The sequence below is a fragment of the Sphingomicrobium clamense genome (assembly GCF_019264355.1).
Lineage (GTDB): Bacteria > Pseudomonadota > Alphaproteobacteria > Sphingomonadales > Sphingomonadaceae > Sphingomicrobium > Sphingomicrobium clamense.
In genome coordinates, this window is record NZ_JAHVAH010000001.1 from 1,383,474 (window position 1) to 1,440,043 (window position 56,570).

The 56,570-nt window shown below is 63.3% G+C and carries 52 protein-coding genes and 2 tRNA genes (2 of these 54 cut by a window edge); 22 read left to right on the forward strand and 32 right to left on the reverse strand.

The genetic code is table 11. The features are described from left to right. Positions 1–138, forward strand: the 3' end of a protein-coding gene (locus tag KTQ36_RS07145; protein WP_218633008.1) for an EAL domain-containing protein. 630 nt of this gene lie to the left of the window's left edge; only the last 138 of its 768 coding nucleotides appear in the window; the start codon falls outside the window, past its left edge; its stop codon occupies positions 136–138. Here the strand turns inward: KTQ36_RS07145 and mfd are convergent. Together mfd and KTQ36_RS07155 are read right to left on the reverse strand one after the other, a co-directional pair. Continuing rightward, a complete protein-coding gene (gene mfd / locus KTQ36_RS07150; RefSeq protein ID WP_218633009.1) occupies positions 135–3,614 on the reverse strand; it encodes a transcription-repair coupling factor in 3,480 nt (1,159 codons plus the stop codon). The genes KTQ36_RS07145 and mfd overlap by 4 nt on opposite strands. Beyond that, entirely contained in the window at positions 3,611–3,871 is a 261-nt protein-coding gene (locus KTQ36_RS07155) for an FAD assembly factor SdhE (protein ID WP_218633010.1), read from the reverse strand. The genes mfd and KTQ36_RS07155 overlap by 4 nt, the downstream gene beginning before the upstream one ends. Before the next feature lie 105 nt (positions 3,872–3,976). Between KTQ36_RS07155 and recG the strand changes: the two genes are divergently transcribed. Then, positions 3,977–6,031 (forward strand): ATP-dependent DNA helicase RecG, encoded by a 2,055-nt coding sequence (gene recG / locus KTQ36_RS07160; RefSeq protein WP_218633011.1) that lies wholly within the window; start codon positions 3,977–3,979, stop codon positions 6,029–6,031. 99 nt (positions 6,032–6,130) lie between these two features. Here recG and KTQ36_RS07165 read toward each other — a convergent pair whose 3' ends face one another. Beyond that, positions 6,131–6,451 (reverse strand): hypothetical protein, encoded by a 321-nt coding sequence (locus KTQ36_RS07165; protein ID WP_218633012.1) that lies wholly within the window; start codon positions 6,449–6,451, stop codon positions 6,131–6,133. Positions 6,452–6,528: 77 nt separating this feature from the next. Then, positions 6,529–7,749: a tyrosine--tRNA ligase gene (gene tyrS, locus KTQ36_RS07170; RefSeq protein WP_218633013.1), complete on the reverse strand. Its 1,221-nt coding sequence runs from the start codon at positions 7,747–7,749 to the stop codon at positions 6,529–6,531. Between the two features lie 93 nt (positions 7,750–7,842). Here tyrS and KTQ36_RS07175 point away from each other — a divergent pair, with 93 nt between their 5' ends. Beyond that, on the forward strand, positions 7,843–8,382 hold the full coding sequence (locus tag KTQ36_RS07175; protein WP_218633014.1) for a DOMON-like domain-containing protein: 540 nt from the start codon (positions 7,843–7,845) through the stop codon (positions 8,380–8,382). Beyond that, positions 8,379–9,581 carry an exo-beta-N-acetylmuramidase NamZ family protein gene (locus KTQ36_RS07180; protein ID WP_218633015.1) on the forward strand — a complete coding sequence of 401 codons (1,203 nt, stop codon included), beginning with the start codon at positions 8,379–8,381 and terminating at the stop codon, positions 9,579–9,581. Before KTQ36_RS07175 ends, KTQ36_RS07180 begins: the two co-directional genes overlap by 4 nt. Here the strand turns inward: KTQ36_RS07180 and KTQ36_RS07185 are convergent. Further along, complete coding sequence (locus tag KTQ36_RS07185) at positions 9,578–10,759, reverse strand: vWA domain-containing protein (RefSeq protein WP_218633016.1); 1,182 nt, start codon at positions 10,757–10,759, stop codon at positions 9,578–9,580. The two genes, KTQ36_RS07180 and KTQ36_RS07185, sit on opposite strands and share 4 nt — an antisense overlap. Before the next feature lie 116 nt (positions 10,760–10,875). On the opposite strand from KTQ36_RS07185, the gene KTQ36_RS07190 reads away from it, so the two are divergent. Next, a complete protein-coding gene (locus KTQ36_RS07190) occupies positions 10,876–12,270 on the forward strand; it encodes a methyl-accepting chemotaxis protein (protein WP_218633017.1) in 1,395 nt (464 codons plus the stop codon). A gap of 70 nt (positions 12,271–12,340) precedes the next feature. Here KTQ36_RS07190 and KTQ36_RS07195 read toward each other — a convergent pair whose 3' ends face one another. Together KTQ36_RS07195 and KTQ36_RS07200 are read right to left on the reverse strand one after the other, a co-directional pair. Then, on the reverse strand, positions 12,341–13,093 hold the full coding sequence (locus tag KTQ36_RS07195; protein ID WP_218633018.1) for an ABC transporter permease: 753 nt from the start codon (positions 13,091–13,093) through the stop codon (positions 12,341–12,343). After that, positions 13,071–13,946 carry an ABC transporter ATP-binding protein gene (locus tag KTQ36_RS07200; RefSeq protein WP_218633019.1) on the reverse strand — a complete coding sequence of 292 codons (876 nt, stop codon included), beginning with the start codon at positions 13,944–13,946 and terminating at the stop codon, positions 13,071–13,073. Before KTQ36_RS07200 ends, KTQ36_RS07195 begins: the two co-directional genes overlap by 23 nt. An 86-nt stretch (positions 13,947–14,032) precedes the next feature. Here KTQ36_RS07200 and KTQ36_RS07205 point away from each other — a divergent pair, with 86 nt between their 5' ends. Continuing rightward, complete coding sequence (locus tag KTQ36_RS07205; protein ID WP_218633020.1) at positions 14,033–14,464, forward strand: hypothetical protein; 432 nt, start codon at positions 14,033–14,035, stop codon at positions 14,462–14,464. After that, positions 14,464–14,685, forward strand: a complete 222-nt coding sequence (locus KTQ36_RS07210) for a helix-turn-helix domain-containing protein (RefSeq protein WP_218633021.1) — start codon at positions 14,464–14,466, stop codon at positions 14,683–14,685. Before KTQ36_RS07205 ends, KTQ36_RS07210 begins: the two co-directional genes overlap by 1 nt. Here KTQ36_RS07210 and KTQ36_RS07215 read toward each other — a convergent pair. The 6 genes from KTQ36_RS07215 to KTQ36_RS07240 all read right to left on the reverse strand — a co-directional run bounded on the left by KTQ36_RS07215 (position 14,682) and on the right by KTQ36_RS07240 (position 21,426). Then, complete coding sequence (locus KTQ36_RS07215) at positions 14,682–15,527, reverse strand: AAA family ATPase (protein WP_218633022.1); 846 nt, start codon at positions 15,525–15,527, stop codon at positions 14,682–14,684. The genes KTQ36_RS07210 and KTQ36_RS07215 overlap by 4 nt on opposite strands. 38 nt (positions 15,528–15,565) lie before the next feature. Then, positions 15,566–16,246 (reverse strand): DUF6975 family protein, encoded by a 681-nt coding sequence (locus KTQ36_RS07220; protein ID WP_218633023.1) that lies wholly within the window; start codon positions 16,244–16,246, stop codon positions 15,566–15,568. Positions 16,247–16,480: 234 nt separating this feature from the next. Beyond that, positions 16,481–16,765 (reverse strand): PspC domain-containing protein, encoded by a 285-nt coding sequence (locus KTQ36_RS07225; protein ID WP_218633024.1) that lies wholly within the window; start codon positions 16,763–16,765, stop codon positions 16,481–16,483. A gap of 305 nt (positions 16,766–17,070) precedes the next feature. Further along, positions 17,071–19,086: an RNA polymerase sigma factor RpoD gene (gene rpoD, locus KTQ36_RS07230; RefSeq protein WP_218633025.1), complete on the reverse strand. Its 2,016-nt coding sequence runs from the start codon at positions 19,084–19,086 to the stop codon at positions 17,071–17,073. A gap of 12 nt (positions 19,087–19,098) precedes the next feature. Beyond that, a complete protein-coding gene (gene dnaG, locus KTQ36_RS07235; RefSeq protein ID WP_218633026.1) occupies positions 19,099–20,916 on the reverse strand; it encodes a DNA primase in 1,818 nt (605 codons plus the stop codon). 51 nt (positions 20,917–20,967) lie between these two features. Next, positions 20,968–21,426, reverse strand: a complete 459-nt coding sequence (locus tag KTQ36_RS07240) for a GatB/YqeY domain-containing protein (RefSeq protein WP_218633027.1) — start codon at positions 21,424–21,426, stop codon at positions 20,968–20,970. A 138-nt stretch (positions 21,427–21,564) separates the two neighbouring features. Between KTQ36_RS07240 and carA the strand changes: the two genes are divergently transcribed. The 4 genes from carA (at position 21,565) to KTQ36_RS07260 (ending at position 27,266) form a co-directional block, all read left to right on the forward strand. Beyond that, positions 21,565–22,731 (forward strand): glutamine-hydrolyzing carbamoyl-phosphate synthase small subunit, encoded by a 1,167-nt coding sequence (gene carA / locus KTQ36_RS07245; protein WP_218633028.1) that lies wholly within the window; start codon positions 21,565–21,567, stop codon positions 22,729–22,731. 1 nt (position 22,732) lies between these two features. Beyond that, on the forward strand, positions 22,733–26,089 hold the full coding sequence (gene carB / locus KTQ36_RS07250) for a carbamoyl-phosphate synthase large subunit (RefSeq protein WP_218633029.1): 3,357 nt from the start codon (positions 22,733–22,735) through the stop codon (positions 26,087–26,089). Positions 26,090–26,166: 77 nt separating this feature from the next. Next, complete coding sequence (greA, locus tag KTQ36_RS07255; protein WP_218633030.1) at positions 26,167–26,643, forward strand: transcription elongation factor GreA; 477 nt, start codon at positions 26,167–26,169, stop codon at positions 26,641–26,643. A 2-nt stretch (positions 26,644–26,645) separates the two neighbouring features. Continuing rightward, on the forward strand, positions 26,646–27,266 hold the full coding sequence (locus KTQ36_RS07260) for a rhomboid family intramembrane serine protease (protein ID WP_218633031.1): 621 nt from the start codon (positions 26,646–26,648) through the stop codon (positions 27,264–27,266). A gap of 59 nt (positions 27,267–27,325) precedes the next feature. Here the strand turns inward: KTQ36_RS07260 and KTQ36_RS07265 are convergent, their stop codons facing one another. The 5 genes from KTQ36_RS07265 to KTQ36_RS07285 are packed head-to-tail and all read right to left on the reverse strand — an operon-like array spanning position 27,326 to position 29,381. Continuing rightward, positions 27,326–27,553, reverse strand: coding sequence for a DUF4170 domain-containing protein (locus tag KTQ36_RS07265; RefSeq protein WP_218633032.1), 228 nt, complete (start codon positions 27,551–27,553; stop codon positions 27,326–27,328). A gap of 39 nt (positions 27,554–27,592) precedes the next feature. After that, on the reverse strand, positions 27,593–28,060 hold the full coding sequence (locus KTQ36_RS07270) for a DUF883 family protein (RefSeq protein ID WP_218633033.1): 468 nt from the start codon (positions 28,058–28,060) through the stop codon (positions 27,593–27,595). Next, a complete protein-coding gene (locus KTQ36_RS07275; protein ID WP_218633034.1) occupies positions 28,057–28,512 on the reverse strand; it encodes a hypothetical protein in 456 nt (151 codons plus the stop codon). The genes KTQ36_RS07270 and KTQ36_RS07275 overlap by 4 nt, the downstream gene beginning before the upstream one ends. After that, on the reverse strand, positions 28,509–28,880 hold the full coding sequence (locus KTQ36_RS07280; RefSeq protein WP_218633035.1) for a phage holin family protein: 372 nt from the start codon (positions 28,878–28,880) through the stop codon (positions 28,509–28,511). The genes KTQ36_RS07275 and KTQ36_RS07280 overlap by 4 nt, the downstream gene beginning before the upstream one ends. A 9-nt stretch (positions 28,881–28,889) precedes the next feature. Continuing rightward, positions 28,890–29,381, reverse strand: a complete 492-nt coding sequence (locus tag KTQ36_RS07285) for a hypothetical protein (protein ID WP_218633036.1) — start codon at positions 29,379–29,381, stop codon at positions 28,890–28,892. A gap of 144 nt (positions 29,382–29,525) precedes the next feature. On the opposite strand from KTQ36_RS07285, the gene eno reads away from it, so the two are divergent. From eno to KTQ36_RS07315, 6 genes are all read left to right on the forward strand, one after another. Continuing rightward, the gene (gene eno, locus KTQ36_RS07290; protein WP_218633037.1) at positions 29,526–30,809 is read left to right on the forward strand and encodes a phosphopyruvate hydratase; all 1,284 of its coding nucleotides are present in this window, start codon (positions 29,526–29,528) and stop codon (positions 30,807–30,809) included. Between the two features lie 75 nt (positions 30,810–30,884). Further along, entirely contained in the window at positions 30,885–31,169 is a 285-nt protein-coding gene (locus tag KTQ36_RS07295; RefSeq protein WP_255554422.1) for an FtsB family cell division protein, read from the forward strand. 170 nt (positions 31,170–31,339) lie between these two features. After that, positions 31,340–32,350, forward strand: a complete 1,011-nt coding sequence (gene pdhA, locus KTQ36_RS07300) for a pyruvate dehydrogenase (acetyl-transferring) E1 component subunit alpha (RefSeq protein WP_218633867.1) — start codon at positions 31,340–31,342, stop codon at positions 32,348–32,350. Further along, a complete protein-coding gene (locus KTQ36_RS07305) occupies positions 32,350–33,738 on the forward strand; it encodes a pyruvate dehydrogenase complex E1 component subunit beta (protein WP_218633039.1) in 1,389 nt (462 codons plus the stop codon). Before pdhA ends, KTQ36_RS07305 begins: the two co-directional genes overlap by 1 nt. 25 nt (positions 33,739–33,763) lie before the next feature. Then, positions 33,764–34,378: a squalene/phytoene synthase family protein gene (locus KTQ36_RS07310; protein ID WP_255554787.1), complete on the forward strand. Its 615-nt coding sequence runs from the start codon at positions 33,764–33,766 to the stop codon at positions 34,376–34,378. A 45-nt stretch (positions 34,379–34,423) separates the two neighbouring features. After that, a complete protein-coding gene (locus KTQ36_RS07315; protein ID WP_218633040.1) occupies positions 34,424–34,882 on the forward strand; it encodes an EF-hand domain-containing protein in 459 nt (152 codons plus the stop codon). Here the strand turns inward: KTQ36_RS07315 and trmFO are convergent. The 4 genes from trmFO to KTQ36_RS07335 form a co-directional block, all read right to left on the reverse strand. Beyond that, the gene (gene trmFO, locus KTQ36_RS07320) at positions 34,879–36,228 is read right to left on the reverse strand and encodes a methylenetetrahydrofolate--tRNA-(uracil(54)-C(5))-methyltransferase (FADH(2)-oxidizing) TrmFO (protein ID WP_218633041.1); all 1,350 of its coding nucleotides are present in this window, start codon (positions 36,226–36,228) and stop codon (positions 34,879–34,881) included. The genes KTQ36_RS07315 and trmFO overlap by 4 nt on opposite strands. 83 nt (positions 36,229–36,311) lie before the next feature. Continuing rightward, positions 36,312–36,785 carry a host attachment family protein gene (locus tag KTQ36_RS07325; protein WP_218633042.1) on the reverse strand — a complete coding sequence of 158 codons (474 nt, stop codon included), beginning with the start codon at positions 36,783–36,785 and terminating at the stop codon, positions 36,312–36,314. A gap of 62 nt (positions 36,786–36,847) precedes the next feature. Next, positions 36,848–39,637 carry a DNA gyrase subunit A gene (gyrA, locus tag KTQ36_RS07330; RefSeq protein ID WP_218633043.1) on the reverse strand — a complete coding sequence of 930 codons (2,790 nt, stop codon included), beginning with the start codon at positions 39,635–39,637 and terminating at the stop codon, positions 36,848–36,850. A gap of 144 nt (positions 39,638–39,781) precedes the next feature. After that, positions 39,782–40,546, reverse strand: a complete 765-nt coding sequence (locus KTQ36_RS07335) for a YaaA family protein (protein ID WP_218633044.1) — start codon at positions 40,544–40,546, stop codon at positions 39,782–39,784. A 171-nt stretch (positions 40,547–40,717) separates the two neighbouring features. Between KTQ36_RS07335 and KTQ36_RS07340 the strand changes: the two genes are divergently transcribed. The 3 genes from KTQ36_RS07340 (at position 40,718) to KTQ36_RS07350 (ending at position 43,829) form a co-directional block, all read left to right on the forward strand. Beyond that, on the forward strand, positions 40,718–41,944 hold the full coding sequence (locus tag KTQ36_RS07340; protein ID WP_218633045.1) for a tetratricopeptide repeat protein: 1,227 nt from the start codon (positions 40,718–40,720) through the stop codon (positions 41,942–41,944). 190 nt (positions 41,945–42,134) lie between these two features. Then, complete coding sequence (locus KTQ36_RS07345) at positions 42,135–43,709, forward strand: sensor histidine kinase (protein ID WP_218633046.1); 1,575 nt, start codon at positions 42,135–42,137, stop codon at positions 43,707–43,709. 43 nt (positions 43,710–43,752) lie between these two features. After that, a tRNA-Ile gene (locus KTQ36_RS07350) sits at positions 43,753–43,829 on the forward strand. Positions 43,830–43,834: 5 nt separating this feature from the next. On the opposite strand, the gene KTQ36_RS07355 is transcribed toward KTQ36_RS07350, so the two are convergent. From KTQ36_RS07355 to KTQ36_RS07375, 5 genes are all read right to left on the reverse strand, one after another. After that, complete coding sequence (locus tag KTQ36_RS07355) at positions 43,835–44,533, reverse strand: sulfotransferase family 2 domain-containing protein (protein ID WP_218633047.1); 699 nt, start codon at positions 44,531–44,533, stop codon at positions 43,835–43,837. A gap of 43 nt (positions 44,534–44,576) precedes the next feature. Beyond that, positions 44,577–44,653 (reverse strand) — tRNA-Pro (locus KTQ36_RS07360). Positions 44,654–44,693: 40 nt separating this feature from the next. Further along, a complete protein-coding gene (locus KTQ36_RS07365) occupies positions 44,694–46,061 on the reverse strand; it encodes a M28 family peptidase (protein ID WP_218633048.1) in 1,368 nt (455 codons plus the stop codon). A 55-nt stretch (positions 46,062–46,116) separates the two neighbouring features. Next, positions 46,117–47,190 carry a PA0069 family radical SAM protein gene (locus KTQ36_RS07370; protein ID WP_218633049.1) on the reverse strand — a complete coding sequence of 358 codons (1,074 nt, stop codon included), beginning with the start codon at positions 47,188–47,190 and terminating at the stop codon, positions 46,117–46,119. Positions 47,191–47,565: 375 nt separating this feature from the next. Next, entirely contained in the window at positions 47,566–48,816 is a 1,251-nt protein-coding gene (locus KTQ36_RS07375) for a DUF819 family protein (RefSeq protein ID WP_345777682.1), read from the reverse strand. Positions 48,817–48,881: 65 nt separating this feature from the next. On the opposite strand from KTQ36_RS07375, the gene mazG reads away from it, so the two are divergent. Then, positions 48,882–49,625 (forward strand): nucleoside triphosphate pyrophosphohydrolase, encoded by a 744-nt coding sequence (gene mazG / locus KTQ36_RS07380; protein WP_218633050.1) that lies wholly within the window; start codon positions 48,882–48,884, stop codon positions 49,623–49,625. On the opposite strand, the gene hflX is transcribed toward mazG, so the two are convergent. The 5 genes from hflX to dusB form a co-directional block, all read right to left on the reverse strand. Further along, positions 49,613–50,905 carry a GTPase HflX gene (gene hflX / locus KTQ36_RS07385; RefSeq protein ID WP_218633870.1) on the reverse strand — a complete coding sequence of 431 codons (1,293 nt, stop codon included), beginning with the start codon at positions 50,903–50,905 and terminating at the stop codon, positions 49,613–49,615. The genes mazG and hflX overlap by 13 nt on opposite strands. Next, positions 50,902–51,333, reverse strand: a complete 432-nt coding sequence (hfq, locus tag KTQ36_RS07390; RefSeq protein ID WP_255554424.1) for an RNA chaperone Hfq — start codon at positions 51,331–51,333, stop codon at positions 50,902–50,904. Before hfq ends, hflX begins: the two co-directional genes overlap by 4 nt. 15 nt (positions 51,334–51,348) lie before the next feature. Next, entirely contained in the window at positions 51,349–52,728 is a 1,380-nt protein-coding gene (gene ntrX, locus KTQ36_RS07395) for a nitrogen assimilation response regulator NtrX (protein ID WP_218633052.1), read from the reverse strand. Beyond that, entirely contained in the window at positions 52,728–54,989 is a 2,262-nt protein-coding gene (locus tag KTQ36_RS07400; protein WP_218633053.1) for a sensor histidine kinase NtrY-like, read from the reverse strand. Before KTQ36_RS07400 ends, ntrX begins: the two co-directional genes overlap by 1 nt. Before the next feature lie 61 nt (positions 54,990–55,050). Next, positions 55,051–56,049, reverse strand: a complete 999-nt coding sequence (gene dusB / locus KTQ36_RS07405) for a tRNA dihydrouridine synthase DusB (RefSeq protein WP_218633054.1) — start codon at positions 56,047–56,049, stop codon at positions 55,051–55,053. 52 nt (positions 56,050–56,101) lie between these two features. On the opposite strand from dusB, the gene KTQ36_RS07410 reads away from it, so the two are divergent. Next, positions 56,102–56,570, forward strand: partial view of a bifunctional 2-C-methyl-D-erythritol 4-phosphate cytidylyltransferase/2-C-methyl-D-erythritol 2,4-cyclodiphosphate synthase gene (locus KTQ36_RS07410; RefSeq protein WP_255554425.1) — the start only. 671 nt of this gene lie beyond the right edge of the window; the window shows 469 of its 1,140 coding nt (coding positions 1–469); it begins with the start codon at positions 56,102–56,104; the stop codon falls past the right edge of the window.

The window sequence follows — 56,570 nt, forward strand, 5'->3', positions numbered from 1 at the left end:
GGCGTGGAATGCTCGGCCCAGCTGGCATTGCTCGCCGACTGGGGCTGCGATCTCTACCAAGGATTCCTCGGCTCCGAGCCGCTCAGCGAGGAAGAATTGCACCGCTTCGTGCGCACCGCCAACCTCGCGGTCGCTTAGGCGGCTTCCATTTCCTTCAACGCTTTAGCGGCGGTTCTTGCGAGCCCGCGCGACAATTGGAGCGCGCCTTCGAGCCGGTCATGCTCGGTCCGCCAGTTGCGACTGACCACCAGTTTCTCGTCCGGCCGCAGCTTGGCGCTGCCCTTCAGCCGCTCGATATAGCCGAACAAGGCCGGGATCGACGGGAAGCCCCCCTCGGCAAAGGTGACGACCGCGCCCTTCGACCCGACGTCCAGCTTGGCGATCCGCGCCTTGCGGCAATTGATCTTGGTCTCGACGATGGTGAGCAAATTCTGCACCTCGTGCGGCAGCTTGCCGAAGCGATCGATCAGTTCGGCCGCGAATTCGTCGATCTCGGCGCGGGTCGAGAGGTCGGCCAGGCGGCGATAGAGCCCCATGCGTAGGTCGAGGTCGGCAACATAGTCGTCGGGGATCAGCACCGGCGCATCGACATTAATCTGCGGATTGACGTGACCCTGCCGCTCTTCGTCATCGCCGCCCGCCTTGAGGTTGGCGATCGCCTCCTCGAGCATCGACTGGTAGAGTTCGAACCCGACTTCCTTGATATGCCCCGACTGCTCGTCACCGAGCAGGTTGCCGGCCCCACGCAGGTCGAGATCGTGGCTCGCCAGCTGGAAGCCGGCGCCGAGATTGTCGAGGCTGGCGAGGATCTGAAGCCGCTTCGTCGCGCTTTCGCTGACAAGCCGCACCTCGGGCGTGGTCAGATAGGCGTAGGCGCGCGTCTTGGAACGACCCACGCGCCCGCGAAGCTGGTAGAGCTGGGCAAGGCCGAAGCGATCGGCGCGATGCACGACCAGCGTGTTGGCCGTGGGAACATCGAGCCCGCTCTCCACGATCGTCGTCGACAAGAGCACGTCATACTTGCGGTCGTAAAAAGCGCTCATCCGCTCCTCAACCTCGCTCGGCGGCATCTGCCCGTGCGCGACGACATATTTCACCTCGGGCACTTCCTCGCGCAGGAATTGCTCGATGTCGGGCAGATCGGCGATGCGCGGGACGACGTAGAAGCTCTGCCCGCCGCGATAATGTTCGCGCAGCAGCGCCTCGCGCACGACCACCGGGTCGAACGGCGTCACGTAGGTACGCACTGCGAGCCGGTCGATCGGCGGGGTCTGGATGACCGACAGCTCGCGCAGCCCGCTCATCGCCATCTGCAGCGTGCGCGGGATCGGCGTCGCGGTGAGCGTCAAGACGTGGACGTTGGTCTTGAGCGCTTTCAGCCGCTCCTTGTGGGTCACCCCGAAATGCTGCTCCTCGTCGACAATGACGAGCCCGAGCCGTTTGAATTTGACCGTTTTTCCGAGCAGAGCGTGCGTGCCGATGACGATATCGACTTGGCCGTCCTCGAGGCCCTCCCTGGTCTTCTTCGCTTCCGCTGCCGGAACGAGCCGCGACAGGCGCCCGACCTTGATCGGAAAGCCCTGAAGCCGCTCGGTGAAGTTCTGGTAATGCTGGCGCGCGAGGAGGGTGGTAGGCGCCACCAGCGCAACCTGCATTCCGTCCATCGCCGCCACGAAGGCGGCGCGCAATGCGACTTCGGTCTTGCCGAAGCCGACATCGCCGCACACGAGCCGATCCATCGGCTTGCCCGACCCCAGATCCTCGAGCACCTCGGCGATCGCCTTTTCCTGGTCGTCCGTCTCTTCGTAGGGGAAGCGGTCGACGAATTGCGGAAAGGCGCTGTCGGGCACGGCGGGCTCTGCCTTGCGCGTGGCGCGCTTGGCGGCGACGGCGATGAGCTTGCCAGCAATCTCGCGGATCCGCTCCTTCATCTTCGCCTTGCGCCGCTGCCACGCTTCGCCGCCCAACTTGTCGAGCGCAACCGCCTCATCCCCGCCGCCATAGTGGGTTAGCACGTCGATATTCTCGACCGGCACGTAAAGCTTGTCGTCACCCTTGTAGGAAATCGCGACGCAGTCGTGCGGCGCGTTGGCGACATCGATGGTCAGCAAACCGTCGTAGCGTCCGATGCCATGCTCTTCGTGCACCACGAGGTCACCCGGCGTCATCGCCGACAATTCGGCGAGGAAGGCGTCCGCGCTCTTCTTGCGCTTCGAACGGCGAACCAGGCGGTCGCCGAGCATGTCCTGTTCCGACAGCACCGCGACATCGGGCGCGGTAAAGCCATGATCGAGCGGCAGGACTAGCAGCGCCGGTCCCTTGGCACCCAGCGCTTCCTGCCAGGTCTCCGCCTCGACAAGCGCCTTCACGCCATGATCGGCGAGCAACCCCTTCAGTCGCTCGCGCGCCCCGAGCGAATAGCTCGCCAGCACGATCTTGCGGTCGAGGTTGCCCAGATGCTCCGCCACCGCTTCGTAGACATTGGTGCCCTGCGCTCGCTCCGGCGCAAAATCCCGCGGTCCCGCGACTTCGAAATCGACCACCGTATCGCTATCAGGCGCGGGGAATGGGGACGCCAGGTGGACCGGTCGGCTCTCGAGCCGCTCCTGCCACTCCTTCTCACGCAGATAGAGCCGATCGGGGGGCAGGGGGCGATAGCTGCCCGCGTCCGCAGCTTCGACCCGCTTGCGGTTGGCGTAATAGTCCTCGATTGCCTCCTGCCGCGCCTCCATCGCCGCGTCGGCATTGGCGTCGCGCACGATGACGTCAGCCTCGCCCAGATGGTCGAATAGCTCGGCCATCTTTTCCTCGAACAGCGGGAGCCAGTGCTCCATGCCTGCCATCCGCCGCCCTTCGCTCACCGCCTGGTAGAGCGGGTCGGTGGTCGCCGTCGCGCCGTACAGGTCGCGATAGCCAACGCGGAAGCGCTTGATCGTGTCCTCTTCGAGCAACGTCTCGGACGCCGGCATCAACGTGAAGGCACTGGTCCGCCCGGTCGAGCGCTGGTCGGTCGGATCGAAGGCGCGCATCGTCTCGATCTCGTCGCCGAAGAAATCGAGCCGCACCCCGTGCGACAGGCCCGCGGGGAAGAGGTCGACGATCGCACCGCGCACCGCATATTCCCCCGCATCGTGCACGGCATCGACGCGCTGGTAGCCATTGGCGTCAAGCAGGCGGATGAGATCGTCGCGATCGATCTCGACACCCTCGGCGAGGCGCTTGGTCAGCCCGCTGACCCGTTCGGGCGTCAGCATCTTCTGTCCCGCTGCGTTGACGGTGGTCAGCAGCACCTGCGGCTTCTCGACCTTCTCCTGCAGTCGCGCCAACGTGCCGAGCCGCTCCGCCATCACGCGCAGCGCAGGGCTCGACCGGTCGTAGGGAAGGCAGTCCCAAGCAGGCAGTTGCAACACTTCCACCTCGGACCCGAACACCGGGATCGTCTCCGCCAGCGCGCGCATGGCCGTTTCGTCGGCCGCAATGATCACCGCACGGCCATTCTTCCGCGCAGCCGCCCGTGCGATGTCGCTCGCCAGCCACGGGAGATAACCGGACGGCACCCGCGCCAGGGTCAGGGCCTTGTCGGCCTTCAAGAGGGTCTGAAGCGTGTCGGTCATTCGGGGTGCGCGATATAATCCAGCTTCTGCATCGCCTCCATCATCGGCCCCTGATAGCGCTCGGGCACGTCCTGCGTGCCGATCGCCCAGGCCATGATGTCGACGTCGGTTTCGGTCAGCAGCGCCGCGAACAGCGCCAGCTCATGTTCGTTCCAGCCCGCATTGTGGCGATCGAAAAACCCGCCGATCAGCAGGTCGGCTTCCTTCGTCCCGCGATGCCATGCGCGAAATTTCAGCGCGCGGCGCAATTCGTCCATCGATCTCTTCCCATGCGTCATTGGCCCCGAGCGTATTTCCGCCCGTGGCTACCGTCTGTTGCGGGGGCTGTAGGCGAATGAAACGCGCTAGGCTAGGGAGGGTTCATGCGGCCCGAGATTCTTCAGCCACTTTTTGCGGAAAGCTCGTCGCTCAAGGGGGTCGGCGACAAGCTCGCCAAGGGCCTGGCGCGGCTCAAGATCGAGCGTGTGCTCGACTTCCTCTTCCACCTGCCGACCGGCATGATCGAACGCGTCCGTGCCCCGCAAGCAAGCCACGCGCTGGTCGGCAAGATCGTGATTCTCGAGCTCGTGCCCTACCAGGTGCGCGAAGGCAGGGGCCGCGCCCCGACCCGCATCCTCGCCGCCGACGATGACGGCAATACGGTGACGCTGACCTTCTTCAACAATCCCGGCTGGGCGAAGAAGCAGTTGCCGCTCGACGAGCGCCGCATCGCTTCGGGCAAGCTCGACGCGTTCGGGCAGGAATTGCAGATCGTCCATCCCGACGTCGTGTCGTTCGAGGAAGCGGGCAAGCTCCCGCTGCGCGAGCCGGTCTATCCGCTCACCGAAGGGATGAGCAACAAGCGGCTGCGCGAATTCATCGGCGAGGCGCTGGAACGCGCGCCCGAGCTTCCCGAATGGATCGAGAATTCGCTCAAAGGCCGTCACGGGTGGAAAGACTGGCGCGGCGCGCTGGCCGAAATTCATTCAGACCCGACCGCAGACAAGGCGCGTAACCGTCTGGCTTATGACGAGATTTTTGCCAACCAGCTGGCGTTGCTCCTGATTCGGCAGTCAAGCCGGCGCCGGCGCACGCGTCCGCTCGCCGGCGACGGATCGGTGACGGGCAAGCTCAAGCTGCCCTACCGCCTGACGGGCGCGCAGGAGCGGGTGATCGGCGAAATCCTCGGCGATATGGCGCAGGATCGCCCCATGCTCCGCCTGCTCCAGGGCGATGTCGGCGCGGGCAAGACGCTGGTCGGCCTCCACGCCATGCTCGCCGCGGTCGAGAGCAAGGCGCAGGCGGCAATGCTCGCCCCGACCGAAATCCTCGCGCGCCAGCATTATGAAACGCTGCGCCAATGGTGCGCGCCGATCGGGGTCGAGGTCGCCATCCTCACCGGCCGCGACAAGGGCAGGGCAAGGGAAGCGGTATTGATGGGGCTCGCCGATGGCAGCATCGACATCCTCGTCGGCACCCACGCCATCTTCCAGCAGGGGGTGGCTTACAAGGATCTCGGCCTCGTCATCGTCGACGAACAGCATCGTTTCGGCGTCTCGCAGCGGCTGCTGCTGACCGAGAAGGGCAAGAGCCCGCCGCATCTCCTCGCGATGACCGCCACGCCGATCCCGCGCACCCTAACGCTCACCCAATATGGCGAGATGGAGGTCAGCCAGATCGACGAGCTTCCGCCGGGGCGCCAACCGATCGAGACGCTGGTGGTCTCCGAAGGCAAGATCGCCGACGTGGTCGAGGGACTGGGGCGGCATATCGAGGGCGGCGGACAGGCCTATTGGGTGTGTCCGCTGGTCGAGGAAAGCGAGGCCTCCGACGCAGCGGCAGCAGAGGAACGCGCGCGCGTCCTGCGGGAAAGATTTGGCGGAAGAGTGGGGCTGGTGCACGGCCGCATGAAGGGACCGGAGAAGGATGACGTCATGACGTCATTCGCGTCCGGAGAGCTTTCCGTGCTGGTCGCGACAACCGTGATCGAGGTCGGGGTCGATGTCCCCAAAGCGACGCTGATGATCATCGAAGGTGCCGAACGGTTCGGCCTTGCCCAGCTCCACCAGCTGCGCGGGCGCGTCGGGCGCGGGGAGGGCAAGAGCCGCTGTCTCCTGTTGCGTGGCCCCGAACTCAGCGAAACCGCCCGCGCGCGCCTGGCGCTGATGCGCGAGACCAATGACGGCTTCCGCATCGCCGAAGAAGACCTCAAGCTACGCGGTCCCGGCGAAATCCTCGGCACCCGCCAATCCGGCGAAGCCGCCTTCCGCATTGCGACTGCCAAGGACGTCGTGGCACTAGCTCCGGCGGCCCAAAGCGATGCGCAGCTTCTGCTCGACCGCGACGGCGGATTGGAGGGCGAACGCGGCCAAGCGGCGCGCACTTGCCTCTACCTCTTTGAACGGGACGCTGCAGTAGGGCTGCTTAAAGGGGGCTGAGCCATTCGCGATGCCTAGTCAGGGACGGGTCTAGTCCTTGCGATCATAATGAACGAAGATCTGCTCGACCCTCGTGGTCGTGTATCTTGTATCAAGCTCTTAAGTGACCAGCGCGACCCCTTCCGCTTCGTTTGCGCAAGAAGGCGAAACACCGTGATAATCAATAGCGTTGGCCGCATGCTGGACTAGCGGCTCCCTCACAGATTCTGGCACTTCTACGCCGTCGATTACCAGTTCTTCCAATTGGATTCTCCAGTACGTGCCATCCTGAACTTTACTTACAAGCACATACGAAGTGCGGTTCGGTTGGCAATGCCATGTGACCTGAAACTCGTACGCTGGCGGCATTGGCGGAGGAGGGATGAGCATTTCGATCGCGCCGAACTGGAAACCAAGAAACACACTAAACGCGCTGAACATACGGATTTCCTAATATCGACATAAACTGAAGGAATAGTTTGTCGAATTTTCGTGGAAATACAAGCTGACGGAACTCGCTAAGGAAGTAACAGCCCGTGCTTCTTCTTGCCCAAACTCAGCTTCGCAGGTGCCCCCGCCACCGCGATCAGCAGCTGCGGGTCGCTCACAGGCTTGTCGTCGAGCTTCACCGCGCCCTCCTTGATCTTGCGCTTGGCTTCGCCGTTGGAGGCGCAGAATCCGAGACCGGTGAGCGCGTCAAGGACCGAGATCGAGCCGTTCGAGGCGATGCTGGGGAGGTTGTCATCGCTCCGACCTTCCTCGAAAGTCTTGCGCGCGGTTTCTTCGGCGGCCTTCGCGGCGTCTTCGCCGTGCAGCATCGCGGTCGTGGCATTGGCCAGCGCGATTTTCGCTTGGTTGATCTCGGCGCCTTCGAGTTTCGAAAGCTTTTCAATCTCTTCGAGGTCGATGTCGGTAAAGAGTTTCAAGAACTTCACCACGTCCGCATCGGCCGTGTTACGCCAGAATTGCCAGTAATCGTAGGGGCTCAGCTGGTCTTCATTGAGCCACACCGCGCCCGCGGCGGTCTTGCCCATTTTCTTGCCGTCCGCAGTGGTGATCAGCGGCGTCGTCACCCCGAACAACTCCTCGCCCGCGCCCATGCGGCGGGTGAGTTCGATGCCGTTGACGATATTGCCCCACTGGTCCGACCCGCCCAGCTGCAGGCGGCACCCGTGGCGCCCGTGCAACTCGCGGAAGTCGTAGGCCTGGAGGATCATGTAGTTGAATTCGAGGAAGGTCAGCGGCTGCTCGCGATCGAGCCGCAGCTTGACGCTGTCGAAGGTCAGCATGCGGTTGACCGTGAAATGCGGCCCAACCTCGCGCAGCAGGTCGAGATAGCCGAGGCTCGACAGCCAGTCGTCATTGTCGACCATGATCGCGGCGTTCGGCCCGTCGAAATCGAGAAAGCGCTCGAACACCTTGCGGATCGAGGCGATATTGGCCTGGATATCTTCGTGGGTGAGCAGCTGGCGGCTCTCGTCCTTGCCCGACGGATCGCCCACCTTGGTCGTCCCGCCACCCATCAGCACGATCGGCCTGTGCCCCGCCTGCTGGAGACGGCGCAGCAGCATGATCTGCACCAGCGATCCCACGTGCAGGCTCGGCGCGGTCGCGTCGAAGCCGACATAGCCGGTAATCGTGTCCTTCGCGGCGAGGGCGTCGAGCCCTTCCGCATCGGTCATCTGGTGGATGTAATCGCGCTCGGAAAGGATGGTGAGCAGGCTGCTGTCGTAGGTCATGGCATGGCTCTAGCAGCGCACCCGTGCGCCTTCCACGGCAAAATGGGGCGCAGATGCTGGAAAATCCGCGCAATTCGTGGCAGCAATGCGCGCATGAAGCCAGTCGAACTCTATATCCACCCGAGCGAGACCAAGGGTGCGGTCAAGAAGGTCAACGCGAAGATCGAGCGCACGTCGCCCGACCATATCCGCCTGACCTACACCATCCTCGATAGCGACGAGGATCTTGCCATTCCCGAAGGCGATGGCATCCGGCGCGACGGATTGTGGCTCCAGACCTGCCTCGAATTCTTCCTCGGTCGCGCGAGCGAGGACAGCTATCGCGAGTTCAACTTCTCGCCCGGCGGCGACTGGGCAGCCTACAGCTTCGACCGCGCGCGGCAGGGCAAGCGCCAGCTGCTGATGCCCGAGGATCCCAAGGTCGCCTGGCGCCGCGACAAGAAGCGGTGGGTGCTCGAGGCCGACCTCATGATCAACGACCTGCCCGAAAATGGCGCGTGCAATCTCACCGCCGTGATCGGAGAGAAGGACGGGACCAAGACCCATTGGGCCGCGCTCCATGCGCCCGATGCGCCCGACTTTCACGATCCCCTTTGCTTCTCTGTGCCCTTTCCGTCATTGGCCAAGGCATGAAATTCGGCATCGACCGGCTGCTCGCCGACCCAGAACTTCGCAAACCCCTTGCTGGCAAGCGCGTCGCCCTGTGCGCGCATCCCGCTTCGGTAGACCGCCACCTCAATCACAGCCTCGATGCGTTGTCCGCGCTCGATGACGTCAAGCTGACCGCCGCCTTCGGCCCGCAGCATGGGATGAAGGGCGACAAGCAGTACAACATGATCGAGAGCGAGGATTATATCGATCCCGTTCACAACATCCCGGTCTTCTCGCTCTACGGCGAAGTCCGCCGCCCGACCGATGCGATGATGGAGCCGTGGGACGCCGTGCTGCTCGACCTGCAGGACGTCGGCTGCCGCATCTACACCTTCCTTACCACGCTGCTCTATCTGCTCGAGGCGGCGGCCACGCATGGCAAGTCAGTCTGGGTGCTCGACCGCCCTAATCCCGCCGGGCGTCCGGTCGAGGGCTCCAAGCTGCAGCCGGGCTATGAAAGCTTTGTCGGCGCCGGGCCGATCCCGATGCGCCACGGCATGACGCTGGGCGAGATGGGCCACTGGTTCGTCGACCATTACAAGCTCGACGTCGATTATCGCGTGATCGAGATGGAGGGCTACGAACCCGACGGCGCAGGCTTCGGCTGGCCGCCCGAGCGGGTCTGGGTCAATCCGTCGCCCAACGCGCCGAGCGTCAACATGGCGCGTGCGTATGCCGGCACGGTGATGCTCGAAGGCACGCATTTGAGCGAGGGCAGGGGTACCACCCGTCCGCTCGAAATCTTCGGCGCACCCGACATCAACGCCCGCGCGGTCATCGATCGCATGCACGCCATCGCCCCGCACTGGCTGGGCGGCTGTACCTTGCGCGAAATCTGGTTCGAGCCGACTTTCTACAAACATGAAGGCGCGCTGTGCCACGGCGTCCACATCCACGGCGAAGGCCCCGACTACGACCATGACGCCTTCCAGCCCTGGCGCGTCCAGGCGCTCGCCTTCAAGGCGATCCGCGATCTCTTCCCCGAATACGACCTCTGGCGCGGCCTCGACTACAAGTACGAATATACCGAAGGCCGCCTCGCGATCGACATGATCAACGGCGGCCCCTTCCTGCGCGAATGGGTCGACGACGAGGGCAGCGAACCCGCCGATCTCGACGCCCACGCCGGCCCCGACGAGGCCGCGTGGTGCGAGGAGCGAAAGCCCTTCCTGCTTTACTAGGCTTTCTTCGACAGTACCCGCATCGCCTCATCCAGCCCATCGAGCGTCAGCGGGTACATGCGGTCGTTCATCAGCTCCTTGAGGATGCGCGTCGAATAGCTGTGGCCCCAATACTGTTCTGGCACCGGGTTGAGCCACGCCGCGCTCTTGTAGGCGTCGGTGATGCGCTGGATCCAGGTCGCGCCCGCTTCCTCGTTATAATGTTCGATAGCCCCGCCCGGATGAGTGATCTCGTAGGGGCTCATCGAGGCATCGCCGACGATGATTACCTTATGGTCGGGCCCGAACTTGTGAAGGATATCCCACGTCGGGATCTGTCCGTCCCAGCGCCGGCGGTTCTCCTTCCACACACCCTCGTAGATGCAATTGTGAAAGTAATAATGCTCCAGATGCTTGAACTCGCCCCGCGCGGCCGAGAACAGCTCCTCGACCTTCTTCACATGGCTGTCCATCGACCCGCCAATGTCGAGGAAGAGCAGCAGCTTCACTGCATTGTGCCGCTCGGGGCGCATCCTGACGTCGAGCCAGCCCTGGCGCGCCGTCCCGTCGATCGTGCCGTCGAGGTCCAGCTCTTCCGCCGCGCCCTCGCGCGCGAACCGCCGTAGCCGCTTGAGCGCCACCTTAATGTTACGCGTGCCCAGTTCCTTGTCGCCGTCGAGATCGCGGAACAGTCGCTTCTCCCAGATCTTGATCGCGCGCTGATGCTTGCCCGCCCCGCCGATCCGCACGCCCTCGGGATTGTAACCGCCATGGCCGAAGGGGGAGGTGCCGCCGGTCCCGATCCACTTGTTGCCGCCCTGATGCCGCCTTTGCTGTTCCTCGAGCCGCTTCTTGAGCGTCTCCATGATCTCGTCCCAGTCGCCCAGCGATTTGATCTCTTCCATCTCTTCGGGCGTGAAGTAGCGTTCGGCCACCTGGCGCAGCCAGTCCTCGGGCAGGTCAACGTTGAGCTCCTCGCCCTCGTCCCGCTCGAGCCCCTTGAAGACTTCGCTAAATACCCGGTCGAACCGGTCGAGATGCGCCTCGTCATGCACGAAGGTCGCGCGCGCTAGATAATAGAATTGCGTCGGATCGGCCGCGATGACCTCGCGGTCGAGCGCTTCCAATAGCGTCAGATGCTCCTTGAGACTGGCGGGGAGGCCCGCAGCGCGCAGCGCGTCGACGAATGAAATGAACATGGGCGCAGCCTTATCCGCCCAGGCGCGCACATTCAAACGCCATGGTTAACGGTTCGCTAGGGATTTTCGGGTTAGGGACGTCACCACAACGGATGTTTTTGCGGGGGACAGACCCGATGGCCACGGTCGGAATTGAAGAAGTCACGGAAAATGCGATCCGCAAGGTCGCACGCGATTGCGGTTCGCTGTCGATGGAATGCAGCGATGTCGCGGGCTACGTCGAATCGGTCGCCGACCGCATGTCGAGCAACATGGAAAAGCTCGATGCGCTCGAGGAAGTCACCGAACGACTGCTGACCGACCAGGGACGCGTCTCGGATTCGACCGACGAAGCGCGGCTGCTGTCCGAACAGGCCCGTACCAAGCTCGAACAGGGCCGTCAGGCGATCGACGAAACCATCGCCGGCTTTAAGGGACTGACCGAACTCGTCGTCCAGCTGGGTGAGCGCATGGCCGGCTTCGCGACCGCGATGAACCAGGTGCAGAATGTCAGCTCGACGATCGAGGGCATTGCGCGCAAGACCAACATGCTCGCGCTCAACGCCACGATCGAGGCCGCGCGCGCCGGTGAAGCCGGCCGCAGCTTCGCGGTCGTCGCTGCAGAAGTGAAGAAGCTGGCCCACGACACGCGTAGCGCCACCAGCCAGATTGCCGAGACGATCGGCGAACTGACCCGCGAAGCCACCGCGGTGACCGAGGAAATCCAGAGCGGTGTCGACCAGAGCCGCAGCGCCCAGCAGGGCTTTGGCGTCATCGGCGACACGGTCAGCGAAGTGACCGAGCTTGTCACCATGGTTGACCGCCAGACCGACGGCATCGCCCAGTCGACCGGCCTGATCCAGACGAGCGTCGACCAGGTCAAGGCCGGGCTCAACGCCTTCAGCGCCGATGCGCGCGACGGCGTGACCAAGCTGGCCAAGTCACACAAGCGTCTCGGCCATCTCGAAATGCTGTCCAACACCATGCTCAACACGCTCGCCAATTCGGGCGCGGAGATCGACGACACGCCGATGATCGTGAAGGCGCAGCAATATACGCGCGAGATCGTCGAGCGGATCGAGAATGCCATCGATGCGGGCGAGATCACGATGGAGCAGGTGTTCGACCGCAACTATCGCGAACGCGCGGGCTCCAACCCGAAACAATATGACACCGATTTCTGCGACACGGCGGACCGCCATATCCAGCCCCTCCTCGACGAGATCCTGCGCACCGACAACAAGATCCTCGGCACCACGATCGGCGATCCCAACGGCCACCTGCCGACGCACAGCTCGGACCGGTCGCAGCCGCAGGGCGACGATCCGGTCTGGAACGACGCCAACTGCCGCAACCGCCGCATGCTGATCGACGATCAGACGCGCTTTGCCCATGGCAGCGATATGCCGACCATGATGACCTATCTGATGGTTCGCGGGGACGAGCGGTTCGCGGTCAAGAACATCTATATCCCGGTCGTCATCAAGGGCGAACGCTGGGGCAATTTCGAACTCGCCTACCGCGACGATTGATCGACGCGATCAACGTACGCAGAGGCGCAGAGCTAGGGGCGCGGTGCAAATTGGGGTGCACCGCGCCTCTTTACCATTCGCGTCGCTGCATGATGAGTTGGAGGAAGAGGGCCGCGACGATGCCGCCGCCCAGGCCGAGGCCAAGCGCCCAGTCCGCGCGCCATGCCTCGGTCGCCAGCTGGTTGAGCGGCATGATCCACGGCAGCAGGATGCTGTTGTCCGACGCATAGGCGCCGAGCGCGAACAGAATACCGCCAAACCCGATCACCAGTGGTGGGACGAACGAGCGAAAATAGAGCGCCAGCGCATATTGGATCACCAGCATTAGCTGCGAGGCGGCAAAGACGCGGAGCAGCATGTCGGCGATCATGGCCTGGTCGATCCGCCCTTCGATCTGCCCCGGCATGACGTGCGCGAAGAAGAGGTCGAGGCCGACGAGCCCTAGCCACAGTACGAGGTGCCAGAGCGCCAGCACGATGGCGGCCGCGGCCAGCTTGACGAGGAAGATGCGCCGCCGCGAACCCGGTAGTGCCAGGAGCGGGTCCCAGGCGCGCGGCTGATGCTCGAGCTGCGCGAGCACCACGGTCAGCGCGAGAACACCAAGCGGCATCAGCACCTGCGCCCACATCGCGACGGTGCCGGCACCGAGCCGCATGGCGGTGGTGCCTTCGAGCATGCCGATCAGGAAACCGAGAAGGAGCACGAGGCCCGGCACGGCGATGCTGAGCGTCATGACCAACGAGCCCTTCAGCTTGACGAGCTCGCTCCTGACGAGACCCGTCATCGACACGGCAATGGGATCAGGCAGCGCTGACGCGGTCATGATAAAACTCCTCGAGATCGAATGTGCGGGGGATGAGCGCGTCGACGTCAATGCTCGCCTCGACCAGCAGCCGGTTGAGCTTCGCGATCGACCAGTCGCCAGGCAGGGTCACGTCGCCCGTCGGAGACAATGACAGTCCTGCGCTGCGAACTGTGTCGGGGAGGGCGGGGGAGCGACTGGCGACCCTGACCACCGGGTCGCCGCTACGAAGCGCCTCGAGCGGCCCCTGATGCACCAGCTTTCCGTTGGCGAGCAGCCCGATATGCGTCGCGACCTTTTCGACTTCACCGAGCAGGTGCGAGCAGATGATCATCGTGCGCCCCTCGGCCAGCTCGACCAACAGGCTGCGCATGGAGCGAATGCCTTCCGGATCGAGCCCGTTAAGCGGCTCGTCCAGGATGACGAGCGCGGGATCGCCGATCAGCGCGCGGGCAATACCGAGGCGCTGGCGCATGCCGGTCGAGAAGCTGCCGACTTTCTGGCTTGCCTTGCCCGAAAGGCCGACCCGATCGAGCAGGCCAGGGGCGTCGACCGCGATCCCCAGCGCGCCGCTCATCACCCGCAAATTGTCCGCGGCGGAAAGATGGTCGTAGAACGCGCCGCCGGGGCTATCCGCCATCGCTCCGATTAGCGGACGGCGACGATGGTCGAGCGGCTGCCCGAACAGATGGATCGACCCCGATGTCGGCCGACGAAGACCCAGGATCGTGCGGATGGTGGTCGATTTTCCCGCGCCGTTCGAACCGAGAAAGCCATAGATTGCGCCCTCCGGAACGCGCAGGTCGATGGCGTCTACCGCCACATGGCGCTTGAACCGCTTCGTCAGTCCATGGCTCTCGATCGCCCATGACATCTTGACCGTCCTCCTTTGCAACTTTAATCAAAACTTAAATGAATAATGTTCATATTTAAGTAAAGGTTAAATCTCGGGAGCGGATCATGGAGCAGCGCGCATTGTGGATGGCGAGGGCGGCCGGGGCGGTATTCCTGCTCCTATTCCTGCTGACGATCCTGCAGGCCCTGGCGGCAATCCGGATGGCGGAAGGCTGGATCTGGGCCGTCGTCCTTCCGATGCCCTTCTATCTCTATGCGATGTTCGCCACCTGGCGCGCGCTTACACTGGTTGCTCGAGGAGCGAAGCTTGCGCCCCAGTTGTCGAGACTGATGCGCCGATCCGGGATCGCCTTGTTCATTGGTGGCTTGGTCGAAGTCTTCGGGACCAATGTCGTGCTCGTCGGAAGCGGAGCCGCGGCGCAGCCGATCAACATCACCGCGATCGTCATCGGAGTGATCGGCGTGGGGCTATTCGGGCTGGCGGGCCTGATCGACGAAGGCCGCGCGGCGCGCGCCGAGCTGGACGAGTTCGTCTGATGCCGATCGCCATCACGCTGGACGCGATGCTCAAGGCGCGCGGCATGACCGGCAAGGAACTGGCCGAACGTGTCGGCATTTCCGAAACGCAGATGAGCTTGTTCCGCTCGGGCAAGGTCAAGGGCATCCGCTTCTCGACTCTCGACCGCATGTGCGAGGAATTGCAGTGCAAGCCGGGCGACCTGCTCGACCATGTCCGCCGGATCGAAGGCGGCTATTAGCTGCCCTGACGGCGGCTCATGAAGGCGAGCTTTTCGAACAGCATCACGTCCTGCTCGTTCTTGAGCAGCGCGCCGTGGAGCGGCGGGATCGCCTTGCGCGGATCGGCATCGGCCAGCACGTCGAGCGGCATGTCCTCGTGCAGGATCAGCTTGAGCCAATCGATCAGTTCGCTGGTCGACGGCTTCTTCTTGATCCCGGGCGTCTCGCGCACCTGGTAGAAGATATCCATCGCCTTCCGGACCAGCATTTTCTGGATGCCGGGAAAGTGGACGTCGATGATCGCTTCCATCGTCTCGCGGTCGGGGAATGCGATGTAATGGAAGAAGCAGCGGCGCAGGAAGGCGTCGGGCAGGTCCTTCTCGTTGTTCGAGGTGATGACCACCACCGGCCGCTCGACCGCTTTGACCGTCTCGCCGGTCTCGTAGACATGGAATTCCATGCGATCGAGTTCCTGCAGCAGGTCGTTCGGAAACTCGATATCCGCCTTGTCGATCTCGTCGATCAACAGCACCGGCAGCTTGGGGCTGGTGAACGCCTCCCACAGCTTGCCCTTGCGAATATAGTTCGAAATGTCGTGCACGCGCTCTTCGCCCAGCTGCCCGTCACGAAGCCGTGCCACCGCATCATATTCGTAAAGTCCCTGGACGGCGCGCGTGGTCGACTTGACATGCCATTCGATGAGCGGCGCATCGATCGCCGCGGCGATTTCGTGGGCCAGCACGGTCTTGCCGGTCCCGGGCTCGCCCTTGACGAGCAGCGGGCGGCGAAGCGCGACGGCGGCATTGACCGCGACCTTGAGGTCGTCGGTGGCGACGTAGGAGGAAGTACCTTCGAATTTCATGACAGCCGACCTAGGGGGCCGCCATCATGCGCGCAAGGTCAGATGATGCCGTCGGCCTTGTCGCGCGCGTCGGCACGGGCTTCGAGCAGGTCGAACAGTCCGCGATGCTGGAGCAGCAGCTGGTCGGTGCCGAAGCTCAGCGCACGCTCGGCCGGCACCGTCGCGATGCCTTCGCGGATCGCGGCAGTCGATTCCGCATCGCCCGGCATGGTCGGGGCAGGCGCGTCATGCCCGAAGCGTACGGCTGCGGCATCGAGCACCGCACGGATCAGCGGCCAGTCGGCGACCAGCGCGGTCGCGGCACCCAGCGAGCAGCCATCGCGCTCGCTACAAGCGAGCGTTTCGATCGCACGGCGCTGGGCAATCATGGCGGATTCGGTTTGCGCAGCGCCCGGCGTGGAGGGCATCGGCCCGACCTGGCTGGTGAGCTGCACGAGATACATGCGTTCGCGATCGAACGCCTCGGCCGCCTGCATCATCCAGTCGCGCACCGGACCGGCCGGCGTCGTCGAGAGAGCCATGTCGAGCATGCCCGGATGACGACCGTAAAGCTGGCAGAGCAGGTGGACCGCATCGGCAAGGTCGCGCGCGGCCTGCGGGCCCGCATGGGTACGGAGCTTGGCGACGTGGCTATGCCCGGCGAGGCCGTCAGCAGCCACCCGTGCCAATTGCGCTTCGGCAATGCCTACCGGCTTACCCTGCATCGCGCCTTGTCCCATCGCCCACGTCTCCTTGTCAGCGTTGCATCATTCTCTTGGTGGGTAGCCAAAGTCTCTAACCGACGCGCGTAAAGACAGGGTTACTTTGACCTTCACCTTTTGGTCAGCGAAGTTAATTTCTGGCTCGAAACGGGACAATTCGGGCCCTTCGTCGGCCATCGAGGCAAAAAAGTAGCCCGCGCCGGGGGTAGGGGCGCGGGCTGTCTTTTGTTCGTAGCGATGAAGCGCAAGGCGTCAGGCGGCGCGGGGCAGATCCTCGCCATCCTCGTTCGCCTGCTCGGGCAGCGCCGGGACGGCGGCCTTCGCGGCCGGCGTCGGGAACAGCATGCGCGAGATCATCACGAACAGGCCGAGCCCGAAATAAAGCGCGATCATCTGAACGGGGAACCAGAAGAGCGGGAGGATGAACCCGACGCGCAGCCACTGCGCGTTGAACCCGAAGTCTTCGCCCAAGGCTTCGCAGACCCCGAAAATGGTGTCGTTGCGCATCATAATGTTGGGCGTCTTCTCGGTCGTCATCTTGTCCATCCTACATGGGCGTTGGCGGCATTGCCTTGCCGTTGCCCTTCTACAGCAAGCGCTATGCCAAACCCGGTTTTGCCCTGATTTGTCGGGAAAAACGCGTATTACTTTGAAACTGAACGCACTGTTAGCACGGCAGTTCCTGCCAGATTGTGGCAAATTCCCCCGCTCGTCGAACGGCTGCCGCCACCCGTCGAAGCCGGTGCCTCAGTGCCGGTTTTGGAAGAAGGTGCCGCGCGGGCGCCAAAAGGTTCAATCGCCAATCGGCGGGCGACGAACCTGTGGTGCGACGGCCTAACCCCTTACTGGTCGAGGAAGCTCCGCATCTTCCGGCTGCGGCTCGGATGCTTGAGCTTGCGCAGCGCCTTCGCCTCGATCTGACGAATACGTTCGCGGGTCACGCTGAACTGCTGGCCCACTTCCTCGAGCGTGTGATCGGTGTTCATGCCGATCCCGAAGCGCATGCGCAGCACGCGTTCTTCACGCGGGGTCAGCGAGGCGAGCACGCGAGTGACCGTTTCCTTGAGGTTGGACTGGATCGCGGCATCGACCGGGATGACCGCATTCTTGTCCTCGATGAAATCGCCCAGGTGCGAATCTTCCTCGTCGCCGATCGGCGTCTCGAGGCTGATCGGCTCCTTGGCGATCTTCATCACCTTGCGCACCTTTTCGAGCGGCATCGACAGACGCTCGGCCAGCTCTTCCGGAGTCGGCTCGCGGCCGGTCTCGTGGAGGAACTGGCGGGAGGTACGCACCAGCTTGTTGATCGTCTCGATCATGTGAACCGGAATACGGATCGTGCGCGCCTGGTCGGCGATCGAGCGGGTGATCGCCTGACGGATCCACCACGTCGCATAGGTCGAGAATTTGTACCCGCGGCGATATTCGAACTTATCGACCGCTTTCATCAGGCCGATATTGCCTTCCTGGATCAGGTCCAGGAACTGCAGGCCGCGATTGGTGTATTTCTTGGCGATCGAGATGACGAGGCGCAGGTTCGCTTCGACCATTTCCTTCTTGGCGATGCGCGCTTCGCGTTCGCCCTTCTGGACCTGGTTGACGATGCGACGGAACTCGGGGAGCGCCATGCCGGTCGCCTGCGCGATTTCGGCAATCTCGCCGCGAATGCGCTCGACGCTGTCGGCCTCGCTCGTCGCGAACGCCTTCCACTTCTTGTCCATCTTCGCGACGCGGTCGAGCCAGCCATCGTCCAGCTCGTTACCCATATATTCGTCGAGAAAGCTCTTGCGCGGCACGCGGTGACGCTCGGCCAGGCGCAGCATCTGCCCGCCCAGCGCGGTCAGGCGCCGGTTGTAGCTGTAGAGCTGGTCGACGAGATATTCGATCTTGGCGGCATGGAACTGCACGCTTTCGACCAGCGCCGTCAGTTCGCCCGACAGGTTCTGATAGCGCGTTTCCTTGGCCTTGGGGAAATCCTCGCCCGCCTCGAGCGCGGCAAGGCGCTCGTTCTGAAGCTTCGAGAATTTCTTGTAGAGCGCGGTGATCTCGGCGAACTTTTCGAGCGCGACGGGCTTGAGCGCCTCTTCCATCTGCGCGAGGCTGAGGGTGTTGTCGTCCTCTTCCTCTTCGCGCTTGCGACGTTCGCGTGTGGCCGCGTCGATGCCGCCTTCTTCCTCGTCGCCCTCTTCTTCCTCGGGCTCGTCCTCGTCTTCCTTGATCGTCGGGCCGGCGGTCTCTTCGGAGATTTCGTCTTCGTCGTCCTCGCCGTCCTCGGACTTGTCGAGCTGCTCCTGGGTCGGACCCTTGGAGATCATCGCTTCGAGATCGAGGATCTCGCGCAGCTGCATCGTCTCTTCGTTGAGCGCGTTGGACCAGTCGATGATGGCGTTGAAGGTGATCGGGCTGTCGCACAGGCCCCAGATCATGAAGTCGCGGCCCGCCTCGATGCGCTTGGCGATGGCGATTTCGCCTTCACGGCTGAGCAGTTCGACCGCGCCCATTTCGCGCAGGTACATGCGCACCGGATCGTCGGTGCGGTCCGCGCGCTCCTTGGTGTTGGTCGTCGCCTTGGCGGTCGTCGGCTTCTTCTCGCCTGCGACCGGCTCGGGGGCGCCGTCATCCTCGTCGTCCTCGTCGGCTTCGACGATCGACACGCCCATTTCCGAAATCGCGGACATGATGTCCTCGATCTGGTCGGGGCTCATCTGGTCGCTGGGCAGCGCCTCGTTGACCTCGTCATAGGTGAGGATGCCGCGCTTCTTGCCGCGCGCGATCAGCTTCTTGATCTTGGAATTGTTGAGGTCGATCAGCGGTGCGTCGCCGTCATCGGCCTTCGAATTGTCTTTTTTCTTCGCCATATAAAGTGCCGCTTAGTCGCCGATTGCCAGCGATGCCAGCCTTTCGTTCATTTCGGCCTTGCGGGCGTGCAGCCGCTGCTGCTCCGCGAAGGCGTTTTCGTCCCCGTGACCCAGAGCCTGGGTCGCTTCCTCCAATGCTTGATCGATCTCCGCGGTTGCGGCGATCGCCTCGAGCGCAAGCTTCAGGTCCCGGGCGGCCACCTCTGGCTGTTCGTCGGGACGCGTGAAACTGAAACCCATGACGACCCGCGGCGGTGCGCCGAGGCCGTCGCCCGCCAATATGGTGGCGATTCGCGAACGATCAAGCGTCTCTCCCGATAGCGCCGCATCGACCAGATGGTTTCGCAATCGCGCCTGGTCTGGATCGGCGATCGGGAGGGCCGCGAGCACCTCGACATCCTCGGCGATCGCCTGCGGAAACAGCGCATAGCCGTGGAGCATCGCCGCCACCGTCGGTCCGCCAATCCCGACCCGCGCAATTTCGCGCGCGTCCGATCCGACCGGGGGCGGGGGAGGCGTCCAGCGTCCGCCTTTCTGTTTCCACTGCGCGCGCGGCTGATATTGGCGCTCACCGCGCCCGACCAACTTGTCGAACCGCGCGAGCCACTCCTCGCGATAGAGTTGCGAAAGGCTCGGGTCCTGGATCGACTTGGCGTGCGACCACAGCCGCATCTTGAGCGCCGCACGCTGTTCGGGCGTGACCAGTTCGGTCGCATCACGCTCCTCGCGCCACAGTCGCTCGACCAGCGGCTCGGCGTCCTCGAGGATCTTTTCGAATGCGCCGGCGCCGCCCTGCTTGACGACATCGTCCGGATCCTGCCCGTCGGGCAGCGTCACGAAAGACAGGCTGCGTTCGGGTCCGAGCAGCGGGAGCGCCCGCTCGGCCGCGCGCCGCGCCGCTTTCTGTCCCGCCGCATCGCCGTCGAAACAGAGGATGGGCGAGGGGCTCATTCGCCACAGCAAATGGAGCTGCCCCTCGGTCAGCGCGGTGCCGTTGGGCGCAACCACTTCGGCGATCCCCGCCTGGTCGAGCGCGATGACGTCCATATAGCCCTCGACCACGATCACCCGGTCCGCTTTGCGCGCCGCCGCGAGCGCAAGATCGAGATTGTAGAGCGAGTTGCCCTTGTCGAAGAGCGGGGTGTCCGGGCTGTTGAGATATTTGGGTTCGCCGTCGCCGATGATCCGCCCGCCGAACGCAATCGTCCGCCCTCGCGCATCGCGGATCGGGATCATCATCCGCCCGCGGAACCGGTCGTAGGGATCCTTGCCCTCGACATCGATCAACATGCCCGCCTCGACCAGCATCTTCTCGTCGAACTGGCCAAGCGCGCGCTTCAGCTTGCCGCGACTGTCGGGCGCGAACCCCAGCCCGAACTTCTGCACCGTCGCGTCGCTCAGCCGGCGTTTGCCGATATACGCCCGCGCCCCGCTGCCATCGATCCCGTTCAGCTGCTCGCGAAACCAATCTGCGCTCGCTTCGGTCACGTCGATCAGCCCGGCACGCTTTTGCGCCCGTTCCTGCGCCCGCGGATCGGGGGCAGGGACTTCCATCCCGACCTTGCCCGCCAATTCCTTGACCGCGTCCATGAACCCGAGGCCGCGATAATCGGTCAGGAACGAGATCGCATCGCCATGCTTCGAGCAGCCGAAGCAGTGATAGAAGCCCTTCTCGTCATTGACGTAGAAGCTCGGCGTCTTCTCGTGATGAAATGGGCAGCAGGCCTTATACTCCTTGCCCGCCTTGATCAGCTTCACGTCCTGCCCGACCACGCTCGACACCCGCGTGCGCGCGCGCAGTTCGTCAAGGAAGGATGGCGGAAGGCTCACGCGCCGACTGCACTCCGAATCGAATCGATAATCAAGGGGCGAGCGGCGGCTTTAGCCACCCATCAGCAATTTCTTCGCCGCCGCGCTCGCCTTGGCAGGCTCGATCGCCGCGCCATGCTTGGCGCGCACCTGGCCCATCACCGCACCCATGTCCTTCATCGAGCTCGCGCCCGTGTCGGCGATGATCGCCATGACCGCCGCCTCGATATCCTCGTCGCTCATCTGCGCGGGGAGGAACTCCTCGATCACCGCGATCTCGGCTTCCTCGGCGGCAGCGCGATCGTCCGCGCCGCCCTTGCGAAACATCTCGGCGCTTTCGCGGCGCTGCTTGACCATCTTCTGGAGCACCGCGGTCACGTGCGCGTCGTCGTCGGCAATCTCGCCGCCGGTGCGCGCTTCGATATCCTTGTTCTTCACTTCCGACTGGATCAGGCGGATCGTCGCGACCTTGTCCTTCTCGCCCGCCTTCATGTTGGCGATCATGGCAGCCTTCAAATCGTCGCGAATCATCCCGCGTGTCCCTCTGTCTGTCGGAAAGGACCTCTTTAGCCGGAAATATCTGGAAACACAGCGTTGACGTTGCATGGCGCGCCGCGTAGCTGCTGTGGCTTAGCGACATCGTCGAGACTTTAGCCGAGGAGTGCCTTGATGGCCGACCCGAACACCACCCGTGCGCGCCCTGCCGGTGCGACGGGAGTCATCGTTTTCGCCGACGGCAGGACGATCTGGGGACAAGGCTTCGGCGCAGAAGGCAGCGCCGTCGGCGAGCTCTGCTTCAACACCGCCATGACCGGCTACCAGGAGGTGATGACCGATCCCTCCTACGCCAAACAGGTCATCGCCTTCACCTTCCCGCACATCGGCAATGTCGGCGCCAATGCCGAAGATGTCGAGGCGAGCAGCGCCCACGCATTGGGCTGCATCGTGCGCGAACCCGTCACGCGCCCCAGCAACTTCCGCTCCGAAGACGACTTCACCCAGTGGATGGCGGACGCAGGCCGCATCGGTATCGCCGGCGTCGACACGCGCGCGCTGACCCGGCTGGTGCGCGAGGAAGGCCCGCCCACCATCGCCATCGCCCACAGCGAAAGCGGCGAGTTCGACCTCGACGCGCTCCGCCAACAAGCGGCCGACTGGCCCGGCCTCGAAGGCATGGACCTCGCCAAGGACGTCTCGCACGACCAGCTCTTCCAATGGTCCGACGGCGGCTGGGAACTGGGCGAGGGCTACAAGCTCAACCACGCGGACGAGAACGCACCCCACGTCGTCGCCATCGACTATGGCGCCAAGCGCAACATCTTCCGCAACCTTGTCGAGGCCGGCGCGCGTGTCACCGTGGTCCCCGCCACCGCCAGCTTCGACGATATCATGAAGCACGACCCCGACGGCTTTTTCCTGTCCAACGGCCCGGGCGATCCCGCCGCGACCGGCGAGTATGCCATCCCCGTCATCCAGCAACTGCTCGAGACGAAGAAGCCGCTGTTCGGCATCTGCCTTGGCCACCAGCTGCTCGCCCTCGCGGTAGGCGGCGAGACCGAAAAGATGTTCCAGGGCCACCGCGGCGCCAACCACCCGGTCAAGCAGTGCGACAGCGGCGTGGTGGAGATCACCAGCATGAACCACGGTTTTGCGGTGAAGCGCACGGGCCTTCCGAACCACGTGAAGGAAACCCATGTCTCGCTGTTCGACGACAGCAATTGCGGCATCGAACTCACCGACCGCCCGGCGTTCAGTGTCCAGTATCACCCCGAGGCGAGCCCCGGTCCGATGGACAGTTTCTACCTCTTTGAGAAATTTGTTGGGATGATGAAGTAAGATGCCCGCACGCACCGACATCAAATCCATCCTCGTCATCGGCGCGGGGCCCATCGTTATCGGGCAGGCAGCGGAGTTCGATTATTCGGGCAGCCAAGCGATCAAGGCGCTCAAGGAAGAGGGCTATCGCGTCATCGTCGTCAACTCCAACCCGGCGACCATCATGACCGACCCGGGCATGGCGGACGCGACCTATATCGAGCCGATTACCGCCCGCGTGGTCGAGAAGATCATCGAGAAGGAACAGCCCGACGCGATCCTGCCGACCATGGGCGGGCAGACCGGGCTCAATTGCGCGCTGACCCTCAACAAACTCGGCATCCTAGATAAGCACAACGTCAAGCTGATCGGCGCCACTGCCGAGGCGATCGACAAGGCCGAGGACCGCGAGAAATTCAGGAAGGCGATGGACCGCATCGGCCTCGACAGCGCGCGCAGCGGCATCGCCCATACTTACGAACAGGCGCTCGAAGTCCTCGAAACCACCGGCCTCCCGTCGATCATCCGCCCCAGCTTCACGCTCGGCGGCACGGGCGGCGGCGTCGCCTATAACAAGGAAGAGTTCGAGCAGATCGTGAAAGGCGGGCTCGACGCATCGCCCACCAACGAGGTGCTGATCGAGGAATCGCTCCTCGGCTGGAAGGAATATGAGATGGAAGTCGTGCGCGACCGCGCCGACAACGCCATCATCATCTGCTCGATCGAGAATGTCGATCCGATGGGCGTCCATACCGGCGACAGCATCACCGTCGCCCCCGCGCTGACCCTGACCGACAAGGAATATCAGCGCATGCGGACCGCGAGCATCGCGGTGCTGCGCGAAATCGGCGTCGAAACCGGCGGCTCCAACGTCCAGTTCGCGATCAACCCGCGCGATGGCCGCATGATCGTGATCGAGATGAACCCGCGTGTTTCGCGCTCCTCCGCACTGGCCTCGAAAGCGACCGGCTTTCCCATCGCCAAGGTCGCTGCCAAGCTTGCCATCGGCTACACGCTCGACGAGCTGAAGAACGACATCACCGGCGGCGCGACGCCCGCCTCGTTCGAACCCACCATCGACTATGTTGTCACCAAGATCCCCCGGTTTGCGTTCGAGAAGTTCGCGGGCTCCAAGCCCTTGCTTTCGACCGCGATGAAGTCGGTGGGCGAGGTCATGGCCATCGGCCGCAACTTTGCCGAAAGCTTCCAGAAGGCGCTGCGCGGCACCGAAACCGGCCTCATCGGCCTCGACCGTGTCGAGGAACTGGTCGACGCGTCAGAGAGCGAGATCGAAAACGCGCTCGGCCGTGCCAACCCGTTCCGCATCCTCGCCGCCGCCGAAGCCATGCGTCAGGGTTTTTCGGTCGACAAGGTACACCGCATCTCGGGCTTCGACCCCTGGTTCCTCGAACGGATCGGCGAGATCATCGCCGCCGAGGATGACGTGCGCGAAAACGGCCTGCCGCGCGATGCCGCTGCCATGCGCCGCCTTAAGTCGCTCGGCTTTTCCGACGCGCGCCTCGCCCAGCTGTCCGAACGCTCGGCCCATTTCGAGCTGACCAGCAAGGCGCAAGGCTCGGGCGTCGTCCACGACGCCATGAAGGCCATGACCGGCGGCGTGACCGAGGAAGAAGTGCGCAAGCTGCGCCACAAGCTCGGCGTCCGCCCCGTCTTCAAACGCATCGACAGTTGCGCCGCCGAATTCGACGCCGTCACGCCCTATCTCTATTCGACCTACGAAGCCCCGCTCTTCGGCGAGCCCGAGGACGAGGCCGGCGTTTCGGACCGCGAAAAGGTCATGATCCTCGGCGGCGGGCCCAACCGCATCGGCCAGGGCATCGAGTTCGACTATTGCTGCGTCCACGCCGCCTTCGCGCTGGGGCGCGAGCGCGAAGGGGACGAGGGCGAACATCGCGGCGAAGGCCTCGAAGTCGTCATGGTCAACTGCAACCCCGAAACCGTCTCGACCGACCCCGACACGTCCGACCGCCTCTATTTCGAGCCGCTGACCGGCGAAGACGTGCTCGAAATCGTCGAGACCGAGCGCCAGAAAGGCACGCTCAAGGGCGTGATCGTGCAGCTGGGCGGGCAGACTCCGCTCAAGCTCGCTGCCGATCTCGAAGGGGCAGGGGTCCCGATCCTCGGCACCACGCCCGACAGCATCGACCTCGCCGAAGACCGCGAGCGCTTCGCCGCCCTGGTCAACAAGCTCGGCCTGACCCAGCCCGAAAACGGCATCGCGCGCAGCCGCGAGGAAGCACTCAACGTCGCCGAGACTATCGGCTACCCCGTTCTCCTGCGCCCCAGCTACGTGCTCGGCGGCCGCGCGATGGAGGTGGTCGACGGCCCCGAACAGTTGAACCACTATATTGACACTGCCGTCCAGGTGTCTGGAAACTCGCCGGTTCTTATCGACCGCTATCTGCGCGATGCGATCGAGGTCGATGTCGATGCCATCTGCGACCAGGACAAGGTCGCGGTGACCGGAATCCTCCAGCATATCGAGGAAGCCGGCGTTCATTCGGGCGACAGCGCCTGTTCGATCCCGCCTTATTCGCTCCCGCCCAAGGTCATTGCCGAGATCGAGGACGCGACCGAAAAGCTCGCGCTCGCGCTCAAGGTGCGCGGGCTGATGAACGTGCAATATGCGGTCAAGGACAACCAGCTTTACCTGATCGAGGTGAACCCGCGCGCCAGCCGCACCGTCCCCTTCGTCGCCAAGGCCATCGGTCGCCCGATCGCCAAGATCGCGGCCAAGGTCATGGCCGGCGCCTCGCTCGGCGATTTCGAGCCCATCGACCGCGACATTCCCTATTATGCCGTGAAGGAAGCCGTCTTCCCCTTCGCGCGCTTCCCGGGCACCGATCCGGTCTTGGGACCGGAAATGAAGTCCACCGGCGAAGTCATGGGAATTGCATCGAATTTCGACGCGGCCTTCGCCAAGTCGCAGCTTGGGGAGGGGACCCGCCTGCCGACCTCGGGCTGCGTCTTCATCTCGGTCAAGGAAGCCGACAAGGCCGCCATTGTCGAACCCGCGCGCATGCTCGACCTCCATGGCTTCGACATCATCGCCACCGACGGCACCGCCAGCCATCTCGAAGAACATGGCGTGCGCGTCACGCGCGTCAACAAGGTGGCGCAGGGCCGGCCGCACATCGTTGACAAGCTCAAGGACGGTGCAGTCGACCTCGTCCTCAACACGACCGAGGGCTGGCAATCGCTCAAAGACAGCCAGGAAATTCGCGAGGCGGCGCTCAAGAACCATGTGCCCTACTTCACGACCGTGAGCGCCAGCACCATCGTCGCGCGCATTATCGGCAAGGCCGATCCGGAGACTCTTGAAGTTCGTTCGCTTCAGTCCTATTATTCCGGCAGCTAAACTTTTCCATGAAATCCGCTTGCTTAGCGCCACCGACCGGGTGGCGGCGGAGCGGTTTTGACGAAGGATATTATATCATGGCGAGCGAAAAAGTCCCGATGCTGGCCGAGGGCCACCGGAAGCTCTCCGAACAGCTCAAGCAGCTCAAGACCGTCGAGCGCCCTGCGGTGATCGACGCGATCGAGGAAGCGCGTGCGCATGGCGATCTCTCCGAGAATGCCGAATATCATGCGGCCAAGGAACGCCAGGGCCAGATCGAGGCCACCATCTCGCATTACGAGGACCAGCTCGCGCGTGCGATGGTGATCGATCCGACGACCCTGTCGGGCGACAAGGTCGTGTTCGGTGCGACCGTCCATCTCGTCGACGAGAATGACAAGAAGGTGAAATACCAGCTTGTCGGTGAAGGCGAGGCGGACGCTGCCTCGGGCCGCATCAACTTCAATTCGCCCCTCGCGCGCGCCCTCATCGGCCGCAGCGTCGGCGAAGAGGTCGAGGTGACCACGCCGCGCGGCGACACCTATTACGAGATCTCGAAAGTCGAGTTCATCTAGCCATGAGCTGGCGCGACCTGCGCGGATCGGCGAGCCTGTGGCTGGCCGCCGTGTCGGTCGCGGTCATGCTGCTGGTGACGGTCGTCCCCGACCTTCATGACCGCTGGGCGATTGCCGGCGGCTTCATCCCGCTGCGTCTCGACATCGCGGTCGAGGCGCCGGTTGCCATGCTGCCCGCCGTCGTTACCCCGCTGACCGCCAGCTTCCTTCATGTCGACTGGGGCCATCTTCTCTTCAACATGATCCTGCTGCTATTCTGCGGCCGCTTCGTCGAGGCCGCGATCGGCAGGGCAGGGCTCGTGCTCCTCTACATGATCGGCGCCTTCGCCTCCGCGCTCGCCCAATATGCCTTCGATCCCATCTTGATCGTCCCTATGATCGGGGCATCCGGCGCTATATCCGCCATCTTCGGCAGCTTCGCCCTAATCTACGGCAAACCCAAACCCTTTACAGGAAACCGACGCTATGACCGCGCCATCCACGCCGCGTCGCTCCTGATCGTCTGGGTCCTCATCCAATGGATGGTCGGCACGCTGAGCCAAGGCACCGTCGCCGCTGCCGCGCATGTCGGCGGGTTCCTTGCCGGCCTCGTCGCCTTCCCGCTGCTCCGCCCCCGCGCATAGAAAAAGGGCCGCCCCGCGCGATGCGGTGACGGCCCTCACTCATCGAAGGATGACGACTGCTATTCTGCCGGCTCGACCTCTTCGGGTTCGAGCAGGCGGTGCAGGTGCACCACGACATATTTCATCTCGGCATCGTCGACCGTTCGCTGGGCCGCGCCGCGCCAGGCGTCTTCCGCCGACGCGTAGCTGTCGTAGATGCCCACGAGGTCGATCGAATCGAGGTCGGTAAATTCGACGCCACGCGGATCCTTGACCCGCCCGCCGAATACGAGGTGTAGCTTGCTCATGCGCGGCCCTCTAACGACAAAAGTCGATTTTGCGAAGCCCTACTTGCGTTTTGCGGCCTCGGTCGCGGCATCCGCCGACTGGCGGGCTGCCGACCCCAGACCCTTCACGACATCGCGCAGCACGTCTTCGCCCCTTTCAGGTGTCAGGCCGCGTTCCTTGAGCGTCGCCGACCCGGCTTCCTTGGCCGCGTCATAGGCGCTGTGGGCGCGCGAATTGATGTCGGTGCCGACCTTGGCCAGCGCGCGCTTCTCGCGTTCCGAGCGCGGGATCAGCGCACCGACGATTAGCCCGAGCGCAGCGCCGAGGCCGAGCGCGATCAGCGGGCTTTCCTCGATGCCTTCGCCTGTCTTGCGAGCGCCGCTGCGCACGCCCGTGCGCGCGCTGTCATAGGCATGCACCGCCTTGGTGCGGGCCGTATCATAGGCGTCGGCTACATTGTCCTTTGCAGTCTCGTAGGCCTTTTCTACGCTGGCCTTGGCCTGTTCGGTCTTGTCCTTGACACTCATTTCACATCCTCCGTCTTCGAATTCTTGTTCGCCGACTTGCGCGAGCGTTTGCTTGCGGCGCCGGCTTTTCGTTGTTTCGCCTGCTTCGCGACCGCGACGGGCGTTTCCGGGCTATTCTCGGGGTCGCTCGCTTTCGGCGTTTCAGCGTCGCTGTCTACGATCTTCGACTTGACGCCGCGCAGGGCATCGCCGAGCGGGCCGCGGGCGAGGAATAGGCCGATGGCAGCGCCGATGCCGCCGACCAGCCACGGGTTCTTCTTCGCCGCCACGACCGCCTCATGCGCGGTGTCGGTCACCTTCGCCTTGGTCGCATCCCAGGCCTGGGCCGCGATCAGGTCGGGGGCCAGGCGACGCTTGGCCTGCCCGATCCCATATTCGACCGAGCGCATCAGCTTGGCGCGCTGAATTTCGACCCGGTTCTGGGCGTCGAGCACTTTGGGGTCGACGGTCATCTCAGCTTCTCCATTCGCGCAATGGCGCTGGAAGCGCACAGATAGGCAATACCCGCAGCGATCGCGGCTGCGACCAGTCCACCGGCTAGCGGCCCGATCAGGGTCGCGAGCGCCGCGCTGACTGCGATTACCGCGACGATCAATGCCGCAATGGCGAAGCCAGCAGCGACGACGAGCAGCACGGCAGGCTTCTTGTATTGCACGGCCTCGCTCAGTGCCTTGGCTTTGATCAGTTCAAATTCGGCTTCGGCCAGGTCGCGCCCGTCACCGACGATCCGGCCAAGTATTTCGGCGATTTCGACGTCAGGATCGAAACTCTGCGGATCGTCTTTGGTGAGGGCGTTGCCGTCGTCTTGCGGTTCGAGCATTCGTGCGCCTTAGTCGCGGCGTTCGGCGTCGAGACCCGACTGGATCAGACGCGCGAGCGCGAAGCCGACAATGGCCGCACCCGCGAGTGCAATGCCGGGCGAACGGCGCACGAAGTCGCGCGTGTCGTCGATCAGTTCGTCCGGATCCTTAGCGGCAAGGCTCTGTGCCGTATCGCTGAGATAGGACGAAGCCTGACGGGCATAGTCGCCATATTCGGGGCCGATGCGCTCATCGATGCCGTCGGCGGTGTCACCGACCAATTTCGAAACGTTGGCGATCGCTTCGCTCGACCGTTCGAGACCCTGGCCGACGATGCCACGCGCCTTGCCAGCAGCTTCGCGAGCGACGGTGTCGCCGCCCTCCTTGATCTTGGCCACGGCCTTTTCGCGCGTCGTCGGTTCGGCGACGATGATTTCCTCTTCGGTCGTCACGACCGTCGTCGAGGCGCCGGAAATGACTTTGTCGGTGCCCTCGGGCAAATCGGTTTTATTGGTAGGCATAATACGCTCTTCCTCCTTTGCGTGACCAACCGATCAAACGGGCGCTCGTTCCGGCACTGACACGGAAAGTTGCACCGTTCGTCTCTTGGCCTATAGGGGCATCGCAAAAGTCCGTTTCAACCCCGTCCCGAAAAAGGATCCTCCATGACTGCCATCGTCGACATCCACGCCCGCATGATTCTCGACAGCCGCGGTAATCCCACGGTCGAGTGTGACGTCACGCTGGAGGACGGATCGATGGGCCGAGCCGCCGTGCCCTCGGGCGCCTCGACCGGCGCGCACGAAGCGGTCGAATTGCGCGACGGCAACAAGGCGCGCTGGACTGGCAAGGGCGTCGACAAGGCCGTCGCCTCGGTGCGCGGTCCGATCGCCGAGACGCTGCTGGGCATGGACGCGGAGGACCAGTCGGAAATCGACGCGCTGATGCTCGACCTCGACGGGACCGAGAATAAGGGCAAGCTGGGCGCCAACGCGATCCTTGGCGTCAGCCTGGCCGTAGCCAAGGCAGCAGCGGAGGCAAGAGGCCTCCCGCTCTATCGCTATGTCGGCGGCGTCGGCGCGACTATCTTGCCGGTGCCGATGATGAACATCCTCAACGGCGGCGCACACGCCGACAATCCGATCGATTTCCAGGAATTCATGGTGATGCCGGTGGGCGCGGAGGATTTTTCCGAGGCCCTGCGCTGCGGCACCGAAATCTTCCATGCGCTTAAAGGCGAACTGGCCGAGCGCGGCCTGTCGACCGCCGTCGGTGACGAGGGCGGCTTCGCGCCCAATATCGCCTCGGCCCGTGAGGCGCTCGACCTGATCGGCGAAGCGATCGACGTCGCCGGCTACAATCTTGGCGAGGACGTGCTCATCGCGCTCGATTGCGCCTCGACCGAATTTTACAAGGACGGCAAATACGAGCTGGCCGGCGAAGGACGCAGCCTGACGTCGGAGGAAATGGTCGACGAACTCGCCAAGCTTTGCGCCCACTATCCGATCGTATCGATCGAGGACGGCATGGCCGAGGACGACTGGGACGGCTGGAAGTTGCTCACCAGCAAGATCGGCGACAAGGTCCAGCTGGTCGGTGACGATCTGTTCGTGACCAACCCGACCCGCCTCGAGCGCGGGATCAAGGAAGCCGCCGCCAACTCGATCCTCATCAAGGTCAACCAGATCGGCACGCTGACCGAGACCATCGAAGCGGTTCGCATGGCGCAGAGCCACGGCTTCACGACCGTGATGAGCCACCGCTCGGGCGAAACCGAAGACTCGACCATCGCCGATCTCGCGGTCGCGCTTGGTTGCGGACAGATCAAGACCGGCAGCCTCGCGCGCTCCGACCGCACCGCCAAATATAACCAGCTGCTGCGCATCGAAGAAGAGCTTGGCGACAACGAAGAATATCCGGGCCGCGGCGCCTTTCGCGTGAAGCTCTGACCATGAATTCGCTTGCATGGGACAAGCCTTTGTGATTCTATGGCTTTCATGGCGAAGGGGGCTAAAAGCATTTCATTGATCAAGCGGGCGATCGTCCCGGCGTTGACGCTCGTCATCGTCGGCAACTTCGCCGGCTACGCGATTGCGGGTGACAATGGCTTGCTCGCCTGGGGCGGATATGCGCGCCAGCTCGAGGAGCGCCAGGCCGAACTGGCCGAGCTTGAAGCCGAACGGGACCGCCTGCGACAGCGTAGCGAAGCCCTCAGTCCCGAAGCCGCCGACCCCGATCTTGCCGACGAATTGGTCCGCCGCGACCTCGGCCTGATCCGCGACGACGAAGTCATCCTGCCGCTCGAATAGGGCAGGGCGTCCGCCCCACCGGAGAAAACCCTACGGATTGCGTTTTTCCTTGGCGTGCCTATACGCACAGCCAATTCCTCAACACGCGAAAGAGGCCAACCTTGGCGAAGAAGCCCGCTGCGAAAAAGAAAACCCCCGCCAAGTCGACCAAGTCGACCGGCAAGCCGACGATGCTCGGCAACAAGGAGCGTCCGGCACAGCCCACCCGCTACAAGGCGAGCAAGGAGGAACTGCTCGACTATTATAAGCAGATGCTGCTTATCCGTCGCTTTGAGGAGCGCGCGGGCCAGCTTTACGGGCTCGGTCTGATCGGCGGCTTCTGCCACCTCTATATCGGCCAGGAAGCGGTCGCGGTCGGGCTCCAGTCGGCGATGGAAGTCGGCAAGGATAGCGTCATCACCGGCTATCGCGATCACGGCCACATGCTCGCCTACGGCATCGACCCCAAGGTCATCATGGCCGAACTGACCGGCCGCGAGGCGGGCATCTCGAAGGGCAAAGGCGGCTCGATGCACATGTTCAGTGTCGAGCATGGCTTTTACGGCGGCCACGGCATCGTCGGCGCGCAGGTCGCGCTCGGTACCGGGCTCGCTTTCAAACACCAGTACAGCGAAGATGGCGGGGTGTGCCTCAGCTATTTCGGGGACGGCGCGGCCAACCAGGGCCAGGTCTACGAGAGCTTCAACATGGCGGAGCTGTGGAACCTGCCGGTCATCTACGCGATCGAGAACAATCATTATGCGATGGGCACGAGCGTCGAGCGCTCGGCCTCCGAACCCGACTTCTACAAGCGCGGCGAGAGCTTCCAGATCCCGGGGATCCAGGTCGACGGTATGGACGTACTCGAAGTACGCGGCGCGGCCGAGGTCGCGCTCGACTGGGTGCGCAGCGGCAAGGGGCCGATCATACTCGAACTCAAGACCTATCGCTATCGCGGCCATTCCATGTCCGATCCGGCCAAGTATCGCACGCGCGAAGAGGTCGACAGCTATCGCAAGCAGCAGGACCCGATCGACCGCGCCAATGCCGAGCTGCAGGAAATGGGCGTGAGTGAAGAAGAGCTCAAGGAAATCGACAAGGAAATCAAGGCGATCATGGTCGAAGCTGCCAAGTTTGCGGAAGACAATCCGGAGCCCGAACCGTCCGAACTCTACACTGACGTGCTGGTGGAGAGCTACTGATGGCGATGGATTTGAAGATGCCCGCGCTCTCGCCGACCATGGAAGAGGGCACGCTCGCCAAGTGGCTCGTCAAGGAAGGCGACGCAATTTCAGCTGGCGACATTCTCGCCGAAATCGAGACCGACAAGGCGACGATGGAGTTCGAGGCCGTCGACGAGGGCGTACTGCTCAAGATTCTTGTCGAGGAAGGCACCGACAATGTCGCGGTCGGAAGCGCCATCGCCGTGATGGGCGAAGAAGGTGAGAGCGTGGAAGACGTGGCCGCCGACGAGCCCGCCGAAATCGACGACGTGCCGGGCGAGGGCAAGGATGTCGGCCGTGACGAGAGCGAAGCCGCGATCACCCAGATCGACGCGCCCGCCGACAAGACCCGTCATGCCGATCCCGACTTGCCCGAAGGCACGGAGATGAAGTCGCAGACGGTTCGCGAAGCGCTGCGCGACGCGATGGCCGAGGAAATGCGTTCCGACGAGCGCGTCTTCGTCATGGGCGAGGAAGTCGCCCAGTATCAGGGCGCCTATAAAGTTACGCAGGGCTTGCTCGACGAATTTGGCGCAAAGCGCGTGGTCGATACGCCGATCACCGAATATGGCTTTGCCGGGCTTGGCTCGGGCGCGGCGATGGGGGGCCTGCGTCCTATCATCGAGTTCATGACCTTTAACTTCGCGATGCAGGCGATCGACCACATCATCAACTCGGCCGCGAAGACCAATTACATGTCGGGTGGCCAGATGCGCTGCCCGATCGTGTTCCGCGGCCCCAACGGCGCGGCCTCCCGCGTCGCGGCGCAGCACAGCCAGAATTTCGGGCCCTGGTATGCCAGCGTTCCGGGCCTTGTCGTGATCTCGCCCTATGATGCCGCCGATGCCAAGGGACTGCTCAAGGCCGCAATCCGTTCGGAAGACCCGGTCGTGTTCCTCGAAAACGAGCTGCTCTATGGCCGGAGCTTCGACGTCCCCGATCTCGACGATTACGTCCTGCCGATCGGCAAGGCGCGGGTCATGCGCAAGGGTAGCGATGTCACCATCGTCAGCTATTCGATCGGTGTCGGGGTTGCATTGAAGGCAGCCGAGACGCTGGCGGGCGAGGGGATCGACGCCGAGGTCATCGACCTGCGTACGCTACGCCCGCTCGACACGGCGACGGTCCTCAACAGCCTCGCCAAGACCAATCGCATGGTGATCGTCGAGGAAGGCTGGCCCGTCTGCTCGATCGCGTCCGAGTTGATGGCAGTCGCGATGGAGGACGGATTCGACGACCTCGACGCGCCGGTGCTGCGCGTGACGAATGTCGACGTGCCGCTGCCTTACGCCGCCAACCTCGAGAAGCTCGCGCTGATCAAGCCCGAGGACGTCGTAGAGGCTGCGAAGAAGGTCTCCTATCGCTGAGGGCGCGCTGACGCCCGACCGGGCGCTGGCGCTCACCCATTTTCCCGAACCGCTGCGCCCTGCGGTCGAAGCGATCTTCCGCATCGACGCGACTCTTGCTGAAGTCGTCGCCGGCACGACCGAGCCGCAGGTCGGATTGATCCGGCTCGCCTGGTGGCGCGAAGCCCTGGAGCGGCTCGATTCGGACGAGCCGCCCGCCGAACCGCGCCTGGAGGCTGTTGCGAACCATTGCCTGCCGCGCGGGGTCAGCGGCGCAGCACTGTCCGAGATCGAGGACGGCTATGCGGCATTGCTCGACGGCAGCGGACCCGACCGTATCGAGAAAGCGGGCGCAACCCTGTTCTTCTCGATCGCGCAGCTGATTGGCGACACGGACACGCAGCTTGCCGAAGCCGGCGCACTGGCGATGCTCGCGAGGGTGAGAGGCCTGGCAGAGACTGACGTCAGAGACAGTGCGCTGAAAAACATGGCAAAACTGGGCGGCCATCGCTTCGCCAAACCGCTTCGCCCGCTGACCCTACTAGCCAGATTGGCCGCACGAGATTTCCTGCGGACATCGCCCGAGCCCGAGGCCACGCCCGGTCGCGCCTTCGCAATGCTGAGCCACCGCCTGTCTGGGATCGTGACACGGGCGAACTGATCGGCTAGAGCCGCCTCGCCGGATCGATGAACAGGAGAGTGGCCCATGCGCCGCCTGGTCGCCGGTATTGCCGCAGGACTATTTCTTACGAGCGCCGCCGTGTTGCTCGCCCGCGATGGCGAGGCCGAAGGGGAGGCCGCACTTCCCGAAGCTGCGATGGCCGATGCAGCGGAGACTCAAAAAGTCCGAGAGCTTCCGGTGATCCCCGAACTGGGACCGCCGCCGAAGGCCGATCCCGTGAGCAAGGAAGAGAAGCGCTTCAACCGTGTCGACAAGGATGGCGACGAGCTGATCACGCTGTCGGAAATCGTCCAGCCGCGGCGCAAGCGCTTCGCCAATCTCGATCTCGATGGCGACGGCATGCTGCGCTTCGAGGAATGGGCGATCAGCACCATCGACAAGTTCGAAGGCGCGGATGCGGACGGCAACGGCACGTTGACCCGCGCCGAATATGCCACGACCGCGCCCAAGCCACGCAAGCCCAAGCCGAAATGTAGCTGCTAGGCAGGCTCCAGCTCTCCGACCCGCGTCCCGGTCCGCTCGGCCCAATCGGCAAAGGCCGCACGCGCGCGTTCGGTATATTTCAGGCGCCGGTTGGCTTTCTTCATCTTGCCCTCGATCGGCGGGAACAGGCCGAAATTGACGTTCATCGGCTGATAGGTTTCCGCCTCGGCGCCGCCGGTGATGTGCGACAATAAAGCACCGAAGGCGGTTTCCTGCGGCGGCGCCTCGAACGTTTCGCCTTTCGCTTCCGCTGCGGCGAAACGTGCCGCCATCAGTCCGACTGCGGCGCTCTCGAGATAGCCTTCGCAGCCGGTAATCTGCCCCGCGAAGCGGATATGCGGCATCGATTTCAGCCGGAGCTGCTCGTCCAGCAGCTCGGGCGAACGAATGAAGCTGTTGCGGTGGATGCCCCCAAGCCGTGCGAACTCTGCCTTCTCAAGCCCTGGGATCATTCGAAAAATTTCGGCCTGCGCGCCATATTTCAGTTTCGTCTGGAAGCCGACGATGTTCCACAATGTGCCGAGCGCATTGTCCTGCCGCAGCTGCACCACCGCATAGGGCCAGCGGCCGGTGCGCGGATTATCGAGCCCGACCGGCTTCATCGGCCCATGACGCAGCGTGTCGATACCGCGCTCGGCCATCACCTCGATCGGCATGCAGCCTTCGAAGTAGGGCGTATCTTTCTCCCATTCCTTGAACTCGGTCTTGTCGCCGTCGATCAGCGCCTGGACGAAGGCCTCATATTGCTCCTTGTCCATCGGGCAGTTGAGGTAATCCTTCCCTTCACCCTTATCCCAGCGCGACTGGAACCAGGCGATGTCGAGATCGATGCTGTCCTTGTGCACGATGGGTGCGATCGCATCGAAGAAGGCGAGCGCGTCCTTGCCGGTCGCTTCGGCGATGCTTTCGGCGAGTTTCGAGCCGGTGAGGGGCCCCGTCGCGACGATCGTCATCCCACTCGTGGGAAGCGCGTCGATTCTCTCCCGTTCCAGCGTGATGTTGGCGTGGGAAAAGACCTGTTCCGACACGCACTGCGCGAAACCGTCGCGATCCACCGCCAAGGCGGATCCGGCCGGCACTCGATGCTCGTCGGCACAGGCCATGATTAGCGAGCCTAGACGGCGCATTTCCTGATGGAGCAGTCCGACCGCATTGCTCGACGCGTCGTCTGAGCGGAAGCTGTTCGAGCAGACCATTTCGGCCAGCCGATCGGTGTCGTGCGCCGGCGTCGTGTCGCCGCCGCCCCGCATCTCCGAAAGTCGCACCTTGAGCCCCGCCTCGGCCAGCTGCCAGGCAGCCTCCGATCCCGCAAGCCCGCCACCGATAATATGCACGTCATGGGTCATGGCGCGGCGTCTAGCGGGGAGGCGGGCAATAGAAAAGGGCGGCGCGAACCGCACCGCCCTTTCTCGCAATCATTCCCGGTCGATCAGGTGAGGATCTCTGGAACCCCTTCTTCCTGCGTTTCGCCTTCGATCAATTCTTCGATTTCCTTGACCGGCTGGTTGGTCATTTCCTTGTCGATCTCGAGGATGGTGCGCTTCTCGGTTTCCTTGTGGAGCTTCTTGCGCAGCTCGCCGAGCGCTTTGGGCGGAGCGATGATGACCAGTTCGTCGAAGTCGTTGCTCAGCGCGCGACCGTTCACCTTGTCGGCGGCGTCATGCACCCAGCGGTTTTCCTCCAGCTGGTGGAAATCGGTTTCTTCATAGGAAGAGCGCGCAGTGCTGCCCGAGCTGAACACGCTGCCCGGTTCGTCGGTCGACAATTCGCGGTCGGGAGCGTCATCGCGCTCGGTGGCCTTTTCGACCACGAGGTTCATATGTTCGCGGTCGCCCTCGTTGCGCAGGAACAGCAAGCGACGACCGTCGGTGACCATGACGAGAGTTTTGTTGGCGATGCCCATGGGGCCTCCTTCATGTTGAAATGCTTCACGCCATCAACGGGAGGAGGCCCCAAGCCGTTCCGCTATTCGCCGTCTTCAGGACCCGCCTTGGCATCCGAGCCGGTGTCGCCGTCCGGCGTGGGGTCGACAGTCTTGGCATCGCCCTGCAGGTCGCCTTCGACCATTTCCTCGGCCTCGTTCTCGGCATCTTCTTCTTCATCGATCCGCGCGACCGAGACGACCTTCTCACCGTCCGCCACGTTGAAGATGGTGACGCCTTGGGTGTTCCGGCCTGCGATGCGGATATCGCCCACGGTGGTGCGGATGATCTTGCCCTGGTTGGTGACCAGCATGAGCTGCTCGCCCTGATCGACCGGGAAGCTTGCGACGACCGCGCCGTTGCGTTCGCTGGTCACGATGTTGGCGACGCCCTGACCACCGCGATTGGTGACGCGATATTCGAAGGTCGAGGTGCGCTTGCCGTAGCCGTTTTCGGTCACCGTCAGCAGGAACTGTTCCTTCTCGACCAGTTCGGCATAGCGCTCTGACGTCAGTCCCTCGGCGCCCTCATTATCCCGCCAGATGGGCGACTTGAGATAGGCTTCGCGCTCTTCACGGCTCGATCCGGTCGACCCGAGGATCGACATGGACATGACCTTGTCGTCGTCGAGCAGCTTGATCCCGCGCACGCCCTTGGACGCACGACCGGTGAACTCGCGCACGACGGTGGCGGCGAAACGGATCGCCTTGCCGTTGCGGGTGGCGAGCAGCACGTCGTCATCCTCGGTCAGGAGGTCGACACCGATCAGCTTGTCGGATGGATTGCCATCTTCATCCTCGTCGAATTTCATCGCGATCTTGCCGTTCGAGGGCACGTTGGTGAACGCATCCATCGAGTTGCGGCGGACGGTGCCGCCCTCGGTCGCGAACATGATGTTGAGGCCGGCCCATTCTTCCTCGTCCTGGGGGAGGGGGAGGACGGTCGTGATGGTCTCTCCATCCGCGAGCGGGAGGATATTGACCATCGGACGTCCCTTGGCGGTGGGGCCGCCCTCGGGAAGCTTCCACACCTTCATGCGATAGACGCGGCCGGTCGAGGAGAAGAACATCACCGGATTGTGCGTGGTGGTCACGAACAGGTTGGTGACGACATCTTCCTCTTTGGTCGACATCCCGGCGCGGCCTTTGCCGCCACGGCGCTGGGCGCGGAAGAGGGCGAGGGGGGTGCGCTTGATGTAGCCGGTGTGGGTCACGGTGACGACCATGTCCTCGACTTCGATCAGGTCTTCGTCCTCGATCCCGTCGACGGCCGGTGCGAGTTCGGTCTTGCGCGGGGTCGCGAACTGCTCTTCGACCTCGTCGAATTCCTCGAGCATGACCTCGTATAGGCGCTTACGATTGGACAGGATTTCAAGCAGTTCGCCGATAGTCTTCGAAAGCTCTTCGAGCTCACCGCCAATCTCGTCACGGCCCAACTGAGTCAATCGATGGAGGCGCAGCTCGAGAATGGCTTTCACCTGGTGTTCGGAGAGACGGTAGGCGTCGCCGACATGATCGGAGGCCTTGCCCTCGACCAATTCGATATAGGGCAGGATTTCCTTGATACCCCATTCCTTGGCGAGCAATTTCTCGCGGGCATCCGCGGGGCTCGACGAGCCGCGGATCATCGCAACGACTTCGTCGAGATTGGTGACTGCGACGACCAGGCCGAGCAAGACGTGGGCGCGTTCGCGTGCCTTGCCGAGCTCATACTTCGAGCGGTTGGTGATGACCTCTTCGCGGAACTTGACGAAGCTCTCGATGATGTCGCGCAGGGTGAGGATTTCCGGACGCCCGCCACGGATGGCGAGCATGTTAGCGGCAAAGCTCGTCTGCGCCGGCGTATGACGCCACAACTGGTTGAGCACGACCTCGGGGGTCGCGTCGCGCTTGAGGTCGATCGCGATGCGAACGCCTTCGCGATTGGACTCGTCGCGAATGTCGGACACGCCCTCGATACGCTTGTCTTTGGCGGCTTCGGCGATCTTCTCGACCAGCCCAGACTTGCCGACCTGGAAGGGGATTTCGGTAAGGACGATGACCTTCTTGTCGTTCTTGCCTTCTTCGACATGCGCCTTGGCGCGCATCATCATCGAGCCGCGGCCCGTGGTGTAGGCGGCGCGAATGCCGCTCTGGCCCAAGATCTGGGCGCCGGTCGGGAAGTCGGGTCCCTTCACATGCTCCATCAGCGCCTCGGAAGAGACGGCAGGGTCCTCGATATAGGCGCGGCAGGCGGCGAGTACCTCGCCGAGGTTGTGTGGCGGGATGTTGGTCGCCATGCCGACCGCGATGCCGCCCGCGCCGTTGACGAGCAGGTTGGGGAAGCGGGCAGGCAGCACCTGCGGCTCTTCACGGCTCGCGTCGTAGTTGGGCGTAAAGGCGACGGTTTCCTTGTCGAAGTCCTGCAGCAGGAAGTTCGCGACCTTGGCGAGGCGCGCCTCGGTGTAACGCATCGAGGCGGGCGGATCAGGGTCCATCGAACCGAAGTTGCCCTGACCGTCGATCAGCGGGACGCGCATTGACCAGTCCTGGGTCATGCGCGCGAGCGCGTCGTAAATCGCGCTGTCGCCGTGCGGGTGATAGTTACCCATGACGTCACCGACGATCTTCGCCGACTTGCGATAAGGACGCCCGGCGACGAAGCCGCCTTCCTGCGCCGCGTAGAGGATGCGGCGGTGGACCGGCTTCAGGCCGTCGCGAATGTCGGGCAACGCGCGGCTCACGATCACGCTCATCGCGTAATCGAGATAGCTGGTTTTCATCTCGTCGACGATCGAGATCGGCGCGATATGGTCGGTGGGTTCGGGAAGGGTGTCGGTGGGTTCGTCGGCCACGAAAAATCCTGTATCTTGTTGGCTGAACTCGACACAAGGACGCGTGCCGAATCTCTATGCACGCAGCCTAGCGCGTACGCGCGCGCGAGGCCAGCAAGAAGCAGCTCAAATTACACAGAAACTGATCGGAGGTTTACGTTTACGTCAACCCTCGCGGACGAAGAGCGGCTTGTCCGGCTCGCTGCCTTCCTTGCGATAGCGCCAGCCGTCGCGGTCGAACGCTTGAAGGCCATCGACATCCTCGGTCCGCGTATCACACACCCAGCGCGCCATAGCGCCGCGTGCGACCTTGGCAGCGAAGCTCTGGAACTGCAGGCCCTTCGCGGTCTCGACGCGGAAGTCAGGGGCGACGATCCGGGTTTTCTTCGGAAGCTTGCCGCGCACCACATCGTAATATTCGTTAGACGCGAGATTGAGGAGGATATGCGACCCTTCCTCGCGCAGCTGCTTGCGGAGCTCCTTGGCAACCTTGTCGCCCCAATGGTCGGTCAGCTTGCCCTTGTCACCTTGCTCTGGAGACCAACTCGTACCCATTTCGAGCCGATAGGGACGCATGCGATCGAGCGGGCGAAGCATGCCATAGAGGCCGGAAAGAATGCGCAAATGGTCCTGCGCATAGTCGATCACCTCGGGCTCGGCGCTCGCGACATCGAAGCCACGGTAGACGTCACCCGAAAAGGTACGGATCGCCGGACGCGTCTCGGTGCTGAAAAACTTGTCGTAGCGCTCTTTGTTCAGCTCGGCGAGCTGGTCCGAGATGCCCATGATCTCCTTGAGGTCGGAAGCGCTCAGCTTATCGGCAGCGCGGGCGATCTTGGCCGCATCGCGCTCGAAACGCGGGACAGTGGGTTCTTCAGGATAATCGCTCTCGAGATCGAGCGACTTTGCGGGCGAAACGATGATCAACATGCATGTTGGCTAGCCGCCCCGAACACCCACGTCAAAACGCTTTTTGCACTTAGTCTGACCGACCCATTCAATCCTCATTCAGCGCGTTTCATCTACATGGACTGGCGAAGCGCGGCGCGAGGGGCTATGTCCCCGCACGCGTAACGAATTTACCCCACAGGAGAGTACGTAATGAAGCTTCCGATGACTGCGATTGCGCTCGGCCTAGCCGCCATGGGCATGACCACTCCCGCCGCTGCCGTGACCACGGCTGTGGCCCAGGATGAAGAACAGAAGGCGCCCGAACTGTCGAAGAAGGGCCAGGAAGCCCTTGCTGCGTTGCAGGCCGCCATTCAGGAAGAGCGCTGGGCCGATGTGCCCGCTCTGGTCGCGACTGCCGAGAGCGACACCGAGACCAATGACGGCAAGATCATTCTCCAGAAGCTGCGCCTGAACGCTGCGATCAACATGGAAGATTACGAAGCTGCGATCGACCCGATCGACAAGCTGGCCGCGATGGGTGCGATGGAGCCCCAGTTCAACCAGGTCTACGTCGAAGTCGGCAAGCGCCGCCTGTTCGACGAGAATTACGACGGTGCCGCGGACGTCCTCCAGAAGGCGCTCAATACCGATCCGAACAATGCCGAAGCGCTGATCGCACTGGCCGAAGTTCGCACCGAGCAGGGCCAGGTCGATGAAGGCATCAAGCTGTTGACTGACGCCATCGCGCAAGCGGAAGCGGCCGGCGGTGCCGAGGAGTCGTGGTACAAGCGCGCTGTCAAGCTCGCCTACGATAACGAAAATCCGGCCGTCTTCGGTCTGACTCGCAACTGGGTCACCAACTACCCGTCGGCGTCCAACTGGCGCGACACGCTGCGCATCTACATGGGCTTCAACGATGCCGACCCCGCAAAGGTGCTCGACATTATGCGCCTCCAGTTCGCCGCGGGCGCGCTCGAGAGTGAAGGCGATTACCTGCTTTACGCCGAAGAGCTGCTCCGCGCTGGTTTCCCGGGCGAAGCGATGGCCGTCATCAATGCCGGCAAGCAGGCCAATGCGTTCGACATGAACAAGCGTATCGTGACCGAAATCATCAGCATGGCCGAGAACCAGGCAAAGGGCGACCGTGAATCGCTCGATGCCGACTTCCAGGGCGCTCTTTCGGGCAGCGAGCCCAAGAAGACGATCACGTTGGCCGACGCCTATTATGGCTATGGCGAGTATCAGAAGGCTGCCGAGCTGTATCGCGCGGCGCTGGGCAAGAGCGGCGTGCAGGCCAATCTGGCCAACCTGCGCCTCGGCATGACGCTGGCCCGTAGCGGCGACTATGCCGCGGCCAAGGAAGTGCTCAGCCAGGTGAGCGGCGCGCAAGCCGATGCCGCAGCCTACTGGCTCGCCTGGGTCGAGACCCAGATGTAGTCTTGCGCAAACCATTTGCGTGACAATGAGGGCGCCGGTCGGAAGATCGGCGCCCTTTTTATTCAGTTTCCCGCGCTTTTCCCCTGTCCCAAAACGGGAAGGTTAACCGTCGCTACCTGTCACGCCCGCGCGAGCGCAGGCACTGACTGGACCCAATGGGATTCCCCCATGCGGAGACGAGTGGCTTTCCATGCGGTTCGACGATCGCCTTGCGACCTTGCTGACCCTGCCTGTGGTGGGGGCGCATGATCGTGCCGTTCGTTGGCGGCAGCTGGTCGAGCTTGCGGCGAGGGCGGGTCGCGAGGACGAACATGGCGCTCCGTTCATCGCTGCGCTCGCCGTCATTCGCGCGGACGCAAAGCGTGTTTCGCGCGATGTGCGGACGGCCGCCGCTCGATCGATCGCGGGGCGATCGCTGGCGCTGCCACTCCTCGAAGTCTTCGCCGAGGATGAACTTGCCGTTGCCGCCCCCGTCTTTGCCGGAAGGAAACTGGGCAAGGCGCAGTTGAAACGACTGCTCGAGATTGCCGATCCGGAAGTGCAAGCGTTTCTTGTGACCCTCAATCCGGGGGTCGATGACGACGCGGAGCGGCTGGGCATCTCGGACATCGTTGCCCGGCTGGACCACCCGGTCGAACCCCCAGCACCCACCCAACAAGCGGAGGAGGCGACCGAGTGGCCGGTCGAGCCCGCCGTCGAGCCTGACAAGCCGGCACCGCAAGAGTCCGCGGGGCCCGTGCAGCCGTTTGCGGAAGACGGCGTCTTTCAGTGGGAAACCAATGCCAGTGGAGAGATTGGCTGGGTCGAGGGTATCCCGCGCGGGGCAGTGATCGGCCTGTCCATCGCCAGCACCAGTGAGGTCGGGCAACTCGCCGAAGCCTTTACCGAGCGCGAGCCGTTTGCCAAGCTGCCCCTGACCCTCGCGCCGCTGGGCCAGGAATATCTGTTCAGCGGAACGCCTGCGTTCGATACCGAGACGGGGCGCTTCCTGGGATATCGTGGCGTTGCGCGACCGGCACCGAGCGATGCCGAGGTCCACGACCTACCCAAGCCGCCCGTGCCCGAGCAGCGTGCCCGCAAGCCCGCGACTACCCGCAATGTAGAATCGCTGCGCGAGCTGGTCCACGAGATCAAGACGCCGCTCAACGCCATTATCGGCTTTGCCGAGATTATCGACGGCCAATATCTGGGTCCGGCGCACCGTGGTTACCGCGAGCGCGCCGCCGAAATCGTGGCGCAGGCCCGCATCCTGCTGGGCGCGATCGAAGACCTCGACTTCGCAGCGCGCGAGCAAGCTGATCGCGCTAAGGGGGAGGGCCCCGATCCCGACGCCGATATCAGGTCGGTGATTGAGCGGGCCATGAGCGCAATCCGTCCGATTGCGGAGCGCAGGGGCGTCCGCATCGTCGCGAATTTCCCGGAAGACGACCATCAGTGCCGGCTCAACGAGGGGCTGGCAGAGCGACTGGTGCGGCGGCTCTTCGGCGCTGTCCTCGAGACGCTCGAGGACGGCGAAACGTTGTTCGTCGAGGGAGCGCGGACCGGATCGCATTGCCAGTTGCGGATCGCTCGACCAGCCGCACTGAAAGGGCTGTCGGCCCAGAAATTGCTGGATCCCGCCCTGACGATATCAGGGCAGGGGCCAGCCTTGCTCGGCTTCGGCTTCTCGCTGCGTCTCGTGCGGGGATTGGTGCGCATTGCGGGGGGCGAACTGGCGATCGAGCCGGACCGCATCGTCGTCCACCTTCCCGTCGCGAAGCCCTGAGTGCTTGCATCGGAGGGCGCGTCGGGGCAATGGCACTGCCCGGGGGCCCGTAGCTCAATTGGTTAGAGCTGACCGCTCATAACGGTTAGGTTGCAGGTTCAAGTCCTGCCGGGCCTACCATCAGCTTACTTCGTAAATCCCTGATCGTCGCTTTCCCAGCGATAGCCGAAATAGGCCAGCTCCCTGGCGCAGACGATTTCCACGCGACGTCGTCCGCCATCGAGCAGGCGGTTCGAATAATGCGTATCGGCCGGCCGGATCGATCCTTTCGCGTCCAGCCCATCGACTTCGATGGCGATCCCGAGACGCTCGCTGACGGCTCTCAGGCCTTCCTCTAGTTCCTCGTAACGGATGACATCGTCGAGGATGATCCGGTCGTCGTCGGTGTATAGCGGCCAGTTTGACAGCTTCTCTGACGCATAGTCCTGAATGAAGCGGTCGACGGACGGACGCCTTCTCACGCTTCGGTTCTTCGTCGCCCAGAAATAGTGGCTCACGGCCTTGTCAAACGGGTTTCGTTCGACCGTGAACTTGAAATAGTCGTTCCAAACGTCACGCGGGACATTCGCCCGGACCGCAGTTGCCGCCATGTGATTAAAAAATCGTCGCTGGCGACCCAGGCTGCGGTCTTTGTTGGTCTGTGGAATGAGCTCGTTCTGGGCACCGGGGTAGCCCAGTCGCTCCCGATCTTTCTCGTCGGCATCGGAGATGGCCGTGATGACGTCATCCGGGCCGCAATGCTTCGAAAGCGCCATTTCCACGCTCGTGCCAGCGGTCTTCATTGTCTTGATGAAGATGAAGCGATGACGATGACTGATGATCATAATGACGCCCCTGAAGCCGATTGCTTTAGCGTTGCAATCGACATGGTCGGGGAGACAGGATTCGAACCTGCGACCCTCTGCTCCCAAAGCAGATGCGCTACCAGGCTGCGCCACTCCCCGACGTCCGCCCCCTTACCCAAAGAGGGGCGAGGGTCCAACCCTATTCGACCGGACCCGCAGCCACCGCGAGCATGGCGGTCCATGCCGCGACATTCTGCTTAAGCTGTGCCGGGTCGACCTTGTCGAGCGTATCGTTCGAGGTGTGGTGAAGGTCGAAATAGCGCGTGCCGTCCTGACGCAAGCCGATACCGGGCGCGCCTTCGCGCATCAGCGGCCCGATATCGGCACCACCGGCCGCCTCGTAGCTGCCCGGCACGATACCGAGCGGATAGAGCGCAGCGCGAAGTGCATCGGTTTCGGCCTTGCGGTCCTCGCCAAGATTGGTGTCGATTTTCCAGATACGATCGGCTCCAAAATCGCTTTCTGCTACAAGATGATAGTCGGTGCCATTGTGACGCTCTGCGAAGTCCGCGCCGCCGTGGATGCCGACTTCCTCGGCGCCGAACCAGACGACTTGGATCGTGCGTGCGGGCGTTCCCGCATCCATGATCCGTTTGGCGGCAGAGGCGACGATCGCGCAACCCGCGCCGTCATCGAATACCCCCGGCGAATTGTCCCAGCTGTCGAGATGGCAGGCGACGAGTACCTTCTTCGCATCAGGATCGCGTCCCGGAACCTCGGCAATGACGTTGCCCGAAGTTTGCATGCCGATCCGGCGCGAGGTGAGGGTCAGCGAGATCGTGACGGGGCGCCCGCGCTCGAGCACACGCTCCAGCTGTTCTCCATCGGGGACGGAAAGCGCACCTGCGGGGATCGGCGTGACGCCATCCTGGAAATTGGTGTTCCCGGTATGTGGCGTGCGGTTGTGATCGGTGCCGATCGACTTGACGAGGATGGCCGCTGCGCCGCGCTGTGCCGCCATGTTGGGCCCGACAAAGCGGCCTACGCCGTAAGCACCATAGCCCGAACCGTCCTGATTGGCCGGCATGGCGTGCGAGATATAGACGATCTTGCCAGCGACATCCTCGGCAGGAGCGGCGGCAAAGTCCCAGAAATTGTCATAGCCGACCACTTCCGCAGTCAGTTCGCCGTTGGTCGACCCCGAATTGCCGAGCGCGGTGACGACGAGGTCCTGCGGGAACGGCGCAACGATCGAGGCGCGCTCTTCACCGCGCACCCACGTGTCCATCTGGAATTCCTCAACGCGGACGTTGGAAAAGCCCATCGCCGTGAGCCGCTCTACCGACCACGCACGTGCCCGCGCTTCGGCAGGCGTACCGCCCAGGCGCGGTCCAATCTCGGTCGTCAGCGTCTCCAAGATATCCCAAGCCATTTCGTCGTCGAGCGCCGCATCGCGAAGCTCGGCGACCTTGTCGTCCACCGGCGGCATCATCATCGGCTGGGCCGAGGCAAGGAGGAGGGGAGCGGAAGCGAGGAGCGCGGCGCGCGCGAGGAAAGATTTTGTCATGCACGAAGGGCTAGCGGCTGATCGCCACCCTGTCACGACCCGTTGGTCGAATGGATTAGAGCAACCGCAACTGTGCGCCCTGACGAGGCGTGAAAAGGTCGGTGCGCAGTCGAAACTTCGACCGTGCAAGCCCGTGGGCGCGCGCCGCCTTCTCGAAACGCGTTCTGTAGAGCTGAGCCCAAACGCCTTCGCCTCTCAGGCGGCTGTAAAACCGTGGATCGTTGTCCCGGCCTCCACGCAAGTCGCGGATCGTAGCCATCACCTTGCCTGCTCGATCCGGGTAATGTGTCTCCAGCCACGCCTTGAACAAAGGTGCGACCTCGTGCGGCAAGCGCACCGGCAGAAAGAAAGCGCCGCGTGCGCCCGCGTCCGCACCGGCCTCCAGGATCGCCTCCATTTCCATGTCGGTGATGTGCGGCACGACCGGCGAGATGGACAGATGGGTCGGCACGTCCGCCTCGCTGAGCGCCTTGATTGCTTCGACACGCTTGCGTGGCGCGGGTGCGCGCGGTTCGAGCGTCCGATGAACTTTGGGGTCAAGCGAAGTGACGGAAATCGCGACCGCCGCAAGCCCAAGCTTCGCCGCGGGCGCGATAATGTCGAGGTCTCGCAGCACCCGATCCGATTTGGTCGTGATCGTGAAAGGATGCTTGCGTTCGAGCAGCAGTGCCAGGACCGATCGGGTCACCTCCCAATCCTTCTCGATCGGTTGGTAGGGATCCGTGTTGGTACCCAGCGCAATCGGCGCGGGCTCGTAGCCCTTTTTCGATAGCGCCTCGTCGAGCAACTGCGCAGCATCAGGCTTGACGAACAGCCGGCTCTCGAAATCAACGCCTGGCGAAAGGTCGTGGTAGGCGTGCGTGGGCCTTGCGAAGCAATAGATGCACCCATGTTCGCAGCCTCGATAAGGGTTCACGGACCGATCGAACCCGATGTCGGGGCTCTGGTTTCGCGTCAGGATCGACTTCGCGCGCTCGACGGTCACGGTCGTGCGCCGGGGAGGGGGCGTGCCGTCGATCTCGTTCATTGCGTCGAGCCAATCCCCATCCATCTCGCGCCCGAGCATGTTGAAGCGTCCGGAAACGTCATTGCGCGTCGCACCGCGCCCATGAATGGAATCGATCGGCATCATTCCTAATTACCCCGAGGAGGGGAACATTACCAGAACATTTTTGCCGACGGACCGACAACGAAGCTACGGCGAATTCTCACATCTAAAGCGGTAACATCCTGTTTTATGATGCTTTCTGCCTTGTGCCACTGGAATAGTTCGGGAAGCGAGTTCCATTCGGCCGAAGATAGTGATCCGTAGCTTGGACGCGGGATAATGTTGCACGGCACCGGAAGTAGCCTGACGGCCAGGAAACAAAGAAGCCCGGGGCAAAAAGGGCACAATTCCGGAGATCATCTAGCTTTTCATTTTACATAATACATATTATCCGACTTATAGATCGACGCATTTCGGCGTGTAGCAAAGGCCCCAGCCTCGTCCAGCGATGCAAATCTAAAACGAAACGGCGCGCATCATCTCGGCTGTCAGGATCGCACCGTACGTACCCAGCGCGTAGCCGAGCACCGCTAGCAGCACGCCTACCGACGCGAGCGCGGGATGGAATGCCGCGGCCAGAACCGGCGCCGATGCGGCACCGCCGACATTGGCTTTCGAGCCCACAGCGACGAAGAAAAATGGCGCGCGGATCAATTTGGCGACGATGAACAGCAGGATGACGTGGATCAGCATCCAGATGCCGCCAAGCAGGAATAGCAAGGGTTCGTCGGCGATCGCCATGATGTCCATCTTCGTCCCGATGATCGCAACGAGCAGGAAGATGAAGACCGTCCCGATCTTCGACGCGCCCGCGCCCTCCAGGTGGCTCAGCCTGGTGAAGCTGGCCGTCAGCCCGAAGGTCGTCGCGGTAACCACGATCCAGAAGAAGCTGTTGGCGAGGATCGAATCTTCCATCCCTGGCATCGATCCGACCCATCCACCGACCAGCTGCGCGACGAGGTGCGAGAGCGCTACGCCGCCAAAGGTTACGCCAGCGAGCAGCATGAAGTCGGGCGTCGTTGGAATGCGCTCCAGTTCGGCCGTATAATTCTCCATCTTGGTCTTGAGACGCTCGATCGCGCTGGCGTCCGCCTTGAGCCAGCGGTCGATCGGCTCGGGATTCCCAGCACCATAGAGCAGAAAGATCATCCAGATTTCCGCAATGATGATGTCGACCGCGACCATCGCGGCGAACAGTTCCTGCGGATAGCCGTAGAGCTCGAGCATCGCGGTCTGGTTGGCACCGCCCCCGATCCAGCTTCCCGCGACCGTGGACAGGCCACGCCAGGCCGCGTCCGCTCCGTCGGCCGAGACGGTTTCCGGGCTGAACGAGCCGATAATCATCACCGCAAGCGGCCCGCCGATGACGATGCCGATCGTCGCGGTGACGAACATGATCAACGCCTTCGGCCCGAGGCCAAGAATAGCTTTGAAATCGATGGCTAACGTCAGGAGGATGAGCGCCGCCGGCAGGAAATAATCCTTTGCGACCTGCCACAGGTTCGAGCCTTCCGAAGAGATGATTCCGAAAGTGTTAAGAAGCGACGGGATCAGATAGGCCAGCAGGATCAAGGGCACGAAGGTGTAGAACTTGTCCCACTTCCCGCCGAGGCTGCGCGTGTAGAAGAGAAGACCGAGGATCGCGGCAAGAATACCGAACTGGATCGCGTCGCTCGTGATCAGGGCGTTGGACGTCACTTCTTCCACAGATTCGCTCCTCAATGATTGCGCGGACCTTGACGCAGCGGGCGGGACTTGTGAACCCGCAAGTCATGACCGACCTCACCCGCCTCGACGCCATCATGCGCCGCCTGCGCGATCCCAAAACCGGTTGCGAATGGGACAGCGTGCAGAATTTCGCGACCATCGCGCCCTACACGATCGAGGAGGCCTATGAGGTCGCCGACGCCATCGCGCGCGAGGACATGGACGCGCTGGCCGACGAACTGGGCGACCTGCAGCTCCAGGTCGTCTTCCATGCGCGCATGGCGGAGGAAGAAGGTCATTTCACCCTCGACGACGTCATCGAACGGATCAGCGACAAGATGGAGCGCCGCCATCCGCATATCTTTGGCGATGCCGAGGACGGCGGGCATCATCTGTGGGAAGAGATCAAGGCGGCCGAGCGAGAGAAGGATCCCGACAAGAGCGAGCTTGCCGGCGTCGCCCTTGCCCTCCCCGCGCTCGAACGCGCGCAAAAATTGCAGAAACGCGCCGCGCGCACCGGGTTCGATTGGCCGACGATCGACGGCCCCAGAGACAAGATTGCCGAGGAATTGGACGAGATCGATCGCGCAGAAACGGACGCGGAGCGCGAAGAAGAGGTCGGCGATCTGCTCTTCGCGGTCGTCAACCTCGCACGCTTTCTGAAGGTCGATGCCGAAGAAGCTCTACGCAAAGCCAATCGCAAGTTTGAGAGCCGCTTCCGCGCGATCGAGAAAACGCCCGGCTTTACCGATATGAGCCTCGATGAACAGGAAGCGCTCTGGGTCGCTGAAAAAGGTCAGCGCGACTGAAACCTCGCCCAGTTGTCGGGGGTCAACTCCACCGTGATATGCATCATCTCGCCACGAGTTTCGGACGACTGCACCTTTCCATGCTGGTAGAGCCACGCGATCGCGCCGCCATCCGACGCGGGAATCTCAAGTTCATGAACGTGTGTTTCGGGGTCGAGCCACTCGCCGATTCGCTCGCGCAGCCCGTCAAGGCCTTCGCCCGATAGCGCGCTGACCGTCACCACATCGTCGCGTCGCTCTGCCTCGCCCAGCACCGCACGCCGTTCGTCGCCGTGGAGTAGGTCGAGCTTGTTCCAAACCTCCAACTGAGGCGGAGCCCCCTCTCCTTCCAGCCCCAACTCTTTGAGCACCTGTTCGACGTCGGCGCGCTGGGCTTCGCTGTCTTCGTGCGCAATGTCGCGCACGTGGAGGATAAGGTCGGCGCTCGCGACTTCTTCGAGCGTCGCGCGGAAAGCAGCGACCAATTGCGTGGGCAGGTCCGACACGAACCCGACCGTGTCGGACAGGATGACCTTGTCGTGCCCGGGCACCCGGATCTGCCGCATGGTCGGGTCGAGTGTCGCGAAGAGCAGGTCCTTGGCCATAACCTCAGCGCGCGCCAGACGGTTGAACAGCGTAGACTTGCCGGCATTGGTATAGCCGACCAGCGCGACCACCGGCCACGGCGCGCGTTGCCGCCGTTCGCGGTGGAGTGCGCGCGTCTTCTTCACTTGCTCCAGCTCCTTGCGGATCTTGGCCATGCGATCACGGATCATGCGCCGGTCGGCTTCGATCTGCGTTTCGCCAGGCCCGCCAAGGAAGCCGAAACCACCGCGCTGGCGCTCGAGGTGGGTCCAGGTGCGCACGAGGCGGCCGGCCTGGTAATCGAGATGCGCGAGTTCGACCTGCAGCCGCCCTTCGGCGGTCGCCGCCCGTTCGCCGAAAATCTCGAGGATCAGCCCGGTACGGTCGATGACCTTGCGCCCGGTGCGCTCTTCCATCGTCTTCTGCTGCACCGGCGTCATCGCCGCGTCGACGATGACGAGCTCTGCCGAAAGGTCCTCGACGCGCGCGGCAAGTTCGTCCACCTGGCCGCCACCGATCAGGGTCGAAGGCTTGAGCACTCGTACGCGAAAGGTGATCGTTTCGGCGACCTCAATGCCGATGGCGGCGGCGAGACCCGTCGCCTCCTCCGCGCGTGCGTCGGCGGACCGCGACTGCGGCTGACCGTCGACGACCGGCACGACGATCATCGCGCGAGCGCCGCCTGCCCCCTCTTCATCGCGATTAAAAACGCTCAGCGTCGTGCTCCTGAAAGGCTTGAGAGCGCATGCTTGTAGATTAGCTGCAGCTCTCCATCGCCACCGTCGAGGATGACCGTGTAGCGATCATGCGCCACCAACTTGCCGTTCAATCGCACTCCGCTCAGCAGGAAGGCATCCACAGCCTGACCCACCGCACGGTCGAGGAAGGCCTGCTGCATCCCCTCCCCGCTCGCTCCACTACCGTCGAGTAGCTCGGCATCGATCCGGGCGGTGAGCGTCGCGATGCCATGCTTGTAGATCAGCTGCTCCTGCCCGTCGCGTTTGAGCGTCATGACATAAGGGTCGAAGCCGCCAATCGTCCCTTGCAAGCGGACGCCCTTGAGCAAATAAATGCTCACCGCCACGCCTTCGCGACGGCAGTGATTGAGCATTTTATTCTGTAAGTCCAGTGGCTTGTCGGGCATTATTGCGTCAGCGCCTTATTTTTTCTCGTCGCGCTTTTCGGTGATCCCGAGCGCCTTGAGTTTCCGATGGAGAGCCGAACGTTCCATGCCGATAAACGTCGCCGTCCGGCTGATGTTGCCCGAAAAGCGACGGATTTGGATGCGGAGATATTCGCGCTCGAAATTCTCGCGCGCTTCACGCAGCGGGCTGCCCATCATCGCCACCTGCGGGCTGGTACCCTCCCCACCCTCGGCGCTGGTGACTTCGGCCGGCAGCAGGTCGACGTCGATGCGCTGCACACGGTCGCCCGGCGTGAGGATCATCGTGCGCTCGATGATATTGCGCAGCTGGCGCACGTTGCCAGGCCAGTCATGTGACTGAAGCGCCGCGAGTGCCTCTTCTGATAGACTGGGTGCGGCAATGCGCCGTTCGGCGGCAAACCGCGCGAGGAAATGATCGGCAAGCACGGCAATGTCCTCGCGCCTGTCCGACAATGGCGGGATCGAGACCGGGACGACGTTGAGCCGGTAATAAAGATCTTCACGGAACCGGCCCGCTTCGATTTCTTCCTGCAAGTCCTTGGCGGTCGCCGACAGCACGCGCACGTCGACCTTGACCGGCCGTTGCCCACCGACCCGCGGGTAGCTCTGATCGGTAAGGACACGCAGGATCTTCGCCTGCGTCGTAAGCGGCATGTCGGCAATCTCGTCGAGGAACAGCGTACCGCCATGCGCCTGTTCAAGAAGGCCCGGCCGCGCAGTGCCGTCGACTTCTGTCCCGAACAATTCCTCTTCGACGCGATCGGGGTCCATCATCGCCGAGGACACGGTCACGAACGGCGCCTGCGCCCGCGGGCTCCAGCGATGGATCATCCGCGCGGCAATCTCCTTGCCGACACCGGCAGGCCCGGTGATCATCACGCGGCTGCCGGTGGGCGCCACGCGTTTCAACGTCGCGCGCACGCCGTTGATGGCGGCGGAAGTGCCTTCGAGCTGGTCTTCCTGCCCGGCCTGCTGACGCAACTCCTCATTCTCGCGGCGCAGTCGATCGGTTTCGGTGGCGCGCGCGACCAGGTGGAGCAGTTTCTCCGCTTCGAACGGCTTTTCGATGAAATCGACCGCGCCGGCCCGCACCGCGGCCACCGCGGTGTCGAGATTGCCGTGACCCGAAATCATGATGCAGGGCAGCGTCGCGTCGCGGCGCTTGATCTCTTCGAGCAGTTGCAGCCCGTCCATCTCGGACCCCTGCAACCAGACATCGAGCAGGGCGAGTTGCGGACGGCGCTGCTCGATCTCGTCGAGCGCGGTCTTTGAGCTGCCTGCAGTGCGGACCTGGTAGCCCTCATCCTCCAGCACGCCAGCCACGAGTTCGCGGATATCGGCTTCGTCGTCGACGACCAGTACTTCCAGCGGCATCAGCTCATATCCTCATCATATTCGTCATCGTCACCCCGCTTGGTCAGCGGATCGGCGGGCCCTCCATCGGCCATCTCGGCCAGGCGGTCCTTGGGCAGGTGGATGCGCACGTGGGTGCCTCCCTCCGGCCGGTCGAGGAACGCGATATCGCCCAGATGCTCCTCGACAATCTTCTTGACGATCGCGAGGCCGAGGCCGGTGCCGCGCACACGCGTCGTCATGTACGGTTCGGTCAGGCGTTGGCGATCCTCGGGAAGGCCGGTGCCCGTGTCGAACAGGTGAATGACGAGATCGCCGTCACCCTGCTCGATGCGCAGGTCGATCCGGTCGCCTTCGGGATGTTCGTCGCCATTTTTGCGCCGTCCCTCGATCGCCTCGACCGCGTTCTTGACGATATTGGTGAGCGCCTGAGCCATCTGACGTCGATCGCACACGAGGCGAATGTCGGCATGGGCAGGCTCGATCGTGAAGGTCACGCCGGGATGCGCCACCTCGTGCAGGAAGAGCGCAGCGCGCGCGATATCGTGGATGTTCTCGTCACGGAATTGCGGCTTGGGCATCCGCGCAAAGTTGGAGAATTCATCGACCATGCGACGCAAATCGCCGACTTGGCGCACGATGGTGCCGGTCAGCCGCTCGAACGTGTCGTCTTCCTTGGGAACCGTATCGCCATAGCGGCGCTGCAAGCGTTCGGCCGCAAGCTGGATCGGGGTGAGCGGGTTTTTAATCTCGTGCGCGATGCGTCGCGCAATGTCGGACCAGGCCGCTCGCCGCTGATCGGACAGCTGGTCGGTGATATCGTCGAAGGTCAGCACCGCGCCATCGGCGTAGCGCACGCGCTTGATCGCGAGCGTTCGCGGGCCGGTGTCGGCGGGTAGGGTCACATTGGCCTCGCCCGCCTCGCCTTCCATGAATTCCTCGAGCTCGGGCGATAGAGTCGCCAGTTTCTTGCCCTCGAGCCCCGCCTCGGTGTCACCCAGCAAGACTGCAGCCGAGCGATTGGTGAGCAGGATGCGGTCGTCTTCGTCGATCGCGATCACGCCCGCGGTCACAGACGAGAGCACGGCTTCGATAAAGGCGCGCCGCGTATCGAGCTGCGTATTGGCGGCGAGCAATGCTCCGGTCTGTTCCTCGATCCGACCGGTCATGCGGTTGAAGGCAACCGACAGCGTCGCAATCTCGTCAGCCTGGCCGTCGGGTTCCTCGGGAACACGCGCGGAGAAGTCACCCTCCTCGACCCTGCCCGCCGCTTCGACGAGACGCCCCACGGGCCGCGCAAGCCGGTCGGCAAGCGCCAGCGCTGCGGCGATGGCCAGCGCGACGATGATGATCGATCCGAAGAATAACGCAGCGTTGAATTGCAGCTGATTGGTGCGCGAGCGCTCGAGAATGTCGTCATAGGCCTGACGCACCGCGTCGGCCTGGTCGATCTTTTCGCGCAATCGCGGATCGAGTTCGCGGATCGCGAGCACATAGCCATTCTCGACGTTTGGAATCTGCGTCAGGAAGGCGATCTGGTTGATGCTGTCGAGGCCGATGACTTCGGCTTCGCCACGCTGCTGCGCGGCCTCGAACAATGCCTGATTACTAATCGCCCCTTGCCCGTCATTGGCGGCGACGAGCGTTTCGACCTCGCCGCTTCCCTCGATCCTCAGGACCGCCGAATGTTGCAGCTCGCGAACGTAGGTCTGGTAGCGGACTTCCTCGGCGAACGTGTCACTGCGCACGTCCATGGACTCAAGGTGCCGGGCAAGGTCGTAGGCCATATATTCGGCCTCCTCGGCGACGTCCGTCTGCTCGTCGATAAGGACACCGTCGACGATCTCGACCGTATCCGACAACATGCCGCGCGCGCTGTCCGAGAACCAGAATTCGAGACCTGCCTGGATCAGCAGTGATGCGAAGATTGCCACGATCACTGTGGGCACCGCCGCAATGACCGAGAATAGCGCGACGAGCTTTGTATGGAGACGCCCCGTCCCCAGCCCTTCGCGCAAGGCGCGACGATGCGCGATCTTGCGCGAGAGCAGCACCATCAGCGCGATCGCCGGCAGCAGGCTTGCCACCATGAGTGCCGCGATCATGAATGGCGTGAGCAATTCGCCCGGCGCATGTTCGTGGAGCAACATGTCCGCGGCATAGCCGAGCGTGAGCACGAGAATGCCCGCGATCACCCAAGTGATGATGTCGAAGCGACGCGACTTCTTGTCCTGCGGTTCGGTGGCCGCGGTCAGGTCAGACTCGGGTGTGGCTGCGTCCATGCGGGCAACGCCGTAGCACGGAAGCGTTGCCTAAAAAACACACATGTTGCGATGGCGCAGATCAGGCGGCGTCGCGAGTCAGTAGGGGCGCGTAAAAGTCGCGCAACATCTGCATCACGACGTCGGGATCCTCTTCCTGATTGACCCGATTGCGGAATTCCGCCGAGCCGTTGAGGCCCTTCGTGTACCAACCGATATGCTTACGCGCGAGATTGACGCCCGTGACCCGACCGTAAAGCGACTGCATGTCGCGATACTGCTCGAGGATGACGTCGAGCTGCTCGTCCATCGAGGGATCGGGCTTGGCCCCCTCGCCCTTCAATGAGGCGATGACCTGGCCCAGCAGCCAAGGTTTACCGTAGGCGCCGCGACCGACCATCACGCCGTCGGCACCCGACTGCGCGAGCGCTTCGTGCGCATCCTCGACGCTGTTGATATCGCCATTGGCGATGACGGGCAGCGACGTCGCTTCCTTGACCGAACGAATGAAGGCCCAGTCGGCGCTTCCCTTGTACATCTGGTTGCGCGTGCGCCCGTGCACCGTGATCATCTGCGCGCCGAGATCTTCAGCGATCCTGGCAAGCTCCGGCGCGTTCAGGCTGTCGTGGCACCAGCCCATGCGCATCTTGACCGTCACCGGCACACTCACCGCCTTGACCGTCGCTTCAATCAGCGAACCGGCCAGCTTGAGGTCGCGCATCAGGTGGCTGCCGGCATAACCGTTCACGACCTTCTTCACGGGGCAGCCCATGTTGATATCGATGATCGCCGCGCCCTTATCCTCGTTGAGCTTGGCGGCTTCGGCCATGCGCTCGGGCTCGCATCCGGCGAGTTGCAGCGACACCGGCTCCTCGCTCGGATCCCAGGTCGACTTCTGCAGACTCTGGCGCGTTTCGCGGATCATCGCCTCGCTCGCGATCATCTCGCTGACGGTCAGGCCGGCGCCATAGCGCTTGACGATCTTGCGGAACGGCACGTCCGTCACGCCCGTCATCGGGGCGAGGATGACGGGGTCGGCGATCTCGATCGGACCGATGTGGATGGGCTTCACTGCTGCCATGATGGCGCGCCTTTAGAGAAAAAGCGCTTTCGGTGCAATGAATGGCGCGTCTATGAGGCTGGCCATGGATCATGTCGTCCTCATCGTCGCGGCAGGCAGCGGGCAACGCATGGGCGGCGACGTGCCCAAGCAATATCGCAAGCTTGGCGGCAAAACCGTGCTGGCGCACGCGGTCGACGCCTTCGGCGATCATCCGGTCCGCGTCGTGGTCGGTGACGGACAGCAGGATCTCGCTACGGAGGCACTTGCCGAACGCGACGTCGGCGATCTCATCATCGGAGGCGCAACACGCAGCCAGTCGGTGCGCAGCGGTCTTGCATCGATCGATGCAGGCAAGGTGCTCATCCACGACGCGGCGAGGCCATTTTGCCCGACTGACGTCAGTTCCGCGCTCCTGTCCGCCCTTGCCGAAAAAGCCGCCGCCGTGCCGGTCTTGCGCTCGGTCGATACGCTCGCGCGTGCGCATGGCGAGAAGCTGGGCGGCCGCGTGCCGCGCGAGGAAATCGTCCGGGTCCAGACGC

Coding starts and splice junctions, on each gene's coding strand:
- KTQ36_RS07220 (WP_218633023.1), bottom strand. CDS start 16,246: ATGGGACAAGGCGCGATGCAGGGTAAGCCGGTAGGCATTGCCGAAGCG.
- hfq (WP_255554424.1), bottom strand. CDS start 51,333: ATGCCCGACAAGCCACTGGACTTACAGAATAAAATGCTCAATCACTGC.
- KTQ36_RS07370 (WP_218633049.1), bottom strand. CDS start 47,190: ATGCCGATCGATTCCATTCATGGGCGCGGTGCGACGCGCAATGACGTT.
- KTQ36_RS07325 (WP_218633042.1), bottom strand. CDS start 36,785: ATGGGCATCGCCAACAAAACTCTCGTCATGGTCACCGACGGTCGTCGC.
- KTQ36_RS07365 (WP_218633048.1), bottom strand. CDS start 46,061: ATGACAAAATCTTTCCTCGCGCGCGCCGCGCTCCTCGCTTCCGCTCCC.
- trmFO (WP_218633041.1), bottom strand. CDS start 36,228: ATGACCCATGACGTGCATATTATCGGTGGCGGGCTTGCGGGATCGGAG.
- KTQ36_RS07270 (WP_218633033.1), bottom strand. CDS start 28,060: ATGAGTGTCAAGGACAAGACCGAACAGGCCAAGGCCAGCGTAGAAAAG.
- carB (WP_218633029.1), top strand. CDS start 22,733: ATGCCCGCACGCACCGACATCAAATCCATCCTCGTCATCGGCGCGGGG.
- KTQ36_RS07280 (WP_218633035.1), bottom strand. CDS start 28,880: ATGCTCGAACCGCAAGACGACGGCAACGCCCTCACCAAAGACGATCCG.
- recG (WP_218633011.1), top strand. CDS start 3,977: ATGCGGCCCGAGATTCTTCAGCCACTTTTTGCGGAAAGCTCGTCGCTC.
- tyrS (WP_218633013.1), bottom strand. CDS start 7,749: ATGACCTACGACAGCAGCCTGCTCACCATCCTTTCCGAGCGCGATTAC.
- KTQ36_RS07275 (WP_218633034.1), bottom strand. CDS start 28,512: ATGACCGTCGACCCCAAAGTGCTCGACGCCCAGAACCGGGTCGAAATT.
- KTQ36_RS07225 (WP_218633024.1), bottom strand. CDS start 16,765: ATGACGACCGAGAAGACGCCCAACATTATGATGCGCAACGACACCATT.
- KTQ36_RS07400 (WP_218633053.1), bottom strand. CDS start 54,989: ATGGACGCAGCCACACCCGAGTCTGACCTGACCGCGGCCACCGAACCG.
- eno (WP_218633037.1), top strand. CDS start 29,526: ATGACTGCCATCGTCGACATCCACGCCCGCATGATTCTCGACAGCCGC.
- KTQ36_RS07180 (WP_218633015.1), top strand. CDS start 8,379: ATGAAATTCGGCATCGACCGGCTGCTCGCCGACCCAGAACTTCGCAAA.
- KTQ36_RS07165 (WP_218633012.1), bottom strand. CDS start 6,451: ATGTTCAGCGCGTTTAGTGTGTTTCTTGGTTTCCAGTTCGGCGCGATC.
- KTQ36_RS07210 (WP_218633021.1), top strand. CDS start 14,464: ATGCCGATCGCCATCACGCTGGACGCGATGCTCAAGGCGCGCGGCATG.
- greA (WP_218633030.1), top strand. CDS start 26,167: ATGGCGAGCGAAAAAGTCCCGATGCTGGCCGAGGGCCACCGGAAGCTC.
- KTQ36_RS07215 (WP_218633022.1), bottom strand. CDS start 15,527: ATGAAATTCGAAGGTACTTCCTCCTACGTCGCCACCGACGACCTCAAG.
- KTQ36_RS07175 (WP_218633014.1), top strand. CDS start 7,843: ATGAAGCCAGTCGAACTCTATATCCACCCGAGCGAGACCAAGGGTGCG.
- KTQ36_RS07355 (WP_218633047.1), bottom strand. CDS start 44,533: ATGATCATCAGTCATCGTCATCGCTTCATCTTCATCAAGACAATGAAG.
- KTQ36_RS07335 (WP_218633044.1), bottom strand. CDS start 40,546: ATGTTGATCATCGTTTCGCCCGCAAAGTCGCTCGATCTCGAGAGCGAT.
- KTQ36_RS07190 (WP_218633017.1), top strand. CDS start 10,876: ATGGCCACGGTCGGAATTGAAGAAGTCACGGAAAATGCGATCCGCAAG.
- KTQ36_RS07305 (WP_218633039.1), top strand. CDS start 32,350: ATGGCGATGGATTTGAAGATGCCCGCGCTCTCGCCGACCATGGAAGAG.
- KTQ36_RS07265 (WP_218633032.1), bottom strand. CDS start 27,553: ATGAGCAAGCTACACCTCGTATTCGGCGGGCGGGTCAAGGATCCGCGT.
- KTQ36_RS07260 (WP_218633031.1), top strand. CDS start 26,646: ATGAGCTGGCGCGACCTGCGCGGATCGGCGAGCCTGTGGCTGGCCGCC.
- KTQ36_RS07315 (WP_218633040.1), top strand. CDS start 34,424: ATGCGCCGCCTGGTCGCCGGTATTGCCGCAGGACTATTTCTTACGAGC.
- mazG (WP_218633050.1), top strand. CDS start 48,882: ATGACCGACCTCACCCGCCTCGACGCCATCATGCGCCGCCTGCGCGAT.
- pdhA (WP_218633867.1), top strand. CDS start 31,340: ATGCTCGGCAACAAGGAGCGTCCGGCACAGCCCACCCGCTACAAGGCG.
- KTQ36_RS07345 (WP_218633046.1), top strand. CDS start 42,135: ATGCGGTTCGACGATCGCCTTGCGACCTTGCTGACCCTGCCTGTGGTG.
- KTQ36_RS07340 (WP_218633045.1), top strand. CDS start 40,718: ATGAAGCTTCCGATGACTGCGATTGCGCTCGGCCTAGCCGCCATGGGC.
- rpoD (WP_218633025.1), bottom strand. CDS start 19,086: ATGGCGAAGAAAAAAGACAATTCGAAGGCCGATGACGGCGACGCACCG.
- KTQ36_RS07285 (WP_218633036.1), bottom strand. CDS start 29,381: ATGCCTACCAATAAAACCGATTTGCCCGAGGGCACCGACAAAGTCATT.
- carA (WP_218633028.1), top strand. CDS start 21,565: ATGGCCGACCCGAACACCACCCGTGCGCGCCCTGCCGGTGCGACGGGA.
- KTQ36_RS07195 (WP_218633018.1), bottom strand. CDS start 13,093: ATGACCGCGTCAGCGCTGCCTGATCCCATTGCCGTGTCGATGACGGGT.
- KTQ36_RS07185 (WP_218633016.1), bottom strand. CDS start 10,759: ATGTTCATTTCATTCGTCGACGCGCTGCGCGCTGCGGGCCTCCCCGCC.
- KTQ36_RS07200 (WP_218633019.1), bottom strand. CDS start 13,946: ATGTCATGGGCGATCGAGAGCCATGGACTGACGAAGCGGTTCAAGCGC.
- dusB (WP_218633054.1), bottom strand. CDS start 56,049: ATGGCAGCAGTGAAGCCCATCCACATCGGTCCGATCGAGATCGCCGAC.
- KTQ36_RS07155 (WP_218633010.1), bottom strand. CDS start 3,871: ATGGACGAATTGCGCCGCGCGCTGAAATTTCGCGCATGGCATCGCGGG.
- KTQ36_RS07240 (WP_218633027.1), bottom strand. CDS start 21,426: ATGATTCGCGACGATTTGAAGGCTGCCATGATCGCCAACATGAAGGCG.
- mfd (WP_218633009.1), bottom strand. CDS start 3,614: ATGACCGACACGCTTCAGACCCTCTTGAAGGCCGACAAGGCCCTGACC.
- ntrX (WP_218633052.1), bottom strand. CDS start 52,728: ATGCCGCTGGAAGTACTGGTCGTCGACGACGAAGCCGATATCCGCGAA.
- KTQ36_RS07205 (WP_218633020.1), top strand. CDS start 14,033: ATGGAGCAGCGCGCATTGTGGATGGCGAGGGCGGCCGGGGCGGTATTC.